Source organism: Actinomyces oris (assembly GCF_001937665.1).
Classification (GTDB): Bacteria; Actinomycetota; Actinomycetes; order Actinomycetales; family Actinomycetaceae; genus Actinomyces; species Actinomyces stomatis.
Window position 1 is genome coordinate 57,672 of record NZ_MSKL01000002.1, and the last position, 51,389, is coordinate 109,060.

At 68.1% G+C, this 51,389-nt stretch carries 39 protein-coding genes and 2 tRNA genes (1 of these 41 only partly in view); 10 read left to right on the forward strand and 31 right to left on the reverse strand.

What is annotated here, in order from left to right; genetic code table 11:
- Positions 1-1,572, reverse strand: the 5' portion of a protein-coding gene (locus BKH28_RS00455) for a hypothetical protein (protein WP_075416981.1). 753 nt of this gene lie to the left of the window's left edge; only the first 1,572 of its 2,325 coding nucleotides appear in the window; the start codon lies at positions 1,570-1,572; the stop codon falls past the left edge of the window.
- A gap of 404 nt (positions 1,573-1,976) precedes the next feature.
- A complete protein-coding gene (locus BKH28_RS00460; protein ID WP_143224031.1) occupies positions 1,977-3,245 on the reverse strand; it encodes an enterochelin esterase domain-containing protein in 1,269 nt (422 codons plus the stop codon).
- Positions 3,246-3,900: 655 nt separating this feature from the next.
- Between BKH28_RS00460 and BKH28_RS00465 the strand changes: the two genes are divergently transcribed.
- The 3 genes from BKH28_RS00465 to BKH28_RS00475 all read left to right on the forward strand — a co-directional run bounded on the left by BKH28_RS00465 (position 3,901) and on the right by BKH28_RS00475 (position 8,076).
- On the forward strand, positions 3,901-6,471 hold the full coding sequence (locus BKH28_RS00465) for a DEAD/DEAH box helicase (RefSeq protein ID WP_075416983.1): 2,571 nt from the start codon (positions 3,901-3,903) through the stop codon (positions 6,469-6,471).
- 123 nt (positions 6,472-6,594) lie between these two features.
- Positions 6,595-7,173 carry a PadR family transcriptional regulator gene (locus tag BKH28_RS00470; RefSeq protein WP_075416984.1) on the forward strand — a complete coding sequence of 193 codons (579 nt, stop codon included), beginning with the start codon at positions 6,595-6,597 and terminating at the stop codon, positions 7,171-7,173.
- Between the two features lie 60 nt (positions 7,174-7,233).
- Complete coding sequence (locus BKH28_RS00475) at positions 7,234-8,076, forward strand: CPBP family intramembrane glutamic endopeptidase (RefSeq protein WP_256695406.1); 843 nt, start codon at positions 7,234-7,236, stop codon at positions 8,074-8,076.
- Positions 8,077-8,095: 19 nt separating this feature from the next.
- On the opposite strand, the gene BKH28_RS00480 is transcribed toward BKH28_RS00475, so the two are convergent.
- The 5 genes from BKH28_RS00480 to BKH28_RS00500 all read right to left on the reverse strand — a co-directional run bounded on the left by BKH28_RS00480 (position 8,096) and on the right by BKH28_RS00500 (position 15,573).
- On the reverse strand, positions 8,096-9,790 hold the full coding sequence (locus tag BKH28_RS00480) for a GTPase family protein (protein WP_075416986.1): 1,695 nt from the start codon (positions 9,788-9,790) through the stop codon (positions 8,096-8,098).
- Positions 9,787-11,583 (reverse strand): dynamin family protein, encoded by a 1,797-nt coding sequence (locus BKH28_RS00485; RefSeq protein ID WP_075416987.1) that lies wholly within the window; start codon positions 11,581-11,583, stop codon positions 9,787-9,789. The genes BKH28_RS00480 and BKH28_RS00485 overlap by 4 nt, the downstream gene beginning before the upstream one ends.
- The gene (hisS, locus tag BKH28_RS00490) at positions 11,580-13,025 is read right to left on the reverse strand and encodes a histidine--tRNA ligase (protein WP_075416988.1); all 1,446 of its coding nucleotides are present in this window, start codon (positions 13,023-13,025) and stop codon (positions 11,580-11,582) included. The genes BKH28_RS00485 and hisS overlap by 4 nt, the downstream gene beginning before the upstream one ends.
- A 35-nt stretch (positions 13,026-13,060) precedes the next feature.
- Complete coding sequence (locus BKH28_RS00495; protein ID WP_075416989.1) at positions 13,061-13,876, reverse strand: MBL fold metallo-hydrolase; 816 nt, start codon at positions 13,874-13,876, stop codon at positions 13,061-13,063.
- 83 nt (positions 13,877-13,959) lie between these two features.
- On the reverse strand, positions 13,960-15,573 hold the full coding sequence (locus BKH28_RS00500; protein WP_075416990.1) for an ATP-binding cassette domain-containing protein: 1,614 nt from the start codon (positions 15,571-15,573) through the stop codon (positions 13,960-13,962).
- A 294-nt stretch (positions 15,574-15,867) separates the two neighbouring features.
- On the opposite strand from BKH28_RS00500, the gene BKH28_RS00505 reads away from it, so the two are divergent.
- The gene (locus tag BKH28_RS00505) at positions 15,868-17,553 is read left to right on the forward strand and encodes a DUF349 domain-containing protein (RefSeq protein WP_075416991.1); all 1,686 of its coding nucleotides are present in this window, start codon (positions 15,868-15,870) and stop codon (positions 17,551-17,553) included.
- 118 nt (positions 17,554-17,671) lie between these two features.
- Here BKH28_RS00505 and BKH28_RS00510 read toward each other — a convergent pair whose 3' ends face one another.
- Positions 17,672-18,547 (reverse strand): MerR family transcriptional regulator, encoded by an 876-nt coding sequence (locus tag BKH28_RS00510; protein WP_081379973.1) that lies wholly within the window; start codon positions 18,545-18,547, stop codon positions 17,672-17,674.
- Positions 18,548-18,716: 169 nt separating this feature from the next.
- Here BKH28_RS00510 and BKH28_RS00515 point away from each other — a divergent pair, with 169 nt between their 5' ends.
- Together BKH28_RS00515 and BKH28_RS13230 are read left to right on the forward strand one after the other, a co-directional pair.
- Positions 18,717-19,310, forward strand: a complete 594-nt coding sequence (locus BKH28_RS00515) for a hypothetical protein (protein ID WP_075416992.1) — start codon at positions 18,717-18,719, stop codon at positions 19,308-19,310.
- A gap of 122 nt (positions 19,311-19,432) precedes the next feature.
- Complete coding sequence (locus BKH28_RS13230) at positions 19,433-20,119, forward strand: hypothetical protein (RefSeq protein ID WP_143224029.1); 687 nt, start codon at positions 19,433-19,435, stop codon at positions 20,117-20,119.
- Between the two features lie 40 nt (positions 20,120-20,159).
- Here the strand turns inward: BKH28_RS13230 and BKH28_RS00520 are convergent, their stop codons facing one another.
- The 23 genes from BKH28_RS00520 to BKH28_RS00635 all read right to left on the reverse strand — a co-directional run bounded on the left by BKH28_RS00520 (position 20,160) and on the right by BKH28_RS00635 (position 43,663).
- Positions 20,160-22,484, reverse strand: coding sequence for a RelA/SpoT family protein (locus tag BKH28_RS00520; protein ID WP_075416993.1), 2,325 nt, complete (start codon positions 22,482-22,484; stop codon positions 20,160-20,162).
- A gap of 148 nt (positions 22,485-22,632) precedes the next feature.
- On the reverse strand, positions 22,633-23,190 hold the full coding sequence (locus tag BKH28_RS00525; RefSeq protein ID WP_081379974.1) for an adenine phosphoribosyltransferase: 558 nt from the start codon (positions 23,188-23,190) through the stop codon (positions 22,633-22,635).
- Positions 23,187-24,290 (reverse strand): protein translocase subunit SecF, encoded by a 1,104-nt coding sequence (gene secF, locus BKH28_RS00530; protein WP_075416994.1) that lies wholly within the window; start codon positions 24,288-24,290, stop codon positions 23,187-23,189. The genes BKH28_RS00525 and secF overlap by 4 nt, the downstream gene beginning before the upstream one ends.
- Positions 24,287-26,374 carry a protein translocase subunit SecD gene (secD, locus tag BKH28_RS00535; protein WP_075416995.1) on the reverse strand — a complete coding sequence of 696 codons (2,088 nt, stop codon included), beginning with the start codon at positions 26,372-26,374 and terminating at the stop codon, positions 24,287-24,289. Before secD ends, secF begins: the two co-directional genes overlap by 4 nt.
- A 208-nt stretch (positions 26,375-26,582) precedes the next feature.
- On the reverse strand, positions 26,583-26,945 hold the full coding sequence (gene yajC / locus BKH28_RS00540) for a preprotein translocase subunit YajC (RefSeq protein WP_075416996.1): 363 nt from the start codon (positions 26,943-26,945) through the stop codon (positions 26,583-26,585).
- A 174-nt stretch (positions 26,946-27,119) separates the two neighbouring features.
- A complete protein-coding gene (gene ruvB, locus BKH28_RS00545; protein WP_075416997.1) occupies positions 27,120-28,160 on the reverse strand; it encodes a Holliday junction branch migration DNA helicase RuvB in 1,041 nt (346 codons plus the stop codon).
- Entirely contained in the window at positions 28,153-28,803 is a 651-nt protein-coding gene (gene ruvA / locus BKH28_RS00550; RefSeq protein ID WP_075416998.1) for a Holliday junction branch migration protein RuvA, read from the reverse strand. The genes ruvB and ruvA overlap by 8 nt, the downstream gene beginning before the upstream one ends.
- A 114-nt stretch (positions 28,804-28,917) precedes the next feature.
- Positions 28,918-29,523, reverse strand: coding sequence for a crossover junction endodeoxyribonuclease RuvC (locus BKH28_RS00555; RefSeq protein WP_256277504.1), 606 nt, complete (start codon positions 29,521-29,523; stop codon positions 28,918-28,920).
- A gap of 70 nt (positions 29,524-29,593) precedes the next feature.
- On the reverse strand, positions 29,594-30,358 hold the full coding sequence (locus BKH28_RS00560) for a YebC/PmpR family DNA-binding transcriptional regulator (protein ID WP_075416999.1): 765 nt from the start codon (positions 30,356-30,358) through the stop codon (positions 29,594-29,596).
- A gap of 44 nt (positions 30,359-30,402) precedes the next feature.
- A complete protein-coding gene (gene pdxT / locus BKH28_RS00565; RefSeq protein ID WP_218638017.1) occupies positions 30,403-31,101 on the reverse strand; it encodes a pyridoxal 5'-phosphate synthase glutaminase subunit PdxT in 699 nt (232 codons plus the stop codon).
- A gap of 31 nt (positions 31,102-31,132) precedes the next feature.
- Positions 31,133-31,768, reverse strand: a complete 636-nt coding sequence (locus BKH28_RS00570) for an NUDIX hydrolase (protein ID WP_075417022.1) — start codon at positions 31,766-31,768, stop codon at positions 31,133-31,135.
- Between the two features lie 83 nt (positions 31,769-31,851).
- Positions 31,852-32,754 carry a pyridoxal 5'-phosphate synthase lyase subunit PdxS gene (gene pdxS, locus BKH28_RS00575; protein ID WP_075417001.1) on the reverse strand — a complete coding sequence of 301 codons (903 nt, stop codon included), beginning with the start codon at positions 32,752-32,754 and terminating at the stop codon, positions 31,852-31,854.
- A 168-nt stretch (positions 32,755-32,922) separates the two neighbouring features.
- The gene (locus BKH28_RS00580; RefSeq protein ID WP_081379975.1) at positions 32,923-34,224 is read right to left on the reverse strand and encodes a PrsW family intramembrane metalloprotease; all 1,302 of its coding nucleotides are present in this window, start codon (positions 34,222-34,224) and stop codon (positions 32,923-32,925) included.
- Positions 34,225-34,228: 4 nt separating this feature from the next.
- A complete protein-coding gene (locus BKH28_RS00585) occupies positions 34,229-34,993 on the reverse strand; it encodes a hypothetical protein (protein ID WP_081379976.1) in 765 nt (254 codons plus the stop codon).
- A 32-nt stretch (positions 34,994-35,025) separates the two neighbouring features.
- A complete protein-coding gene (locus tag BKH28_RS00590) occupies positions 35,026-36,207 on the reverse strand; it encodes a glycosyltransferase family 4 protein (RefSeq protein WP_075417003.1) in 1,182 nt (393 codons plus the stop codon).
- Complete coding sequence (locus BKH28_RS00595) at positions 36,204-37,202, reverse strand: phosphatidylinositol mannoside acyltransferase (RefSeq protein WP_075417004.1); 999 nt, start codon at positions 37,200-37,202, stop codon at positions 36,204-36,206. Before BKH28_RS00595 ends, BKH28_RS00590 begins: the two co-directional genes overlap by 4 nt.
- A complete protein-coding gene (gene pgsA, locus BKH28_RS00600; protein WP_075417005.1) occupies positions 37,199-37,831 on the reverse strand; it encodes a phosphatidylinositol phosphate synthase in 633 nt (210 codons plus the stop codon). The genes BKH28_RS00595 and pgsA overlap by 4 nt, the downstream gene beginning before the upstream one ends.
- A 117-nt stretch (positions 37,832-37,948) precedes the next feature.
- Positions 37,949-38,563 (reverse strand): HIT family protein, encoded by a 615-nt coding sequence (locus tag BKH28_RS00605; RefSeq protein ID WP_075417006.1) that lies wholly within the window; start codon positions 38,561-38,563, stop codon positions 37,949-37,951.
- Positions 38,556-40,607, reverse strand: coding sequence for a threonine--tRNA ligase (gene thrS, locus BKH28_RS00610; protein WP_143224030.1), 2,052 nt, complete (start codon positions 40,605-40,607; stop codon positions 38,556-38,558). Before thrS ends, BKH28_RS00605 begins: the two co-directional genes overlap by 8 nt.
- An 87-nt stretch (positions 40,608-40,694) precedes the next feature.
- Positions 40,695-41,978 (reverse strand): lipid II:glycine glycyltransferase FemX, encoded by a 1,284-nt coding sequence (locus BKH28_RS00615; protein WP_075417007.1) that lies wholly within the window; start codon positions 41,976-41,978, stop codon positions 40,695-40,697.
- A complete protein-coding gene (locus BKH28_RS00620; RefSeq protein WP_081379977.1) occupies positions 41,979-43,220 on the reverse strand; it encodes a carboxylate--amine ligase in 1,242 nt (413 codons plus the stop codon).
- A 294-nt stretch (positions 43,221-43,514) separates the two neighbouring features.
- Positions 43,515-43,589 (reverse strand) — tRNA-Val (locus BKH28_RS00630).
- 1 nt (position 43,590) lies between these two features.
- Positions 43,591-43,663 (reverse strand) — tRNA-Gly (locus BKH28_RS00635).
- Between the two features lie 217 nt (positions 43,664-43,880).
- Between BKH28_RS00635 and glgX the strand changes: the two genes are divergently transcribed.
- The 4 genes from glgX (at position 43,881) to BKH28_RS00655 (ending at position 51,348) form a co-directional block, all read left to right on the forward strand.
- Positions 43,881-46,088 (forward strand): glycogen debranching protein GlgX, encoded by a 2,208-nt coding sequence (gene glgX / locus BKH28_RS00640; protein ID WP_075417009.1) that lies wholly within the window; start codon positions 43,881-43,883, stop codon positions 46,086-46,088.
- A gap of 88 nt (positions 46,089-46,176) precedes the next feature.
- The gene (treY, locus tag BKH28_RS00645) at positions 46,177-48,804 is read left to right on the forward strand and encodes a malto-oligosyltrehalose synthase (protein ID WP_075417010.1); all 2,628 of its coding nucleotides are present in this window, start codon (positions 46,177-46,179) and stop codon (positions 48,802-48,804) included.
- The gene (gene treZ / locus BKH28_RS00650; RefSeq protein ID WP_075417011.1) at positions 48,801-50,591 is read left to right on the forward strand and encodes a malto-oligosyltrehalose trehalohydrolase; all 1,791 of its coding nucleotides are present in this window, start codon (positions 48,801-48,803) and stop codon (positions 50,589-50,591) included. Before treY ends, treZ begins: the two co-directional genes overlap by 4 nt.
- A gap of 151 nt (positions 50,592-50,742) precedes the next feature.
- Entirely contained in the window at positions 50,743-51,348 is a 606-nt protein-coding gene (locus BKH28_RS00655) for a DUF3000 domain-containing protein (protein ID WP_075417012.1), read from the forward strand.
- Positions 51,349-51,389: the final 41 nt, after the last annotated feature.

Below are 51,389 nucleotides of genomic sequence, written 5' to 3' on the forward strand. Positions count from 1 at the left end.
TGCACCGGCGTCTGTGCCGGCTCCTGCACCTGTACCGGAACCCGTGTCGCCCGGGTTGATGCCTGGGGCGCCATCCGTTCCGGGGCGCCCGCCGTCATCCGGATTCGGCTTCTGAGCGTTCTGATTGGGTTCGGCCGAGAGGGTGGGAGCAGGGCCGGAGGGTGAACCAGTCGGCTCCGGCGCGGGTTCCCTGGTGGGCGCCCCGGTGGCCGAGGGCTCAGCGCTCGGAGTGGGGGCCTGGCTCGGCGCGGGGGCCGGATCCGGCTTGGGTTGTGGAGCAACGGCCTTGCTGAGGGTGAAGATGTTGGTGCCGGCCGTCAGCCCGGCACCAATGGACGAGACCTGGACGTAGTAGCGTCCTTTATCGGCGTTGCCTGCGGTGTAGAGCGCCGACAGGTTGAGCTGGGCGTCGAAGGACCCGTGGTGGAAGGTGACGGGGACCGAGAGCGTCCCCGGAATCACGTACCCACCGTAGGCCGCGACCTTGATCTCGACCGACTTCTCGCCATCGAGCATCGTCCCTTGGGAGCACCAACCCGAACCCCGGACTCTGACAGCGTTCTCTGGGTCGTAGGCGGGTTCGCCCCCCTGAGGGTCGGAGCCGTCGGAGCTGAGCACCTGGACGGTGGGCTTGGCCTGGCACGTCTCAACAGCGGCGCTCGGGGATGCGCTCGGCTGAGCGGACGCAGTCGGCTCAGGCAGAGGCGCCCCTGTAGGCGAGGGCGATGAGCTGGGTGAGGCAGTCATGGAAGGACTGGCAGACGCGCTGGGTGCTGCGGAGGGAGTCGGTGTGGGGGGTGCCGGTGAGCTGGGGGCCGCTGAGGAAGTCGGTGTGGGAGTCGGCGTAGGAGACACGGAGGGGTCCGGCACTGGTTCAGGAGTCGGCTCCGGCGTGGGCTCAGCGCTCGGCTCCGCGGTGGGTGCGGCGGACGGCTCGGAAGTCGGTTCAGCAGTCGGCTCCGGTGTTGGTTCGGGGGCCGGAGGGTTGATGACATTCGGGTCCTGCTTGACGAAGGAGAACAGGCCTGTTGTCGCACTCACTGTTCCGCTGGTGTAGGTAAGGCTGAAGACCCTTGTGCCGACGTCCCAGCCGCTGTCCCCGGTGACCTGACGCATACCCTTGACGAGATAGTCGGTCGGGATGAACACGTCCTGCTCGCCGTTGGCGGGAGCCGGTCGCTCGAGCTCGGCATTGAGACCAGGAAGCAGGTACGGAGTGACGGTCCTTCCCTCGACGACGTTGAGCGTGATGGCGGGGTCCTCCAGGACTTCTCCTGCGGTACTGCACCAGTCCGACAGGATTGACTCAACTCCCACGCCGAATCCAGTCTCGTAGACCGGAACCACATACTCGGGTTCCGACTGGCCCTCGGGGTAGACCATTCTGGCTGCGGGGTGGCAGGCCGAGCCGTTCTCGGAATCCTCAGCGGCTTTGCCTTCGTTCAGGAGGGGCATGGCGGCCACACCGGCGGTGGCCAGAACAATGCCAAAGGCTGTCAGAACAGCAAGAATTGCGCGCACACCGACCCTGGTCGCAGGGAGGGCCGCAAGCAGCCGCTGAGCGTATTGCATGACGTGGTCTCGTTCATGGGCGGGGGCAGATGGACTTACTCGTACAGCAAATGGCTGACAACCGAGATGCACGAGGAAAGGACGCACCGCGAAGCAGGCGCGGCCGCCTTTCGCGAACGATGATAGACGGACGCCCCCTTTCTAAGAATCCGCTATCACCAGAAAACATCGTCCGCGTCGTCGATTCCTGGTTAAGTATACACACGGATAACCCTACGATCGGTCGGGATGAGATCATTCAGAACCGGAATTCTTAGGGAAACTCAAGCGTTGGTAACGCTAAATCAGTATACGTGATCCCGTTGTGGCCAAGATTTCTTTTGAGTCACGGTTTTATTCGTGCAGCAGATCGGGGCCCCGCCCCGCGCCCCTCTCTTCTCCGACGGCCACCCGTGAAAGCGCGCTCAGGTGCCCGGCTGCTGGAGTCCCAGGTCCTGCTCGTGAGCATCGAGTCCCCGCGACAGACCATGACGCCACCAGGCGTAGTCATGGCCACCGCGCTCCTCCCGGTACTCGACGAGAGCCCCCTCCTGCTCGAGGAACACCGCCGCTGTTCGAGCGGCGCGTTGCAGGCCGCCTTCATGGACCCCGCACTGCACCACCAGGCGAGCCTCCAGACCGCCACCGCTGCGGGCATCCAGCTCCTCCTGCCCCCACGATCCGATGGAGTCGCTGCGAGTCTCAGCACGGCGGCGCAGCCAGGTCAGCAGCTCCCCCTCGCCCTCACCACGACACTCCGAGCCAAGCCAGAAGGAGCCGGACTGGACAACCGCGCGGGTGGCCAGCTCGGGATGGTGCAGAACGAAGTCGGCTGCTGCGACCCCTCCCAAGGACTGCCCGGCCACCACGATCCGATGCGGAGACCATGGGTGCACACCAACACCGTCAGAAGGTGAGTCGGTCGCGCGCCCATGGTCGCCGGCCGCCCGTCGTGCCGCCTGCAGGCAACGGTGGAGCAGCTCTCTGCTGCGTCGTGGATCCGCCAGGTCGCGTGAGCGCATCGCCAGGCCGCCGGAGTCGATGAGCAGCAGATCCCAGCGGCTGGATCTGGCGGCCAGGTGATCGACGGCGTCGTTACCGCGCCAGATGTTTCCGTCGAGCAGGACCAGCAGGCCGCGCTCGTACCGCCCACCGGAGGATTCCGGGACACGGCACCCGCGCCACAGCGTGACTCGGCGCCTGGGATCGTGCGGCTCATCAAAGTCCCTCAACGCCTCGTCCTCCAGGTCGAACCTGATGTCGTACCCGTCGCGCTCATCATGGGGACGGTTCAGCGCCTGGTCCGCCAGAGCCCCCGAACCGGTCCTCCAGTCCGGGTGCAGCAGGGCCTTGGGCCCCAGCCACATCGAGGAGACCAGGCCGAAGCCGTCATGCAGTCGGTCGGGGTTGAGAGGATCCGGCCGCCCCAGCGCGTGAACACGCTTCCAGCACTCGCGCCGGGCCCCGGCGTCGTCAGGCAGCGGGGCTTGAGTCACGACGATTCGGTAACCCAGGAGCGCATCCTGCGGCAGCAGGACATGAAGCGCCCACCAGCCGGTTCCGGGAACCCGGACGGCGAGCGCCGGCGCGATGTGGGTGCGATGGTTGTCGGTCAGGGTGTTGAGATGGATGAGAACACTCGGACTGGCGCCGTGCTGCTGGTCATCGCGCCACAGGAAGGTCGTCTCCACCATCTCGACCCCGTCGACGACACGGCTCTCCCCCAGGAGAGGACAGCCACCGGCCGCAGCGGCGGCCAAGGCTGAATCGTCGGGAGCCTGAGGCCACCACGCCGGAGTCATCCGAACAGGGCCCCCGTCCGGCGCCAACGGGGTGGGGACCAGCTCTCGCCACCGAGCCCGCGGTGCGGATGGCTCGCGGCTACGCGCCTCACTCACCCCGCCGACTCTACAGCGGCGCCGCACTGGCCTGGCAACGGTGCAGCGAAGGTCAGCTCCTGACGCGGTGCCGGCCGTGGTCGACTCCTCCGTGAGGCGAGTAGCCGGATGATGACGTTGCGGGGCTCGATCCGTAGGGCTGCTGACATGGCCACGAGACCGACCTCACCTGTGATCCAGACCGTGGAGCACAGAATGCCGCCGATTCTCCCGTAGCCTGGGCTCAGGAGCGATCCGTGCCCTGTTGACCCCGTTCGGGTCCTGCCGCATCCGGTGTGCGGCATGAGCATCCCGTGAGTCTGTGCGTGTTAGCCCATGAGTCACCCGGCCAGTCCGGGTGCGGGGCGAGTGTGGTGGGCCAGGTACGGCAAAGAGCGGAGGACAAAAGGTCCTCCCCCACACTCCGCCGCGGTCCCCGACATCTTCATGGGGACAGATATGGGAAAACTTCATGACTACCTCCTCCAGCAGCACTGTGCCCGGTGCCTCCGACGACGTCCGGAGTACCGACAGCAACGGCCCCCTGAGTCTCGACGCGCTCTTCTCCGCCGAGCTCTCCGGCGGCCGGCCGACCAAGACCGACGACGACGTTGCCGCGCCGCACCACTCCGACGACGCCACCTCCTCCCCTGAGGACTTCGCGACTCCCGCCTCCTCCGACTCCCCTGAGGACCCTGAGGACGTCGACCACGAGGACGAGGCGGACGACGTCGACCGGAACCTCCCCGAGGCCGACCCGGAGGACGGGGTCGACGACCCCGATGAGGACGACGGTGTCGACATCGATGAGGACGAGGTCGACGGCCACACTCCTTTCATCGACACCGACACTGATTCCGATGGCCACCGGCACGCCGACGAGCACGCCACGTCCCCGCGCAACCGGGACGAGGACGAGGTGAAGGCGGGTCGCGAGGACGACGAGATCACTTTCGCCGACCTGGGTCTTCCCGGGGACCTGCTCAAGGCCATCACCGACATGGGCTTCGTGACCCCGACCGCAATCCAGAAGGAGGCGATCCCGGTCCTGCTGGCCGGCCGCGACGTCGTCGGCGTCGCCCAGACCGGAACCGGCAAGACGGCGGCCTTCGGACTGCCGCTGCTCGACGCCGTCGACTCCCGTGACAGCGTGGTTCAGGCACTCGTCCTGGCCCCCACCCGCGAGCTCGCGCTCCAGAGCGCCGAGGCCATCACCGATATGGCCGCCCGCTCCCGCGGCCTCGACGTGGTGGCCGTCTACGGCGGCGCTCCCTATGGTCCCCAGATCGGCGCTCTCAAGGGCGGCGCCCAGGTCGTCGTCGGCACTCCCGGACGCGTCATCGACCTCATTGACAAGGGCGCTCTCCAGCTCGACGATGTGCGCTACTTCGTCCTGGACGAGGCCGATGAGATGCTGCGCATGGGCTTCGCAGAGGACGTCGAGACGATTGCTCAGTCCCTTCCCACCGATCGGCGCACCGCCCTGTTCTCCGCGACGATGCCTCCGGCCATCCAGGCCGTGGCGCGCCAGCACCTTCACGAGCCCGTTCAGGTCGAGGTCTCCAGGCCGGCCTCCACCGTCGCCACCGTTCACCAGACCTACGCGGTGGTTCCCTTCCGCCACAAGATCGGGGCCGTCTCCCGGGTCCTGGCCGTCACTGACGCCGAGGCCGCCATCGTCTTCGTGCGGACCAAGTCCACGGCCGAGGACGTCGCCATCGAGCTGGCGGGCCGGGGCATCCAGGCCGCTGCCATCTCCGGTGACGTGCCTCAGCGCGAGCGCGAGCGCCTCGTGGAGCGACTGCGCGCCGGGACCCTCGACGTGCTGGTGGCCACCGACGTTGCCGCCCGCGGACTGGACGTGGACCGCATCGGCCTGGTCGTCAACTTCGACGTGCCCCGTGAGGCCGAGGCCTATGTGCACCGTATCGGTCGCACGGGCCGCGCCGGCCGCCACGGGGAGGCCGTCACCTTCCTGACCCCCAAGGAGAAGGGCAAGCTCCGCCAGATCGAGCGCCTCACCGGAAGCCGTCTGGAGGAGATCACCTTGCCGTCTCCCGCGGACGTCTCCGAGCACCGTGCCCGCAAGCTCCTGTCCAAGGCCGCCGCCCGCCACGAGCGCGGCCGTCTGGACATGTACCTGCCGCTGGTGGCCGACTCCGCCCGGGAGTTGGACATTGACGTCGAGGAGCTGGCGGCCACGCTGCTGGCCCTGGCCGTGGGAGACGAGGGACCGCGCAGGCGCGAGGACCGTGGCGGTGAGCGTGCCCAGCGCGCGCGCCGTGAGGAGAACCTCGACTCCGAGGGGACCTTCCTGTCGGCCTCCTTCGAAGGCGGGCGCGAGAAGAACCGTCGCGGCGAACGGGGCGAGGGCCGCCGCTCGGCCACGCGGTCCGGCCGCCGCGAGCACGAGGGCCCCGGCACCGTCTACCGCGTTGAGGTAGGGCACCGAGACCGGGTCCTTCCCGGCGCGATCGTCGGCGCTCTGGCCAATGAGGGCGGGATCGAGGGCTCCGATATCGGCAAGATCGACATCCTTCAGTCCTTCTCCCTGGTCACGATCTACGCCGATCTCAGCCCCGAGCAGCTGAGCGTCATGGGGCGGGCGACCTTTGCCGGCCGCGAGCTGCGGATCCGCCCCGACGAGGGTCCGGGTCACGGCTGGTCCGGCCCCAACGGCGCAGAGCGCCGTCCCAAGCGGCGCGACTGGGACGACCGCAAGGACCGCGGTGAGCGCGGCGAACGGCCGGAGCGCGGATTCCGCCCCCGCCGTGATGACGGCGAGCGCGGCTGGAAGGACCGTGACGGACGCGGCGGTAGGGGCGGTTACGACCGCTCGGAGCGCGGGGACCGCCGCGACAACCGCCGGTGGGACGAGCGCCGTGGCGAACGGGACGGCTTCCGCGGTCGACGCGAGGACCGGGACGGTCGCGGCTACAACCGCGACGGCTACCGGGATGACCGCCGTGGCTACGGTGAGCGCAACCAGAACCGCTTCGGCGGCAACCGGGGCGGCTTCCGCGGACGACGCGGCGACCGCTGAGTCCCCGGCGGCTCACTGACACGATGGGTGGGGCGGCAACACACGTTGCCGCCCCACCCATCATCGCAGCCGGTCATGTGAGGCGATCGGCGCTGCGGGATCCTCTTCGCATACTGTGTGCGCATGAGACTCAGACACGCCATCCTCGGGCTGCTGTCCCATCAACCACAGAGCGGCTATGACCTCAATCGAGCATTCACCAGCTCGGTCGTTTACTTCTGGCACGCCGACCAGTCCCAGATCTATCGCACTCTTGACCGCCTTGAAGCTGATGGCGCCATTTCGACGCAGGTCATTCCTCAGAGCGGTCGGCCGGACCGGCGGCTGCACAGCCTGACGGAGTCGGGTCGCGCCGAGCTCGATGCCTGGCTGATGAGCCCACTGGAACCCAATACGGTGAAGGATCCCCTGCTGGCACGCGTCTTCTTCGCGGCCCGTCTGGGTCACGAGAGAGTGGATGCACTCCTGTCCGAGGCCGAGGAGCGGTTCCGCCGGGAGCTGGAGGAACTGGAGGCGATCGATATCGACGTGGTGGATCTCGACACCGCCATGAAGGCCGCAGTCCTTCGTGCTGGGATTGACGGCACAAAGAGTCAGCTGGAGTGGCTCGCCCAGACCCGGCGCACTATCGCCGCGGACGCCAGCAGTACGCGGTCGGGAGCCGCCGAGGGAGCCAAGACCGCTGATGAGGACGGTCGCTGAGGAGACGCGTCGACGTCTATATACTTGCATCATCCAATACTCGTATTGCATAGTATGAGTATGGATGAAGCATCTCCCTCCACCGGTGCAGCTGCCGAAAGCTCCTTGACCCGTCTCGTCGTTTTCAGCGTCATCACCCTGGGCTCCGGCTGGGTCGGACTCCTCGTCGATAATGCACTCGGCAACCCCCACTCCATGGAGGCACCGGGTACCCTCATCTGGATCATGACGCCACTCCTGACCGGTGCTGTCATGGCTCTGAGCGATCCGTCACTGCGCCGTTCCTACGCCGCTTCGTGGCTACCGGGCAGGCTGCGGACCTATGGCGTGGCGCTCGCCGTCTTCCCACTGTCCTTCGCCATCGCCATTGCCGTCGGCTGGGCCGTGGGATGGCTGACCCCCGCCGGGCTGGGAGCGTTCGGAGGCGTCGTGGCTGCAGGCGTGCTGGGGACCGTGCTCAAGAACGTCGCCGAGGAGGGCGCCTGGCGTGGATACCTGGCACCTGCACTCTTCGGCCGAAAGCTGTCCGACCCCTGGGTCTGGTTCATCTCCGGGATGATCTGGAGCCTGTGGCACATCCCTTACTACGCGTGGTTCATGGACGAGGCGCTCCTCCGCGCGGTCTACGACGTCCCTCCGATCGTTTACGCCCTTATGACAGTTCCCATCATGATCTGCTGGGCGCCCTTGTTCACCGAGCTTCGGATCCTCAGCGGCAGCATCTGGCCGGGTCTCGTCGCGCACTCGATCGCGAACCTCAGCCAGATCCCCCTCAGCAAGGGTGGACTGCCGATCACGCCGGGTTGGGAGCTGCTGGTCTCCCCACTGGTAGGCGTCATTCCGAACGCCTTCATCCTGGCGGTGGGCCTGGGGCTGTGGGCGCGGCGCACCGGCCGGTTCTGACAGCGCGCCTCGAGCCGTTTCAGGTGATTCGCTCCAGAATCCGCGCGAGCTCCCCCCATCCGTGCGTCTCGGTCCTGAGCGGCTCGATGAGCTCGGCGTCGATGACCTCGTCGGTGGCCCGGCGCAAGTGGTCACTGATCCGCCTGCTGTGACGCCTGGCCTGAAGTCGGGCCAGGAACGTACCCACCCACGCAAGGACGAGTCCGATCAGCAGACCTCCGAGCAGGAGGATGGTGGGCCAGGGGACTCTCCCCCAGCGAGGAACGTCGATGCTGATGATCAGGAGGTAGTCCTCCAGAACGTGAATGGCTGCCAGCCACAGCCCACCGATGAGCGCCGTCAGTGCGGTCACCCACTGCAGCACGTTCGCGACGCTCCACCAGGCCGGGCGCTTCCACGCCCCGTAGTCCACCTGGGCCACAGCCAGATCCAGAGGCTCGGCAAGCTTCTCAGCGCGCTCGTCACTGCGCAGAACGGCCTGGGCCGCCAGATCACCGGGCAACCCGGAGCAGGCCGCTACGGCGTAGACGTGAGCACTGCTGCGCAGCCTGCCCGTTGCCGCAGGTCCTGCGGGGGGCAAGGAGCTGAGGTCGATGACACCGGCCCCTGTGGCGCCGTCGGATCGTTCAGCGTCTCCGGCCTCTGGTGCCGGTGGGCGCCTGGTTCCCAGGTGGAGGGCTCGCAGCGGGTCGCGTCGCAGGTGCGCGATCCACCGCAGCCAGAACCAGCCGACTCGAGTGTGTGCCCGGTGACGGTCCGATCCTTCGACCGCCTGCGAGACGACGTCGACTCCGGCGAGGCGCGCGGCCGCCTGCCTGAGCGCCTTCAGGGACTGACTAACCTGCGGGGCCTGCTGAGCGGCCGGATCCGGCGCACCGGCGAGTGAAGCGGATGGGGCAATGAGCCCCGTCCGTTCTCCCATGTCGCTGGCTGCGCGCCTGGCGTGGGCGACGAGGTTTCGGGCACTGGCCAGCCTGTTCGAGGCGACCGAGGCCACGGCGTGCGCCAGGGTCTCAACGCCCTCTCCGGTCAGGGCACTGACGGGCACCACCGAGACGGTTCCAAGACCCTCACGGTCCAGGATCCTCCTCAGGTCGGTGAGTACTGCGTCCCGGCTCTCAGAGTCGAGCCGATCCACCTGGTTGAGGGCGACGACCATGACGTCGGCGTGTGCCGCCATGGGAATGAGGAAGTCGCGATGAACGACGCCGTCGGCGTACTTCTCCGGGTCGAGGACCCAGACCAGGACGTCGACCTTGCCCGCCATACGCTGGGCGATGGCCCGGTGCGCGGGTTCGTCGGAGTCGATATCGGGCAGATCAACCAGCACCGTGGTCTCGCCCAGGGCCCAGCCGCCATCGACGCGCACCCTGTGGCTGATGGCCAGCCAGTCCAACAGCTCCGTGGCCTCGACGGCCGTATCCGGGACGACGGCGAGGGGCTGGGTGGTCGTCGGACGGGTGCGGGCGGTACGGGACACCTCGGAGCCGGTCAGGGCGTTGGTGAGGCTGGACTTGCCCGACCCTGTCGCCCCGAGAAGGGCCGCCACCGTCGTCTCCGGCGCCAGACGCCGACGGTGGGAGGCCTGTGCGAGGACATCCCTGGCCTGAGTGAGCTCTTCACGCAGACCGAGCTGCTCACCCAGGTTGACGGCCCTCTCCAGGCCCTCGAGAACCAGTGCCAGGTCCAGTGCGCCGGAGCGATCAGTGGTCACCTGACCCTCCTCCCAGCCGTCCGGCGACTGCGGGCGGCAGGCAGGGCGCGCAACGACGTGGCCGCCTCCTGGCAGGCCCGAAGCTGTTCTCGCAGCGTCTCTGCGCTGGGGGTGGGGACCGGAAGAGCATCAGTGAAACACTTCGCCTGGTTGGCGAACAGACCGGTGGCACGCCTACTGAGGTCCTCCCGGGCCGTCTTGGTCATGCCGCGCATCGCCTGGTCTCCGAAAACGGCCTCCAGGACCCGCTGGGCGAGGACGGCGGTCCCGCCCGCAATCCCCACCTCTCCCCCGGTCAGTCCACCGGTGTGAGCGAAGACGAGGATCATGAGGACGACTCCGGCTCCGTTGACCCCCAGGGACAAAAGGCGGGCGGTGAGCCGCTTGTCGGACCCCTCGGCTCGAACGAGGGTGAGAACCTGACGCTGCCAGTCGTGGACAAGGGCCGCGGCAATGACCTCAAGGCCGGTCTGGGTGGGCACCTCCGCCAGCGCCCGGTTCAGGGCCTGCTGGGAGGTGCCGGCCCGCCTCCAGGAGCGTTCCGTGGCCAGGCAGGCCCGTTGGGACTCGGCGACCAGGAGCTCGACCAGGGAGGAGCCGATCGCCTGCTCAACGCGCTTGGCCGGGGCCGGACGCCCCCGCAGAAGCGACGTGATACGGTCGCGGACCCGCCCCACCTGCACCTCCAAGGACCGGAACAGATCCCCGGTACCCACGAACTCCTGCCAGCGGGTCAGCACCTCGCCGTGCAGCATGGAACCGTCCTCAGTGGCCTCGATGACGCGCTCAAGAGCGTCGTCGTGCTCAGAGGTGGCTGCTCGGCGCAGCTCGGCGTGCTCGGCCTCCTGGGAGTCCAGCTCGACGGCGAGCAACTCGCTCTGCGCCAGTACGGCACCGATGGCCCCGGTCAGGCTGCGGTGCGCGACGTCCTGGCGAGCGGCGGCGTCTGAGGCCAGTGCTCCCAGCCACTGGCGCAGCGGCGAGACGCAGGACTCGGGCAGAAAACCGTCGTCGTCCAGAGTGGTTTCAGGAATCGTGAAGACGGGAGCCTCGGCCAGGTTAGCCTCCGCGAGCCGGCGACGCAGATCGGCCTCCACCTCTGCCTGTGCACCGTCCGGTACCCGGTCCAGGACGATGGCAGCCGTGATGTGCCGCTCGGCCGCGGCCCGCAGGTGCTCCCAGGGGACGGCATCGGCGTAGCGCGCTGCCGTGGTGACGAAGATCCACAGGTCCGCACCGGCAAGGAGCGTCGCGGCCAGGTCCCGGTTGTCCTCGACCACGGAGTCGACATCGGGTGCGTCCACGATCGCCAGCCCCTCGGGGAGTCCCTCACAGGATCGCAGCTCGAGCTCTCTGGGCGTGTGGTCGGTGGCCGGGCTCGCTGGAGCATCGGGGGCCACGCGCAGTCGTGACAGGGAGCCCAGGACCCGGTCGGTGTCGAACCAGGCGGCGTCGGTCGGTGCGTGCAGCAGCAGGGGACGGCGCGTGGTGGGGCGGATCGCGGAGGCCCTGGCCACGTGTCGGCGAACGAGTGAGGACACGAGGGTCGATTTGCCCGCCCCGGTCGAGCCGCCGACCACGGCCAGCAGCGGAGCGTCCAGGCTGGCCAGGCGAGGAAGGATGTAGTCGCCGAGCTGGTCACGGATGAGCGTGGCCTTGTCCGAGGCGGCGGCGGTTCCTTGAAGGACGTAGGGCATGGACAAGGTCGTCAGGCTGTCCCGGAGGGCGGACAGCGCCCTCGTCGCCTGCTGGACGTTGTGCGTGCTGCTGGACTCGCTCCGGCTCATGGTCATGAGGCTGAGTCGACCTCGCAGCCGTCCTCGCCACCGGTCTGCGAGCAGGCCGCAACCCGGCTGATGGTGATCCGTGGAGCGGCATCGTCGGTGGGCGGCTGCCAGGTGGCGGCGTCGGCCTCGACCTGCTCACCGGAGCGGATGTCCTTGACCGAGTCAGGGGCGCCATCGGCACCGGGGAACCACACGAAGGGGATGGAGCGCTTGTCCGCGGCCTTGATCTGCTTGCCGAACTTGGCGGCACTGGGAGCCACGTCGGCGCTGATGCCGCGGGCGCGCAGCGCATCGGCGATCGCGTCGGAGGCGGAGCGGTGGGCCTCGTCAGTCACGGCCACGAGCACCGCCGTGGGCACGGAGCGGCTGACCTCCACGAGCCCCTCTCCGATGACACGGGCCAGGAGCCGGGACAGACCGATGGAGATGCCCACACCGGGGAAGGTGCGCTTGCCGTTGGTGGCCAGGGAGTCGTAGCGGCCTCCGGAGCACACTGAGCCGAGATCCTCGTGGCCGGCCATGAAGGACTCGTAGACCGTGCCGGTGTAGTAGTCCAGCCCGCGAGCGATCTTGAGGTCGGCGATGACGGCACCGGGGCGACGTCGTCCGGCGGCCTCGAGCAGTGCGGTCAGCTCGGCCAGGCCCTCGTTGAGAAGCTCGCTGGGCTCGGCGCCCGCCAGTGCCCGCAGGACCTGCCCGGAGACGTCCTGGCCCTCGGTTCCGGTGATGGTGGCGAGCCTGAGGGCCTGTGCCGCCTGCTGCGCGCTGATGCCGACGCTCTGGGTGAGCTCGGCGGCCACCTTCTCGGGACCGATCTTGTCGAGCTTGTCGACCACGCGCAGGACCTCGATGAGCCGGTCCGTGTCGATGCCGATGGACTGGTAGAAGCCCTGGGCGACCTTGCGGTTGGACACGTGGATGGTGACCGCGGGCACCGGCAGGGAGCTGAGTGCCTCGTGCATGATGAGAGGGACTTCGACATCGTGGTGGAGCGGCAGGGCGCCATCGCCGACGATGTCGATATCGGCCTGGATGAACTCGCGGAACCTTCCCTCCTGAGGCCGCTCCCCGCGCCAGACCTTCTGAATCTGGTAGCGCTTGAACGGGAAGGTCAGCAGCCCGGCATTGTCGACGACGTAGCGGGCGAAGGGGACGGTCAGGTCGAAGTGGAGCCCCAGCTGCTTGCGCGGATCCGTCTCGGACTCGGACTCGGCAGGATCCGCCTGCAGGCGGTTGAGCAGGTAGACCTCCTTGGAGGTCTCCCCCTTCTTCGTCAGCTCGCTCAGCGGCTCGACGGCGCGGGTCTGGATGCCGCTGAAGCCGTGGAGCTCGAAGGTGCGGCGCAGGATGTCGACGAAGTGCTGTTCGACGATGTGGCCCGCGGGGAGCCACTCGGGGAAGCCGGACAGTGAGGAGAGGGCTTGTCGTACCTGTGCCATGGTCCGCATTGTGTCATGACGGGCAGCGAGCCCGCGCACCGCCGTCAGGCCTTGAGGTCTCCTCCACGGATCTTGGCCTCGGCGAGGTATGGGTTGCCGTGGTGCTCGTGCTCCATGGTGGTCACTGCACCGTGCCCGGGCAGAAGAATGGTGGCCGGGTCGACGGCGCTGGCCAGGAACCGCAGGGTACCGAGCATCTGCACCTGGTCTCCGCCGGGAAGATCGGTGCGTCCCACGGATCCCTTGAAGATGACGTCGCCGTCGAGCGCCATGAGGTAGGTGCGCTCCTCGTCGGCGGCAGAGGGGTCGCCCTCAATGACCTCGGCCTCGTACAGCAAGGCGTTGTCCGCCAGGCGGGCCTCGAAGAAGAACAGTGAGGACCCCTCCGAGTGGCCCGGAGCGGGGACTGCGCGTAGAGCGATACCGGGGACCAGCTCGACGGCCTGGGAGAAGCCGTCTCCCGGGAAGAGACGGATGTCGGTGGGCTGCTTCCACTCAGTACCGGCCATGTCGGTGAAGCTCATGCCGTTGGCGCTGATGCCGGTGGTGATGTCGGGCTCCTCGAGCCGGTACCGGTCTCGCTCGGGGATGTAGACCGGCACGTCGACGGCGTCATCACTGGTGAGCAGGCCCTCACCGTGGGCAGCCTCGATGAGCGCCTGGCTGTCCCACACGTGGTCGGCGTGACCGTGGGTGAGCAGGATGGCGCTCAGGGTGAGCTGGTTGGACCGAAGGAGGGCCATGGCGCCGCGAACGGAGCCGGCTCCGGGGTCGACGACGAGGGCGGGCTCACCCGGGCCTGCGGCCAGGACATAGCAGTTGGCTGCGAACACGGGTGCGATGGTGCGCTCCAAGATCATGCCTCCCACCCTAACTTGGATCACCTGGTACCTGGTGCGAATACGTTTCCAAGCGCTGCTCAGGTCCACAGGACCCGGCTGGCTCACCGAAGGTGAAGCCGTCGCCCCCACCAGTGCTCGATGAGCCGGCGGTCGTGGCTGGCGACGATGAGCGTGCCCGTCCATGTCCTCAAAGCGGCCTCGAGCATCTCGAGGGCGTCCAGGTCCAGGTAGTTCGTGGGCTCGTCGATGACAAGCACCTCAGGCCCGGCAGCAGCGGCCAGGGCCAGCTGGGCGCGGCGCTGGTTGCCGTCGGAGAGCTCGCTGAGGGGACGGTTCCACAGGCGCGGGTGCAGAGCGCCCCGGCCACGGTCCCCGATCCCCTCGGTCCACACGTCCTCATCCACCCCAGGGTCGCCGAGACGCGGCAGGTGCTGGGGTATCCAGAACACCGAGCCGGATACCGTGAGGCTGCCGCTGGAGTCCTCCGTGGGCGCCGACCGCCTACCCAACCAGGCCAGAAGCGTGGACTTCCCGCTCCCATTGACGCCGGTGACCAGCAGGTGCTCGCCGGCCATGACGTCGACCGTGACCGGTGCAAGGCGCCCGTGTACGGCGGCCGACCGGGCCGAGACCGCTATTCCTCTTCGCGGTGCTGGTTCAGTCAGGCGCAGCCGCAGCTCGTAGGAGCGTGGCCTGCGCACCTCGGTACTAGCGAGCGCCTCCAGCCGGCGGTCGTCCTGCGTCTGGCGCCGGGTGGAGACGCGCTGGGCGCGGTCGGCGTAGAACTTGCGGGCTATGCGGGCCTCGGTCCGGGGCGCTGCCCCGCTGTGCCCAACGATCTCGGAGTCGCGACGGTGACGCGCGAGCTTGCGCCGCTGCTCCTGCTGACGCTGGTGAAGGCTGCGGTGGGACGACCTGGCGAGCGCCTTCTCCACGAGGTAGTCGCTGTATCGCCCCGCGCACCGGTAGGCACCCATGGGGCCGCTGTCCCCGGAGGCGGTGGCGAGTGCCTGCCACGGCGCTGTGTCGAGGTCGACGACGGCGGTGGCCACCTCGTCGATGAAGGCACGATCGTGGGTGGTGAACAGGACCGGTCCGGGCCATGACACCACCATCTGGCTCAGGTAGTCGCTGCTACCGGCATCCAGGTGGTTGGTGGGTTCGTCGAGCACCAGAGCCTGACCAGAGACCAGGAGCAGGGCGGCAAGCTCCAGCCTTCCCCGTTGCCCCGGTGACAGGGAGGAGACAAGGCGGCCTGTGTCCACCTGCCCCAGTCCCAGCCCGGCGAGCGCCTCAGCCCGTCGAGCCGGCAGGTTCCAGGCGTCGAGCGACTCAAGCCGGGTCAGCAACGAGTCGTATTCCTCGGCGAGGGAGCCGGTTTCAGCTCCGGCCTGGGCAATGGCCTCGCCCATGCGCTCGAAACGATCAAGCGCGTCCAGGGTCTCAGCGCAGGCGGCGTCGAGGTAGCCCTCGATCGACGTGGCAGTCGACTCCGCCGAGTCGGCCGCCGGCGGGCCATGATGCTCGGGAATGCTGACAGTCCCGTGGTCAGGCGACAGCTCGCCGGTGGCCAGGCGCAGGAGCGTGGACTTCCCCGATCCGTTGGGGCCGACGACGCAGACGCGTTCGTCGTCGGAGACCGTAAGGTTGATGCTCTCCAGCAAGGGGGCGGAGGTGTAGGAGAAGCTGACATGGGAGAAACTGATCGCAGGCATGACTCGTCCTTGGCATGAGGCGGTGGGGGCACGGGGGCGAGTCACGCGAGCATGGTCACATGCTAACAGCGCCAGGCGTCGATGAGGTTTGGGGAGCCGACACCGGCCCGCTCGTCAGGGGCATCGGCGCTCAACGAATCAACTGAAATCGGTGGGGCGAAGGATGGTGAATGCTGCCGGCAGGAACGTAGACTCTCGGCACTGCCGTCCTCCGACGGCACGTCACCACCACCCGGCTTGAGAGCCGGGCGCGAACGGAACGGAGCGGTCACGCCGCTCCCTCCCCGTCAACCCATGAAGGAGCATCCCGTGACTGAGCGGAACCAGCCCGACACTGAGCAGACCATCCAGCCGACCGTCCTCGAGGAGTCGGCAGCGCCCACCCCGACGGAGCAGGCGCCTGAAGCCGCCACCTCCCCCGTTCCGGAGGCCGAGTCCACCTCGCCCGCGGCGACCGACAGCACCTCGGAGACGTCGTCGGCTCCCGCCCCGACGGAGTCGGGAACCGATGAGCCCTCCGGCGATTCCACTGAGGAACCAACTGAGGAGCGCGCCGAGCCGGTCTCCGCCGACTCCGGGTCAAAGGAGACCCCCCAGGACGAGCGGCTGGCCGAGTCGGCTGAGAATCCTGAGCCCACGGAGACCACGCAGGAGGGGAACACACCGACCCCGGCCGACGTTCCCGCCCCGGCGGCGGCCTCCACGGCGCCCGCCGAACCGGCCGTTGACCCGCAGGAGGCCATGGACGCCGCCAAGTGGGGGCGCGTCGACGGTGAGGGCCGGGTCTACGTCCAGGACGGTGGCGCCGAGCGCGAGGTCGGCCAGTTCCCCGATGCTCCCATCGCCGAGGCCATGGCCTTCTACGTGCGCCGCTATCTGGATCTCAAGGCGACCATCGACCTGTTCGCCACCCGCCTGCCCCAGCTCAGCGTCCGCGAGATCGACTCGACCCTGTCCTCGATCTCCGAGTCTCTGACCGAGCCGGCCGCCGTCGGCGATCTGGAGGGACTGCGGGCCCGCTTCGCCGCGCTCAAGACGGTGGCCGCCGAGCGACGCGAGGCCGTGTCCGCTGAGCGTGCGGCCGCCAAGGAGCAGGCCCTCAAGGAGCGCACGGCGATCGTCGAGCGCGCTGAGGCCATCGCCGAGCAGGACCCGGCCCGCACGCAGTGGAAGAACTCCGGCGCCGAGCTGCGTGAGCTGCTCGAGTCCTGGAAGGCCGCGCAGCGGCGCGGGCCGCGCCTGGACCGTCCCACCGAGGACGGGCTGTGGAAGCGCTTCTCCCACGCGCGCACCACCTTCGACCGTCACCGCCGCCAGTTCTTCAGCGAGCTGGACGCCAAGCAAGCGCAGGTGCGGGCCGCCAAGGAGGCGCTCATCAAGCGCGCCGAGGAGATGCAGAACTCCACCGACTGGGCCGGCACCTCCGCGAAGTACCGCGACCTGCTGGCCGAGTGGAAGAAGGCCGGACGCGCCTCCCGCAAGGAGGACGACGCCCTGTGGGCCCGCTTCCGGGCTGCCCAGCAGGTCTTCTACGACGCCCGCCGCGCCAAGGACGAGGCCGTCGACGCCGAGTTCGCCGAGAACCTCAAGGTCAAGGAGGCGCTGGTGGCCAAGGCCGAGGCGCTCCTGCCCATCAAGGACATCAAGGCCGCCAAGAAGGCCCTGCGCCCCATCCAGGACGCGTGGGAGGAGGCCGGGCGGGTCCCCCGCGGAGCCGTGCGCCGCATCGAGGGCCGCATGCGCGCCGTCGAGGACGCCATCCGCGAGGCCGAGAACGCCGAGTGGCGCCGCACCGACCCGGAGACCAAGGCCCGCGCCGAGGGCCTGGCCGGTCAGCTCCAGGATGCGATTGCCGGCCTGGAGAAGGACCTGGCTGCCGCCCGGGCTGCCGGCGATGCCAAGAAGATCGCCGAGGCCGAGTCCGCTCTGACGGCTCGCCGGGCCTGGCTCGAGCAGGTGCTGCGCTCGGCCAAGGCCTGACCCGAGCACGTTCCGCTCAGCTCTGAGACTCAAGGAGCGCCTGAGGCGGGGCCGACACCACCCGCTGGTGTCGGCCCCGCCTCTTGTCTCGTCCTGGCGTCCGTCGTCGGGATAACTGCTACTCCCAGGCGGCGGTCGCGGGGTCCAGTCCCTCAGACCTGGCGCAGGCGTCGATGACGTCCTTGAGCCAGGCCGCCAGCCCTGGCGCGCGCTTGTCGTAGTACCGGGCGTAGCGCTCGTCCGCCACGTAGCCGCGGGCGATGATGACCTGCTTGGAGGCGGAGACCTCGAACCACCGGTTGAAGTCCTTGCGGTGCCACCGCGCCAGGGCATTGGCCTCGGGGCTGCCCGGCTCGACGCCACTGCGCATCGCCTCGGCCAGCGCAGTCTCCAGGGCGACAGTCTCCTCGTGCGCCCGCTCCCAGTCGGTGCGAGACATCCGGGCCTTGCGCCGGTGGGACTCGGCCCAGTCCTCAGTGTCACCCCACCGAGCGTGGGCCTCCTCGATATAGACGGGGTCCCAGTCGGTCCCCCAGATCTCCGCCATCTCAGCCACGGAGATCCTCGCTCCCGACTGCTGTATATCCATCACCATGTCAATCGAGCTGAGCATCTGCTGCAGGTGGGAGATCTGTCCTTGCACCAGCTCACGCTGACGGCGCAGGTGCGTGACCGCGTCAGCGCACGGCTCATCAAGGACTGTCTTGATGTCGGCCAGGCTCATGCCGGTCTGCCGGTAGACGAGGACCTGCTGGATGCGCATGATGTCCGTCTCGCAGTAGAGCCGGTACCCGGCGTCACTGCGTCGAGACGGATGCACCAGACCGGACTCGTCCCAGTGGTGCAGCGCCCGGACACTGACGCCCAGGAGCGTTGAGACCTCACCGACCGTCATGGCGATGTCCGCGTCGTTGGACGCGGCGTTGTCCACGGTGTCGGCTGCTGTGTCACGTCTCCCAACTCCGTCGTTGTGACGCCGTTCGGAATCCTTCACCGTGTCTCCTTCCTCAGCGCCTGCTCCGGCTGGTTGGTGTCCTAGTGCATCCTGTCCACCGTGATGCCTCCCGCCGCGTGAGGGTCAACTCCTCACATACACGACAAGGTTATCCACAGGCGGCCGGTTCGCTGTGGCGCCGGCAACCGGGAGAAGTCCACGATGGCCTATGCCTCGTTTCGTCCCGGTTCCCGGTCACGCCGCCGTGGCCCACCTGTCCGCCCGCCCGCTCTCCCCCGTTCTGGGCACGCTTCCGGCCCAGGACATGCAGGTGCTCAGGTGCGCCGGACTTGACGCCCGACTGCTAGTCAACGTCCTGGGCAACCTGCAACCGGCCGATACCCTGCGTTCGGCGGAGGGACGTATGCGGGCCGTTGCCGCCGCCCTGCCCTGCCGGGGCGTCCTTCTGGCCGGCACCGCCCTGTGGGTGCACGTCGGTGGCACTCCGCCCGACACGCTGGAGGTGTGTCTACCCGGAGGTCGTCGAAGCCGGCTGCCCTACCTGGTGACCAGACGAGGCAGACTGCCCCACTGCGACACGACCGTGATCGGTGGCATCACCTGCGCCACGATCGCCCGAGCCGCCGTCGACATCGCTCGCCTGGGGCCACCGGTGCAGGCCGTGCAAGCCGTCATGACCGCCCGCGACCACGGAGTGAGTCGAGTCCGTCTCCTGCTGACGCTCAATCACTGTCGTGGGGCAGCCAGCAGAGGCTGCCCGCGGGCGCGGCACATCATCGAGTCCGTCGTATTCCACCAGTAAACAGCGACACATTTTCGAAGAAAATTGATTCGAGTCACCACCGCGGGCACCAGTCATAGCCTTCATTACGCCTTCAGTGAAGCCGTTCACAACTCCCTGCAGAAGAAACTAACGTTGTCAACGTGAAGAATATTCCATTCCCTCTTGGTCTTGCTATGATACTCGGCATCATCATCAGGCTGGGATTGGACCACTTCGATCGAGTGACCGGCTCCGCCATGACAGAAGATGGCGTTGCACGATCAAAACCGCCACAATATCAGTTGCTCGGCGGCGGAGGAGTGTTATTTATCGGCCTAGTCGCCCTCTGGCTCGGCTGCAGGCGATGGATCAACCCTTCATTTTCTGACGACGACACCGGCGTCGCCACCATATGGCTCGTGATTGCCATCATACTCATCACTTTAGGAGGTGGAGTATTCCTCCAAACAAGCATTAATTACATCGAGGTCGGACCAGGATACATCGAGAATCATTCCTTCCTTGACGGGACAACCCGAATCGAATTCGAAGACATCGAGTCGTACTTATACTCACCTAAATACTTATACTCACATAATTATTTAAGCAATCTATGGCGGGCCGACAGCCTTGTCATACTTTCTTCCGATCGACGCAGGATTAAGTTTTCTCCCGAAGGCTTCAAAGGGGAGCATGTGACATCCGTCATCGCCTTTCGCCTTCGCAAGAATCGTTGGCCGTCTTTATTGGATGAATTCGACCGGCTTGCCGTTATGGAGGCAGCTGCCGATGGCTCTGGCAAGTCCTATTTACGAAGATTCAGTGGTGCCAGGCTAGATGCCGCGTAACGATCCGTCGTCAAGTGGCACCACTCGTCCTCAGTCCTTTTCATCGACGGCGCGTCGTGGACAGGCTTCTGCGCGCCTCGAAGACGCCGTCGATGCGTCGCAGCGCCGCCAGCGTGTGGTCCAGGTGCCCGACCTCGGCCAGCTCGACGACGAACCGGCCGGTGACGACCCGGTCGCGGCTCGTGGCGATGCTGGCGCTCGCAAGGTTGACGTGGCTGTCTGCCAGCGCCCGGGTGATGTCGGCGAGCAGGCCCCCGCGGTCCAGGGCCTCGACCTCCACCTGGACCAGGTAGGCGGACTGGGCGTGATCCGCCCAGGAGACGGTGATGAGGCGCTCGGGCTCGCGCTGGAGCTGATCGACGTTCTGGCAGTCGGCCCGGTGCACTGAGACACCCGAGCCCCGGGTGATGAAGCCGACGATGGGATCTCCCGGCATGGGGGTGCAGCAGCGCGCCAGCTTGACGTAGACGTCGCCCTCATCCATGCCGGCAACGACGACTCCTGCATCGGCTGTTCGTGGACGCCGGTGCGCTGTCGCCCGAGTGGGCAGGATCCCCTCCGCAAGAGTCTCCTCGGCACCGTCCTCCCCACCCATGGTGGCCACCAGGGTGTCAACGACATGTTGAGCGGATACGTGCCCCTCACCCACTGCCGCGTACAGGCCGTCAATGTCGACCTTGTCGAGGGTCTTGGCCACGTTCATGAGAGTCTCGTGGCTCATGAGGCGCTGAAGGGGAAGGTTCTGCTTGCGCAGGGTTCGGGCAATGGCGCCCTTGCCCTCCTCAATGGCCTCTTCGCGGCGCTCCTTGGAGAACCAGGAACGGATCTTGTTGCGGGCCCGGGTCGAGGCGACGAAGGTGAGCCAGTCACGCGAGGGACCGGCGTTGATGGCCTTGGAGGTGAAGACCTCCACCGTGTCACCGTTCTCCAGGCGCGTGTCCAGGGGCACCAGCCGGCTGTTGACGCGCGCCCCCACGGTGCGGTGGCCGACCTCGGTGTGGACGGCATAGGCGAAGTCCACCGGAGTGGCTCCAGCGGGCAGGGCCAGGACATCACCCCTGGGGGTGAAGACGTAGACCTGGTCCCCGGCCATCTCGTAGCGCAGGGCGTCGAGGAACTCGGAGGGGTCCTGAGTCTCCTTCTGCCAGTCGACGAGCTGGCGCAGCCAGCCCATGTCGCCCTGGTCGGAGTCCCCGGGTCTGCCTCCCAGGGCGCTGGGGCCCGAGGCGTTGGGATCCTCCTTGTAACGCCAGTGCGCGGCCACGCCGTACTCGGCCATGCGGTGCATCTCGTGGGTACGGATCTGGATCTCCACCGGCTTACCCCCCGGCCCCACGACAGTCGTGTGCAGCGACTGGTAGAGGTTGAACTTGGGGACGGCGATGTAGTCCTTGAACCGCCCACTCATGGGGGTCCAGCGCGAGTGCAGGGAACCGAGCACCGCGTAGCAGTCCTGGACGGTGTCGACAATGACCCGGACCGCGACCAGGTCGTAGATGTCGTCGAAGTCCTTCCCCCGCACGATCATCTTCTGATAGATCGAGTAGTAGTGCTTGGGTCGCCCGGTCACGGCGCCCTTGATCTTGTTGACCCTCAGATCCTCCTCGATCTGAAGGCGGACCTGGCGCAGGTACTCCTCGCGAGCCGGGGCCCGCTCGGCCACCATGTGCTCGATCTCCTCGTACACGCCCGGGTAGAGGGCCTTGAAGGAACGATCCTCCAGCTCCCACTTGATCGTGTTCATTCCCAGGCGGTGGGCCAGGGGCGCATAGATCTCCAGGGTCTCCTTGGCCTTGCGCGCGGCGTTTTCCGCGGAGACGTACTTCCAGGTACGGGCGTTGTGAAGACGGTCGCCGAGCTTGATGACCAGGACCCGGATGTCCTTGGACATCGCGATGATCATCTTGCGCACCGTCTCGGCCTGGGCGGCCTCCCCGTACTGGAGCTTGTCGAGCTTGGTGACGCCGTCAACGAGCAGGCTGATCTCGTCACCGAAGTCGGCGCGCAGGCGCTCAAGGGTGTAGTCGGTGTCCTCCACGGTGTCGTGCAGGACAGCCGCCGCCAGGGTCTGGGCCGTCATCCCCAGCTCGGCGAGGATGGTCGCCACTGCCACCGGGTGGGTGATGTAGGGCTCCCCGGACTTGCGTCGTTGGCCGGAGTGAGCCTTCTCAGCCACCTCGTAGGCGCGCACGATGAGGCTCGTGTCCGCCTTGGGGTGGTTGGCGCGCACCGCTCGCAGCAGCGGCTCGATGGCCGCTGGTGTGGAGTGTCCCCGGGAGCCGAACCACGCCAGACGGCTGCGCACGCGCGAGCCGGGGACAACACTGTCGCCTGACGTGTCCGGGGTGCTCTTCGTCTCCGTCATTGACGCATCATATAGCGGCCGGCACACCGAGGCGTGCCGGCACTGCAGCCGACCGTGTGGTGTCGCGCGGCAGGGCGGCGCGACACCACACAGGAATCAGCCGTGGGTGTGGGGAAGCAGGAAGCGGATGAGCCGCTCGATTCGTGTCTCAGAAGATGACGACCGAGTCGACCTGACGCCCCTGGAGCTGTCGGCGACCGCCGAGATCTGCCAGCTCCAGAAGCATGCAGATGGCCTCCACCGAGGCGCCGGCCTGCTCAATGAGGGAGATGGACGCGGCGGCCGTCCCACCTGTGGCCAGAACATCGTCGATGACCAGAACGCGTGCGCCCCGGGTGACGGTCTCGGGCCGCAGCTCCATCCGGGCGGTGCCGTACTCCAGGGAGTAGTCCACGCCGATGACCGGTCCGGGCAGCTTGCCGCCCTTGCGCACCGTGATCATCCCGATCCCGAGCCGAACCGCCAAGGGCGCCGCCAGGATGAAGCCGCGCGACTCGAGTCCCGCGATCGCATCGATCCGACTGCGATAGTGATCGGCAAGGCCGTCGACGAGACCGGCGAAGGCAGGTCCGTCGGCCAGGAGCGGAGTGATGTCCCGGAAGAGGACCCCCGGCTCGGGAAAATCGGGAATCTCACGCAGGTGGCTCATGACCAGCCTGGTCAGAGACTCGGGAACCGTCTCGGAATGGGCCACGGGAGCGGTCATCTGCGCTTCTTCTTCCTTTTTGGCTGAGCCGCCACGCCGAGGTGGTGGCCGGGGGTGACGGGTGAGGCGGCCGGAGCCGCGTCAATCTTAGCCAGTTCCTCGACGTCGTCGCCGGCCTCCTCCCGACGGTGCTGGCGTGCTGCGGCGACCTTGGCGGCCTGGTCCTTGATGCGCTTCTCGCGTGAGCGCAGGTCCACGAGGAGAGGCGTGGCCAGGAAGATCGAGGACAGGGTGCCGGCGATCATGCCGATGAACAGCGTCAGAGCGATGTCGCGCAGCGTTCCTGCGCCCAGGATGAAGGCGCCGACGAACAGAAGCGAGGCCACCGGGAGCACACCGACCACGGAGGTGTTGATCGAACGGATGAAGGTCTGGTTGACCGCCAGGTTCGCGAGCTCGGCGTAAGTGGATCGGCTCTGGGACTCGAAGCCCTCGGTGTTCTCGCGGATCTTGTCGAAGACCACGACAGTGTCATAGAGGGAGTATCCCAGGATCGTCAGCACACCGATGATCGTGGCCGGGGTGACCTCGAATCCGGACAGGGCGTAGATGCCCACGGTGACGACGATGTCGTGGCACAGGGCGAGCAGGGCCGCCGCCGCCATCTTCCAGGTGCGGAAGTATGCCCAGATGAGCAGTCCGACGAAGATGAAGAACAGGACCAGTCCTCGAATCGCCTTCTTGGTAACGTCGGAGGACCAGGTCGGCCCCACGGTCGTCGCTGAGACGTTGGAGGCGTCGGTCTTGTAGGCGGTGGCGAGCTCACCGGCCAGCGAGTCGAGGCGCTGCTTGCTCAGCTGGTTGGTCTGCACCCGTACCGATGTCGACCCCATGGTGGTCACCGAGGAGCTGGCCGCCAGGTCGCTCTTGGAGAGGACCTCGTTGGCGGGACGCTCGGAAGGAGTGGACAGTCCCGTGACTGTGATCTCCGATCCGCCCTTGAAGTCGATTCCCGGGGTGAGTCCTACGGTGGCCAGGAGCGTGGCCGAGCCGAGGATGATGACGACGGCGATGAGGTACCAGATCCGTCGTTTGCCGACGAAGGCGATGGACGTCTTGGCCGAGTAGAGCTCGTTACCGAGCGTGGCGAGAGACTTCACTTCGTCTCACCGTCCTTTCCCTTGTCGGCCGTGGCATCGACCGCGTCGGCCTCCTGCTGCTCGACCTCATCATCGACGGTCTCGCCGTCGGCCTCATCAGCGGCACCGTCGGGGCTCTCGGCGCTCCTGCGGGCCTCGGCCTTGCGGCGCGCCAGGGACCCGGCCATGCGGTCGGCGACGGCCTCGCGCCCCTTGCCGTAGGTCGAGGACGTCGCCCCGAGGTGCTCGGGGTCAAGACCGGAGAGCCGGTGCCCCTCACCGAAGAAGCGGAAGCGGATGATCCACTCCATCAACGGGTGGGTGAAGAGTATGATGATGGCCAGGTCCACGCACGTGGTCACTCCCAGGGTGAAGGCGAATCCCTGCACCCCGCCGACGGCGAGGAAGTACAGGACGATCGCGGCCACGAGGTTGACGGCGTCGGAGACGAGGATCGTGCGCCTGGCGTGCTTCCACCCCTCATCGATCGCGGTCCTCAGAGTCCGTCCCTGACGCACCTCGTCACGGACTCGCTCGAAGTAGATGATGAAGGAGTCGACCGTAATGCCGATGGAGATGATGAGTCCGGCCACTCCCGCCAGGGACAGGCGGTAGCCCATGGTCGCGCTCAGTGCCGCGATGACCAGGTAGGTGCCGGCTGCGGCCACCACCAGAGAGGCCACGGCCACCACCGCCAGGCCGCGGTACTGCCAGGCCAGATAGAGGATGATGAGAGCGAAGCCGATGAGCCCGGCGATCAGGCCGTTGCGCAGCTGCTCAGTTCCTAACGTGGCGGAGATCTGCTGCTCGGACTGAACCGTGAAGCTCAGCGGCAGCGAGCCGAAGGACAGCTGGTTGGCCAGCGTGTTGGCCTGATTCTGGTTGAAGTTGCCGGTGATCTGGACCCGGCCGTCGGTGATCGGCGAGTGGACAGACTCATTGAAACCGGAGGCCATGACGGTCAGGCCATCCAGGACGATGGCGAACTGGGCCTTGTCCCCGATGTGCTGGGCCTGTGGGTTCTGAGCGCCCTGCGCACCGGCGGCACTCGCCTGGTCGCGGTAGGTCAGCAGCCGCTTGGACAGCTCGGAGAACTTCTTGGTGCCGTCAGCGTTGAAGGCCAACGAGACGACCCACTGGTTGGTGGCCTGACCGCGGGAGTCGGTCTCCAGACCCGAGTTGGCGCTCTTGAGCTCGGTTCCGCTGATCTCAGCCGGGCCGAGGATGTAGGCGCCGCGGTGCTGGGAACCGGCCTCCTTGGAGCAGGAGATGACGGCGACCTTGGGATCCTGCGTCTGCCCCGTGAGATTCTTCGGGTCGGTGCAGTCGGTCATGTAGCCGTCGTAGAGCAGCTTCTCGGTGATCCAGGAATCCGATGAGTTCGTCTTGTCCTGGGCGGGGAGCGGGTCAGAGGAGATGACACCGTCCTGGTTGACGTCCGCCAGCTGCTTGGCGATCTCCTCGGGGGTCCTGGGCTGCGCCGTGGACTGGGCCGTGGGCTGTGCGGTGGGGGCCGGGGTCGCCGTTGGCTGCTCGCCCTCGCCAGAGCCCTCCTCGGCACCTGCCGAGTCCGCTGCCGGCTGAGTCGCCTCGCCTCCGGCGTTGGGGTCTGGTTGAGCCTGGGCCTGGGCGCTGGGCTGACTCGTCGGCGCCGGGGTTGGCGCGCCGGAGGGGTTCTGGCTGGCGATGTTCTTGGCAGCCTGCTGGGCGCTGCCCTCCAGGACGCGCAGGACCGGGCGGAAGTACATGACGGCAGAGGTGCGCACCAGCTCCAGGGTGGCCTGGCTGGGCTTTCCGGGCAGCGAGACCACGATGTTCTGACCGCCTTGGCGGGAGATCTGGGCCTCGGAGACGCCGGAGGCGTCCACGCGCTGGCGGATCACCTCGATGGCCTGCTCAACATCGCTGTCACTGATCGCCGAGCCGTCGGAGGTCGTGGGCGTCAGAATGAGCTGGGTACCGCCCTCGAGATCGAGGGCGAGTCCGGGGGTGAGTGAGGCCTTGTGCCTCATGTTTCCCACCACCAGAGCGCCGAAACCGATGACGAGGACGAGGATGAACATCAGGAGGCGGCGCCCTGGGCGCGTTCGCTGCTTACTGGACACGTGGTCCCTTCCTGGGGTGGAGTGAACTCGAGCGCATGGCCCGAAGGCTGAGGTGAGTGTGGGGCTGGGATGCTTGGCGGACACCGCCGAGAGGCGCACCGAGTCCGACGGACTCAGCGAGACGGGTCACCAAGCGCCGGCGGAGTCTGTAGGGCGCCGCTAAGCGCTGTCACGCCGACGTCGTGGGAGTGTGGTCGGTTCGCCGATATCAGGACTGCGGCTCGGCCGCGTCCTGCTCGGATTCACGGATGTCGTCACCGGCCTGCGAGACGTCGGAGCCGGGCTCCTCGTGGGCGGAGGCGGAGCCGAAGGGAGGCTCCTCGATGGCGGCGATCGCCCGCTTGCTCCAGAGGGTCTCGTCACCCAGCGGCGTGGCCAGGGTGACCACGTCACCGTCGACCTCGACGACCGTCCCGTAGAAGCCGCCGATGGTGCGAACCCAGTTGCCGGGAACCAGACCCTTCTCAGTGCGGCGCTTCTGCTCCTCCTGCATCGCGCGCTGCCTGCGGCTGACGAACCACATCATCAGGAGCATCCCGATGAGCATGATCCAGATGAAATACGACGACATGGAGGCCTCTCCGTTTCGACTAGGCAGTCTCGGCTGATGCAGACCTACGACTGTCACAGGCCGGCGGTGGCGAGTCTATGGCACGCGGGCCAGACGCTTACCTACCGTCGGCGAGTGGTCGGGCACAACTGGGTACCAACCGGTTACAAAATCATCACATTACCCGGTTGTCGCTCAGGAGAACAATGATCCGTCGGCTGGGGGCTCAAGTCCCAGGTGGCTGTAGGCCGCCGGCGTGGCCGCCCGTCCCCGTGGGGTACGCACCACCAGCCCCTCACGCACGAGGTACGGCTCGGCCACGGTCTCCACCGTCTCGGGCTCCTCCCCCACGCTGACCGCCAGCGTCGTCAACCCCACCGGGCCACCGCCGAACCGGGTGCACAGGGCCTCGAGCACCTGCCGGTCCAGGCGGTCCAGCCCGAGGGCATCGACCTCGAAGACGTCCAGGGCGCCGCGGGCCGCCACCAGGTCGAGTCGGCCGGGCTGTCCGTGGACCTCCGCCCAGTCCTGGACGCGCCGCAGCAGCCGGTTGGCGATACGAGGCGTGCCACGTGAGCGAGAGGCCAGCTCCTTGGCGGCGTCCGCCTCCAGGCTCACGCCCAGCAGCCCCGCACTGCGCGTGAGGATCCGGGTGAGCTCGCCCGGCCCGTAGTAGTCGAGGTGGCCGGTGAAGCCGAAACGGTCTCGCAGCGGGGCGGGCAGCAGCCCTGCCCTCGTGGTGGCTCCGACGACGGTGAAGGGGGGCAGGGACAGGGGGATGGAGGTGGCGCCGGGTCCCTTTCCGACGACGATGTCGACACGGAAGTCCTCCATCGCCAGGTAGAGCATCTCCTCGGCGGTCCGCGCCAGGCGGTGGATCTCATCGATGAACAGCACGTCGCCCTCCTCCAGGGAGGACAGGATGGCCGCGAGGTCTCCGGCGTGCTGAATGGCCGGCCCCGAGGTCAGGCGCAGGGAGCCGTCCACCTCGGCGGCGATGATCATGGCCAGCGTGGTCTTGCCCAGCCCGGGCGGCCCCGACAGGAGAACGTGGTCAGCCGTCACCCCGCGGGCCAGGGCGGAGCGCAGCACCACCGAGAGCTGGCCGCGCACCACCTCCTGCCCGGTGAAGTCCTCCAGACGCTTGGGCCGCAGGGCCGCCTCGGCGGCACGCTCGGTGGCATCGGCACCACCACCGACCAGGCGCTGCCGGTCGAGCTCATCCGGCTCAGCCACGGTGCCCGCCTCCCAACCATCTCAGGGAGGCCCGCAGCACTGCCGCCGTGTCCGGCTCCTGGTCGGCCGCGGCATCGGAGGTCACGGAGGTGACGGCCTGGCGCGCGCTGGCCTCGTTCCAGCCGAGCTGCACCAGGGCGGCGACGACGTCGGCGTGGGGCTCCGGACCTCCGTCGGTCGCGCTCTCCTGCCCTCCAGCAGTCTCCGAAGCCGCACGGGCGGCGCCGAGATCATCCCCGGTGACGGGGCCCAGCTTGTCGGCCACGTCCAGGATGACGCGTTGAGCGCCCTTGGGGCCGAGGCCGGGCACCCGGGTGAGGGCGGCGACGTCCTGGGAGGCGATGGCCCGCCTGAGAGCATTGGGGGTGTGGACGGCCAGCATCGCCAGCGCCAGCTTGGCTCCGACCCCCTTGGCGCTCATCAGGGTGCGGAAGCTGTCCCTCTCATCGGTGTCGGCGAAGCCGAAGAGCGTCAGCGAGTCCTCACGGACGACCAGCTCGGTGTGAACGAGGGCCTCCTCACCGGCCCTGAGGCCGGACAGCGTGGTAGGTGTGGCCTGGATGCTCATGCCGACACCGCCGGTCTCAATGACGGCACCGGTCAGGCCGACACTGAGGACAGTGCCGCGCAGGGAGGCGATCATGGGCAGCTTCTCCTGGATGTTCTCAGCGGGTCGAGCGGTCTTGTGCCGATTCGGCGGACGAGGACGGACTCGAACAGACGTTCGGATCCTAGCAGCCCGGGTCCGGCAGAGTCCTCAGCGCCGCACCCGTCGCGGGTCGACGGCGCCGGTGCGCCGGGCCGCCGCCTGGGCGGCGGCCCACTGACGCTGAGCCGGCGTGCGGGCCGAGACGCGCACCGCTCCCCCGGCGGAGACCATCTCGGTGGCATCATCCGTTCCCGTCCCGCCTCCGCGCCAACCGTGGCAGATCGCCTGGGCCAGGGCGTCTGCGGCATCTGCCGGCCGGGGCGGCGCATCAAGGCCGAGAATGCGGGTGACCATGGCCTGGACCTGGGTCTTGTCCGCAGTCCCCGAGCCGGTGACGGCGGCCTTGGCCTCGCTGGGCGTGTGCTGGGCGACCTCCAGCCCTGCGCGCGCCGCAGTGGCCATCGCGGTGCCCATCACCTGGGCGACCCCGATGACGGAGCGCAGGTTGTCCTGCGCGAAGACCCGCTCAATGGACACCACGGAGGGACCCAGACGGGCGATCCAGTCCTCAATGGCCTCCGTGATGGTCAGGAGCCTCAGCTCGGGGCTCTGAGACGGCGGAGTCCGAACCACGCCGACCTCCACCAGACGGACCTGACGGCGAGGGTCGACGTCCACGCATCCCAGACCGCAGCGGGTCAGCCCGGGATCGATTCCCAGGACCCGCTGCTGGGCGACGACGGCGCGAGCCGAACGCGGCCGAGAGCCGGCGACGTCCAGGGGCTCAGTCCTCGCCGCCTGCGAACTCGGCGGCCACCTCTGGGCTGAGGTCCACCGAGGTGTAGACGTTCTGGACGTCGTCGGAGTCCTCCAGGGCGTCGATGAGGCGGAAGACCTTGCGTGCGCCTTCGACGTCGACCTCCACCTTGGTTCCGGCGACGAACTGGACCTCGGCGGAGTCGTAGTCCATCCCCGCATCCGTCAGAGCGGTACGCACGGCGACGATGTCGCTGGGCTCGGAGTAGATCTCGAAGGACTCGCCCATGTCCTCGACCTCCTCGGCGCCGGCGTCCAGGACGGCCATGAGGATGGAGTCCTCGTCCACTCCGTCGGCCTTGGCGACCTCGACGACGCCCTTACGGGTGAAGTTGTAGGCCACCGAGCCCGGGTCGGCCAGGTTCCCGCCATTGCGGGAGAAGGCGACGCGCACGTCGGAGGCGGCCCGGTTGCGGTTGTCGGTGAGGCACTCGACGAGGAAGGCGACCCCGCCGGGGCCGTAGCCCTCGTACATGATGGTCTGCCAGTCGGCGCCACCGGCCTCCTCACCGCTGCCGCGCTTGACGGCGCGGGTGATGTTGTCCGCCGGCACGGAGTTCTTCTTGGCCTTCTGAATGGCGTCGAACAGGGTGGGGTTACCGGTGGGATCACCACCGCCGGTACGGGCGGCGACCTCGATGTTCTTGATGAGGCGTGCGAAGAGCTTGCCGCGCTTGGCGTCAATGGCGGCCTTCTTGTGCTTGGTGGTGGCCCACTTGGAGTGACCCGACATAAGTGCTCCTTGGGAGTCGATGATGAGGGCGCGGCCGAACGTACTCAGGCCCGGCGCGTCACCATGGAGACGAAGACGTCGTGAACCCGGTGGTCACCTCCGACCTCCGGGTGGAAGGACGTGGCGAGCAGGGCCCCTTGACGAACCGCGACGATCCTACCGCCGTCGGCCCCACCGACCCCAGCCGCACGTCCTGCGCGGGTCGTGGCGAGGATCTCGACGTCCGGCCCCACCTCCTCCACCCAGGGCGCCCGAATGAAGACGGCCCGCAACGGTCGGTCCTGCCCCGCGCCCAGTGCTGGAGCGGTGAGGTCCTCCTCGTAGGAGTCCACCTGACGGCCGAAGGCGTTGCGGCGCACGGTCATGTCGATGCCGCCCAGGAACGCCTGTCCCTTCTGCGCCCCCTCGACGCGGTCGGCCAGCATGATCATCCCGGCGCACGACCCGTAGGCGGGCAGGCCCGCGCCGATCAGCTCGCGCAGGGGCTCAAGCATGCCGAAGGCGACCAGCAGCGTGCTCATGGTGGTCGACTCCCCGCCGGGGATCACCAGGGCGTCGATCCTGTCTCCCGGGCTCCGCCCCAGATCGGTGGCGCGGCGTACGACGACGGGGCGCGCTCCAGACGCCTCGAGGGCCAAGGAGTGCTCGCGTACGTCTCCCTGAAGGGCCAGGACCCCGATGGTGGGACGGGAGTCGGGCGGCACGAGTGCGGGGAAGAGCGCCCGAGGGTGGCGGGCATCCATCGTGTGAGTCGGGTGGTGGGAGTGATTCGGGTTAGTCATCTGACTCCTCGGTGGTGGGGTCGCAGTGACGGTCCGGGGTGCTCGCCAGCTCGGCCAGGACCTCGCAGTCCACCGGATCCGTGAGATCGAAGCGCCGGCCGTTCCAGCCGGAGGCGAGTTCCTCCACGATCTCGGGCAGGCGCACCGGGTAGATCTCCTGTCCCCGCTCCTGGGCGGCCTGCAGCTGCTCCACGTTCCACCACGAGATGGAGTCGACGACGTCTCGCTCCAGGGAGGTCCAGCCGTCCTTCCTGATCGGGCGCGTGGTCGGCAGGTGCAGGAGGAAGAAGAGCTCGTCCTGGCGGCATGTGACGGAGGCGAAGCGGAAGACCGCCTCCCGGTGGGCGATGGGCCCTTCAAGGTCGGCGGGGGCGACCTCGATCCCGGACTCCTCGACCAGCTCACGCACGGCTCCGGCACGGGGGTCCTCGCCGCTGCGGAGTCCTCCTCCCGGGGTGAAGACCCAGCTGTGGCTCGGGTTCGCGGCGTCATGCCCCACCAGCAGCAGTACCTCGCCGTCCTGGGTCACGGCCAGAACCCGGGCAGCCGTTCTGAAGGGCAGGCCGTCGTCGCCCAGGCTCCACTCGGCGCTGTCGAGGTGCTGGTCCCAGTCCTCGGGGACCAGCACCGGGTGACGTCCGTCGACCAGGCCGCCGGCGGAGCCGCAGTCCGCGTCATCGGCGGGGTGTCCGGCGCCCTGCGGGGAGCCGGTCACCAGCCGCGTTCCGCCAGGCGGTGGGGCTCGGGGATCTCGTCGACGTTGATCCCCACCATCGCCTCTCCCAGTCCGCGTGAGACCTCGGCGATGACGTCGGGGGCGTCGAACTGCGCGGTGGCGCGCACGATGGCGGCGGCCCGCTTGGCGGGGTCGCCGGACTTGAAGATGCCCGAGCCCACGAAGACGCCCTCGGCCCCCATCTGCATCATCATGGCGGCGTCGGCCGGAGTGGCGATACCGCCGGCGGTGAACAGCACGACGGGCAGGTGCCCGGTGCGGGCGACCTCGGCGACGAGCTCATAAGGGGCGGCGAGCTCCTTGGCGGCCACGTAGAGCTCGTCCTCGGGCAGCGAGGTCAGGCGGCGGATCTCGTCGCGGATCGTACGCATGTGGGTCACTGCGTTGGAGACGTCCCCAGTGCCGGCCTCACCCTTGGACCGGATCATGGCCGCGCCCTCAGTGATGCGGCGCAGCGCCTCACCCAGGTTGGTGGCTCCGCAGACGAAAGGAACGGTGAAGGACTGCTTGTCGATGTGGTGGGTGTAGTCGGCAGGGGTGAGGACCTCGGACTCGTCGATGTAGTCCACACCGAGGCTCTGGAGGACCTGCGCTTCCACGAAGTGGCCGATACGGGCCTTGGCCATCACCGGGATGGAGACAGCCTCGATGATGCCTGTGATGAGGTCGGGGTCGCTCATGCGGGCAACGCCGCCCTGGGCTCGAATGTCGGCGGGGACGCGCTCGAGGGCCATGACGGCAACGGCTCCCGCGTCCTGGGCGATACGGGCCTGCTCGGGCGTGACGACGTCCATGATGACGCCGCCCTTGAGCATGTCCGCCATGCCGCGCTTCACGGTGAGGGTTCCGGTGCTGGGGGTGGTCTGCTCTGTACTCAATCGTGGTCCTCCGGTCGTGAGCCGTCGCCTCCGCACCGGGGCGGCAGCGACGTCTCCGTGAAAAGATACTGATGCCACGCATGCTACCCCGTGCCTCCCGAACGACCCCAGGTGCTCACGCAGTGAGACCCGAACCGTCACAAGACATCCGTTGGCTCCTGCCGCCTTCTACCCGGCTCCGAGGAAGGTTCGTCGCGCTGAGCTGATCCGGTCGAGCAGCTCGGTCTCCTTGACGGAGAGCTCACCTCGATCATGACTGTCCACGGCCTGCTGGCGCAGCTGGGCGAGCTCCGCGGCACCCTTCTGGAAGGTGTTCATGGCCGCTGAGGCCCGTGGCCCCCTGGTGGCGGCCCACCGTCTGCCCGCCCGACGCCCTGCACCGGTGGCGAGCATCTGAACCTCGGCCGGGGAGAACCAGCCGGCGCGGGCGTAGTCCTCTATCCCACGGCGCATGGACCGACGCTCACTCCAGCGCAGGCACGAGACCAGTCCGGCACACAGAGCGTAGAACGGGAACTGAAGCAGCAGATACACCCCGAAGTTCACCGCGACGAACCCGTTCCAGGTCGCGTGAAGCAGAATCGCACCGACCAGGCCCACGGGAGCCATCCACGCCCACGCGTACTGAGACCGGCGGCGAGAGGAAACGCCGATGGCTACCCCCGTGCAGGCAGTGAACGTCAGGTGAGCGAACGGGGACAAGACTCCCCGCATGACGAAGATGCTCCCCACGTACTCCCATCCCTGAACGAAGTAGAGAATATTCTCAACGAAGGCGAACCCTGCGGCAGTGAAGGCCGCGTACACGACCCCATCGATCGTGCCGTTGATCGTCCGGCGCCAGATGAGGAAGACGAACAGGACGCCCAGCCCCTTGGTCATCTCCTCGACCAGAGGTGCTGAAATCACCCCGGCCGCACCCGGATCCCCCATGGCCTCTGTAATGACCTGAGCCACCCAGACGTTGACCACCAACGAGCAGAGGGTGGAGACACTCGTCCCCCACAGGAATGCCACCATGAGAGTGACCGCCGTGAACAGACCGGGGGGCCTGGGCTCCCAGCGGACGTACCAGAACACTCCCGCTAGAAGCATCGTGGCCACAAGCACCCCGGCTAACGGGATGAGAGCCAGCTGGAACGATGGGAGCACGACCGGGCCGAAGTCCCTGCGGAGTTCTGCGAAGACATACAGGGTGCACAGGGAGAAGACAATGATCGCGGCAATCATGACAATCGCCCCGACGATCGCCGGGATGCCGGATGGAATGAGAGAGGCCACCTGCTCGGACTGTTGCGGGCCGTCCTCAGGAGCCGAGGAACGTGAACGATCCGCATCACGACTCTCACGATGAACCTGGTAACGCTGCCCGGATCCGGAAAGGGAGCCGGAGTCGGCCGGGGTCTGCGGTAGGGCGCTGGAGCGCCGGTAACCGGGGCGGGGGGCCCAGGGACTGGGAGGCATGCTCATCGATTCACCTCACTTGCACCTCGTCGTCGTGGTCCGGCTGCATCTCAGGGGTGGTGTCGTCGTCGGCATCGAAGGTCTGGGGCATGGGGGCGTGCCCAGCCAGGTGACACATCCGAACAAGTAGGCGCGCCCTGAGCACCTGGGCCTCGCTGACGTGGGTGTTGTGGAACCTGCGGGCCAGGACCAGGCGTGAGCAGGCCCGGTCCAGACGGTTGAGTGCCGACACGCTCAGCGGGTCAGCGGACAGGTCGCGACGCGCGGACTCGGACACCACTGTCCGCAGGACCCGGCTGAGGTCGGACTCGATGAGGGCTCGACTGCGGGTGGTCGGCGCAGGGAGCGCCTCGCCGCCGGAAGCAGGATGAGGATGGGGGGTGCTCTCGAGCGGCGCGGAGCTGTCCAGACCGTCGTCGACGATAGGCCCCTCGGCATCCAGCGCCTCGCGAGCGGCCCTGCTGAGCAGCAGTCCGGAGGCCGGATCCAGCGCCGGGACGGTGGCCAGCTCCGCCGCGGCCTCGGCCCGGTGAACGAGCTGAGCCTCAAGCGTGGCCCGGGAGCCCAGTACCTGCCGGTGCAGCCGGTCCACCCGCACCGCCCTGGCGTAGAGCGCCCACCCAATGGCCACGGCCAGCCCGACCAGCAGCACGACAATGCTCCATATCGGAGCCGTCATCGCGCCGGCCCCCGTGGAGGAAGCCGCCGGCATTGCCGTCGTTGCACCGGCGGGGATATCGATGGCCTGTGTCATGGCCGTCGTCATGGTTGCCATGGTCGGTTCCTCATCACTCCTGAGATCAGCTTCTAGTCGTCCAGGGCATCGCGCAGACGACCCAGCATGGTGCGCGAACCGGGGGCGGGCTCCACCCGGGTGTGAGCGGTGGACAGGGCCATGTCGTAGACATCGAGGACCTCGTCGGTGACCGCGGACCAGTCATAGCGCCCGACCACCTGGGAGGCCGCCTGGGTGCGGGCCCGGGCTGCCGTCACGTCCTGCAGGGTGTTGATGATGACCCGGGCCAGGTCATCGCCGTCCTCGTTGCGGAACAGCGCCCCGTAACGGCCCTCGCCGAGCACGTCGGAGAAGGCTTTGAGGTCGGAGGCGATGACCCGGGTACCTGCGGCCATGGCCTCCACCAGGACGATGCCGAAGGACTCCCCTCCGGTCTGCGGAGCCACGTAGCAGCTGGCCGACGCCAGCATGGCGGCCTTGTCCTCATCACTGACTCCTCCCAGGAAGACCACGGACTCACCGAAGTGGGCCAGCTCGTCGCGGATCTCCTGGGCCTGCCCACGACCTGCGATGAGGAAGCGCGCACCCGGCACCGACTCCAGCACCGCCGGGATGGCATCGGCCAGGACTCGCAGTCCCTTGCGGGGCTCGTCGAGGCGCCCCAGGAAGGAGATGGTGGGGATCTCATCCGTACCCCGGAATCGGGGGTCGTCCTTGGGAGCGTCGGCGAAGGGCTTCACGTTGACGCCGTTGGGAATGACGACGGCGTCGCCACCATGGTACTGGATGAGGGTGCGGCGGGCCTCCTCCGAGACGGCGATACGGGCCGAGAGCTTCTCCATGAGCGGCACCGTCGCCGGGCTCAGCAGCTCACGGGCGAGTGAGCGGTCCATGGCGGCGTGAAAGGTGCCCACGACCGGTCCGGTGGCGGCTTGGAGGGCCAGCATCCCCACGCTGGGGGTGATGGGCTCGTGGATGTGAAGGATGTCGAAGTTCCCGGCCTCCAGCCAGCGTCGGGCCCGCCTGGCCACGAGAGCGCCGAAGTTCAGTCGCGCCACCGAGCCGTTGTAGGGAATGGCGATGGAGTCACCGGCGCTGGTGACCCAGTCCGGCAGGTCGGTGTCCTGGGAGGCCGGTGCAAGGACCTGGACCTCGTGGCCGCGCCGGAAGAGCTCACCGGCCAGGTCCATGACGTGAACCTGGACTCCTCCGTGAGCGTCGAAGGAGTAGGGGCAGACGATACCGATCCTCATGCGTCCTCCTCGTGGACGGCCTGTTGCTCACGGGCGTGGCTGCGAGCGAGGCGTTCCTGATCCAGGTCGGCGTCGAAGACGGGCTGGAGCATGTGCCAGTCCTCGGTGTGCTCGGCGATCAAGGGGTCCAGCTCGGCGACCCAGGCGCGAGTGTGCGCCGCGACCTGCTCGCGTCCCTCCAGATTCTGCGGCGCCGGAACCCTGCGGGCGGTCAGCACGAGTCCCCAGGGCGATCCCGCGCGACGGCGCCGCTCACCGGTCAGTGGCTCGTAGTGGATCGAGGCGGCGTACAGGGGACGCCCCAGGCGTTGGGCGATCGCCGCGGGACCGGCGGCCACCCGTGCGGTGGCACCGCCCAGCTGCGCTGTGATGCCGGCCGAGGACAGATCTCGATCGGCCAGGAGCGCGACGACGTAGTGTCCCTGGCTCGCCGTCTCCAGGAGACGGTCGAAGACCTTCTCCCCGTGGGCCTGACCGATGATGCGCATGCCCAGTGACTGACGGAAGGAGACGAACTGCTCGAAGAGATCCTCGGGCTCCAGACGTTCGGCGACGGTCAGAACGGTGGCGAGCTCGCGGCATGCCCAGGCTCCGATGAGGTCCCAGTTGCCCATGTGCGGCAGCGCCATGACGATGCTGCCCTCGCGCACGTCCTCATGCAGCCGGGGGTCGACGTCGGTGCGTACACGCGCAAGGACCTGCTCCGGCGTGATTCCGGGCAGGGCGAAGGCCTCGTAGAAGTAGCGCATGTAGGAGCGCATTCCTGCTCGTGTGGCCCGGCGCAGGGTACGTGGCGGCGTCCCCGCAGGGAGGATGCGCGACAGGTTGCGCTCGAGCTGTCCCACCCCGGTGGTGCTGCGCCTCAGGCGCTGCCAGACCCACAGCGCGTCGGCAACGGTGTGCGCCAGGCCGTAGCCCACCGGCGCAGGCAGGTGTCGAGTACCTCGCCAGGCCAGGCGGTAGGCGCCGGAGACGGCGGACAGGCGCAGCCTCATGCCGGATCACCCGCCTGCCGGGACTGCTGGTGGACGGTGCGCACGCGTTGGATCACGGTGATGAAGGAGGCGACCGCCACGTAGAGGAGCCCGATGGTGAGCACCCACTGGGGGGCCCCGAGCCCCACGATGAAGGTGGCGCCGAGCGCTACGAGGAGCCGGTCGGTGCGCTCGGCGATCCCCACGGAGGCGGTGGCGCCGATGGACTCGGCCCGCGCTCGGGCATAGGGGACAGTGGCCGCGGTGACGACGGCGGCCAGGGCCGCCACGACAGTCACGGTGCGCAGCACGCCGGCCGGCATGGACAGTGCCGCCCAGGCCGCCAGGGAGCCCAGGACGGCGCCGTCGGCCAGGCGGTCCATGGTGGAGTCCAGGAAGGCTCCGAAGACCGAGCTCTTCCCGGTGGCTCGGGCCAGAATGCCGTCGAAGGAGTCGGCCACCAGCACCACGAGCAGGACGAGGGGTCCGGCCACGAAGTGCCCCTGCGGCAGCAGGGTGACCGCTGCCGTCACGGACAGGGCCGTTCCGGTGACGGTGAGCATGTTGGGCGTCACCCCGAGCCGCCCGAGCGCGAGGGCGGGGCGGGTGAACAGGGCCTTGGTCAGGCCGCGGCCATGGTTGCCGAGCATGAGGTCCTTAGGTCTCGGGTGAGTAGTCGGAGAGACGAGCCGTGATGGAGCGGGCGGGACTGAGACGGACGGGGTTGCCCTCAGCCTGACGGACTTCACCGAGGAGGGCCAGGGGGATCAGTCCCCGGGCTGCCCGGTACGGGCGGGCCAGGCGGCGGCGAGCATGTCCCGCTGCTCGCCGAGCAGCTGGGGCACGGGCTTGGTCCGACCGATGATGGGCATGAAGTTCGCGTCTCCCTTCCAGCGCGGCACGATGTGCTGGTGGAGATGAGCGGCGATCCCCGCACCGGCGACCTCGCCCTGGTTCATACCCAGGTTGAATCCGTGGGGGCGGCTCACCGAGCGCACGACACTCATGGCGGTGGCGGTCAGCTCACCGATCTCCTGACGCTCGGCCGCGGTGGCCTCGGTCCAGTCGGAGATGTGCCGATAGGGGCATACCAGCAGGTGGCCGGTGTTGTACGGGTAGAGGTTCATGATGACGTAGCTGGTCTCGCCCCGGTGGACGATGAGAGCCTCGTCGTCACGGCGATCCGGCCCCGTGCAGAACGGGCACTGTTCGGGGGTGTCGTCCGAGGGTTTGTTCTGCCCCCCGATGTAGACCATGCGGTGAGGGGTCCACAGACGCTGAAAGGCCTGCGGAGCGCCCTCGTGGTAGAAGGGCGCCTCCATCTCAACGTCGTCGCCGACTCCGGGGGTGCTGATCGTCTCTCCAGTCGCTTCCTCAGTCACTGTGCAGCTTCTCCCCCGCCGGCTCGTTGATACGGGCGTCGATGACACGGACGATGTGGGCCACGGCCTCCTTCACGGGCACTCCGTTGGTCTGCTGGCCGTCACGGAACCGGAAGGAGACGGCGCCGGCCTCGGCGTCCTCTCCCCCGGCGATGAGGGTGAAGGGGATCTTGTCCTTGGAGGCATTGCGGATCTTCTTGCCGAAGCGGTCATCGGAGTGGTCCACCTCGACTCGCACTCCCTGGGCGCGCAGCTGGGCGGCGACGTCGTCGACGTAGGCGTCGAAGGCCTCGGCCACGGGAATGAGACGGACCTGCACCGGGGAGAGCCAGGCGGGGAAGGCGCCTGCGTAGTGCTCGGTGAGCACTCCGATGAAGCGCTCCACACTGCCCAGCTTGGCCGAGTGGATCATGATGGGGCGCTGGTGGGTGCCGTCGGCGGCCGTGTACTCCAGGTTGAAGCGCTCGGGCTGGTTGAAGTCGTACTGGATGGTGGACATCTGCCAGGTCCGTCCGATGGCGTCCTTGACCTGCACCGAGACCTTGGGGCCGTAGAAGGCGGCGCCGCCCGGGTCGGGGACGACCTCCAGCCCGGAGGCGTCGCAGGCGTTCTGGAGGGCCTGCGTGGCGGCGGCCCAGTCGGCGTCGGAGCCGATGAACTTGTCCTTCTTGGCGCCGTCCTCGTCTCGGGTGGACAGCTCGAGGTAGAAGTCGGTCAGCCCGAAGGCCTTGAGGATCGACAGGAAGAAGTCGATCTGGGCGCGGATCTCCTCACCGGCCTGCTCCGGGGTGCAGTAGGTGTGGGAGTCGTCCTGGGTGAAGCCGCGCATGCGGGTGAGCCCGTGGACGACGCCGGACTTCTCGTAGCGGTAGTCGTGGCCCATCTCGAAGAAGCGCAGCGGCAGCTCGCGGTAGGAGCGTCCTCGGGAGCGGAAGATGAGGTTGTGCATCGGGCAGTTCATGGCCTTGAGGTAGTACTCCTGGCCGGCCTTGGTGATATTGCCCTCGGCGTCACGCTCCTCGTCGGCGAGCATGGGGGGGAACATGGTGTCGGCGTAGTACGGCAGGTGGCCCGAGGTGTGGAAGAGCCCGCCCTTGGAGATCTCGGGGGTGTGGACGAAGTCGAAGCCGTAGTCCAGGTGGCGGTCGACGACGTACTGCTCGATCTGGTGGCGCAGCATGGCGCCCTTGGGGTGGAAGACCACCAGGCCGGGGCCGATCTCCTCGGGGAAGGAGTAGAGGTCGAGCTCGGCGCCGAGCCTGCGGTGGTCACGCTTGGCGGCCTCGGCCAGGCGGGTCTGGTACGCCTTGAGCTCGTCCTTGCTGGCCCAGGCGGTGCCGTAGATCCGCTGGAGGGAGTCGCCGGACTGGTCACCCTTCCAGTAGGCGGACGAGGACTTGGTCAGCGCGAAGCCCTGCCCGATGAGGCGGGTCGAGGGCAGGTGGGGGCCGCGGCACAGGTCGGTCCAGGCGACGCTGCCGTCGCGTCGGACGTTGTCGTACATGGTGAGCCCGCCGGCGCCGACCTCGACCGAGGCGCCCTCGGCGCCCGCGCCCTTGGTGGTGATGAGCTCGAGCTTGTAGGGCTGGTCGGCCAGCTCCTCACGCCCCTGGGCCTCGGTGATGTCGCGGCGCACGAAGCGCTGCCCCTCCTTGACGATCCGCTTCATGCGCTTCTCGATCTCGCGCAGCATCTCGGGGGTGACGGCGTCGATGGCGCCGAAGTCGTAGTAGAAGCCGTCAGTAATGAAGGGGCCGATACCGAGGTTCACGTCGGGGAACATCTCCTGGACGGCCTGCGCCATGACGTGGGTGGCGCTGTGGCGCAGGATGTTCAGGCCGTCCTCGCTGGACAGGGTGATGGGCTCGACGACGGCGCCGGCAGGCACCTGGCGCTCCAGGTCCCAGGGCTCGCCGTTGACGCGCATCGCGACGACGCCGTCCTTCTTGACGGCGTCCTGCAGGAGGAGCGCCCCCGTGCTGCCCGCCTCAATGGTGCGGGGCGCGCCGTCGAGGGTGATCTCAATCATGGGCTGGTCTGACACGGGCTCGTCTCCTCTGCTGCATTGGTGCGGGGCGCTGTACTGGTGCACCCCGGTTCGGCCGCGAGTCTACGTCGTGGGCGAGTAGGCTCAGTCCTCCCGTGAGCCACGCCGCGCGCGCAGTGCGTCACGCAGGCGCTTGGCGGTGCACATCCCGGAGTAGATGACCCGGGAGACCGGGATGTCCCAGGCTCCATCCACCTCGGTGACGTGCTGGGCGTAGCGCTTCTTGTACTGCCCCACCGTGTAGAGCGAGGGGACGCGGGTGGAGCCGGCGCCCATGAGGTCCAGGCCGCGGTAGCCCTCCTGGGCCAGGGTGCAGGCGGCCCACCAGTCCAGGGCCTCGGCTCCGCGGAAGGTGCGCGACTCGTTGGAGGAGGCGCCGTAGTAGGCCACGGAGTCCTTGCCCGAGGTGAGGATGAGGTCCCAGGCATGGGGGACGCCGTCCTTACGCAGCACGAACAAGCGGGCGTTCTTCTCCCCCAGGGACGTCAGCATGGTCCAGTAGACCTCGGCGTCGTGGGGCTTGAAGCCGTCTCGCTCGGCGGTCTCACGCAGGACCTCGTAGACCTTGTCGAACTCCTCGCGGCTCAGACCGGTCTCGTCACTGATGGTGCAGCCGGCCTCCCGGGCCACGCGCTCGGCACGCTTGACCGCACGGCGGCCGTCCTTGGGCATGATCGCGGCAATCTTCTCCGGCGTCTTGGGCGTCAGGTCGATGACGTAGGTGCGGTCGTAGGTGATGGTGGACAGCAGCTCTCGCAGGTCGGTGTCGCGGTAACGGACGTGCATGCGGATGAAGCGCACGGAGCGATCGCGCTCCTTGACCACGGAGCGCAGCAGCCGGCGCAGGTGCGCCTCGCGCTCGGGCGACTGCTCCTTGAGCCAGACCGGACCGTGCTTGGCCCACAGGAAGGTCTGGCCGCCCATCTCATAGCGGTACAGGGCGATGGCGGCCACAGGCTTGCCCTCGTCCTCATAGAGGTAGCGGCCCCACAGGGGACGGCCCATGGCCACCTCGAAGCGCTCCCAGGCCTCGGTCTGCTCAACCGGGAAGGGACTGTTGCCCACGGCCAGGCGCATCTCGCGCCCGTCGACCCGCCGCAGGGTCTCGGAGCGGTCCGGGGTGGAGTGCACCGGTTCGGGGTGCGTGGGCCGAGAGGCCTTGGGCTTGTCAGCCTTGTCAGTCTTGGCAGGCTTGTCGGTCGTGTCGACCTTCTGCTCGGGTTGCTCGGACTGGCGGCTGTCCTTCTGCCCCTTCTCGTTCGGTTGAGCCGTCTGAGCCTTCTCGGGGGTTGGTGCGGCAGTCTCGGCCGTGGCGTCAGTCGTGGCGTCGGGAGTGGTGCTGTCGGGCATGTTCTCGTTCTCGGGCATTCAGCGGGACCTGTCGACTCGTTGCGGATAGTTGCGGGCGAACTTGCGGTAGTGGTTGAGGCGCTGGAGCTCGATCGTCGCGCGCCGGCGAAGCGAGCGCTCGGCCGGGTCGCGCAGCGGGTCGACGCCCCGCTCCAGGCTCTTGGCCTTGCGGCGCAGCGCCTCATCGGACACGTAACGTGCGATGACGCCATCGGGAACCAGGGAGTAGAGGACCTGCCGGGTGACCTCGACGGGCTCATCGCGCTGGTCCAGGACCAGGTCCTTGAGCATGACGGCCATGGGGTTGGCACCGGCGGCGGTCAGGTAGAAGGAGTTTCGGCCGATACGGGGGTTGACCTCGAAGAAGAGCTCTCGCCCGTCGCGGGGGTCCACCTTGATGTCGAGGTTGGCGAATCCGCGGTAGCCGGCGTGACGCAGCAGGCGGCTCGTGGCGTCCCACAGGTCGGGGAATGCCTCGGTGATCATGGCGACAGGGTTGCCGATCATGGTGGGCGCGTGGTCCTGCAGGAGGACGCGCGCCGAGCCGATGAGGCGCAGCTCGCCGGTGGAGTCCATGTAGGCGGTCACCGAGCGCATGGCGGTGTCGTCACCGGGGATGCACTCCTGAACCAGGAAGGTCGAGCGGTAGCCGGCGTCCTTCAGGCTCCGCCACATGCCGGCCAGCTCGGCCGCGTCGTCGATGAACCAGATCTTGCGCTTGCCGGGGAAGGAGATGCGGTCGTAGTCGGCGCCGATGGCGGCCTTGGCCACGAGCGGGAACTCCAGGCCGAGCTCGGAGGCACTGGTCGGAGGCTCGCAGTCGGGGTCGGCCAGGTCGACGACGACCTCCCGGGGCGTGAGCACCCCCACCTCGGCGCACAGACGGGAGAAGGATGCCTTGTCGCTGACGGCGTCGAGCACGTCGATGTCCGGGAAGGGCAGGACATAGGTGGGCTCGAGCTCGCTGCGGTGAGCGGAGATCATGGCGGCCGCGGCATCAGTGTTGGCCATGAGCACGGCACTGCGGGGCCCTCTGCCCTGGGCCAGCTTCCGCAGCAGCGCGATGGTCCGCTCCGGCGGGGCGCCGGCCTCCTGGTGGACAACGGTGATGTAGACCGACTCGGAGATCGCCACGATCGGATCCGAGGCCACGACCGTCACCGACGTGCCGGTGACCTCGTGAAGCTGCCGTGCCAGGGCGTAAGCGCCGATGTCTCCACCGAGGACCACGGGCAGCAGGTGCCTGAAGCGTTCCGTCATATCCATCCGTTTCTTGCCGCAGGGACCAACTCCTCCCCCAGATGGTAGAGCACACCGGGACGCCCCGTTCCCGACCATCATGGGGACATCACGATCCGGACACGCGGTCGACGTCGACCGCTACCGGTCCACATGTGGAATCCGGCAGGATTCCGGGCGATTGTCCTGAACTCGGCGACGAAATCGCGGCTTCTCGGTGACACATGCCACCCGGCGCGCTGGGTGCGGCCACCTGTTCCGACGACGACAAGAGCCCGGAGCGCTGGGCTCCGGGCTCAGTCCGACCATCGAATCTGGTGGGCGATACTGGGATCGAACCAGTGACCTCTTCCGTGTCAGGGAAGCGCGCTCCCGCTGCGCCAATCGCCCGAGCGGATGACGGGACTCGAACCCGCGACCCTCACCTTGGCAAGGTGATGCTCTACCAACTGAGCCACATCCGCGTGACACCCTTGTGGGGTGCGGGAAGAAAGTTAGCAGAGGTATCCCTCGGAGGCAAAACTCACCCGAGCCCGTTTCCTCATGAGGTGTCTCACGCCCCGCCGGCCCCCGCCTCGATCTCCGGACAGCACCCGAGGACGTCTCGGAAGGCGGCACGACGTGACATGTCTTTCTCCCACTCTCCTGCCTTCGCACCTCAGTCATGGCAGGGTAGTCCCCATGACCACGCCGACGACACCGACGCCTCAGGCCGCACAGGAACCTCAGGAAGCCCCCCAGCGCCAGATCTGGCCGGGCCACCCCTACCCGCTCGGGGCGACCTACGACGGCTCGGGAACGAACTTCGCCCTCTACTCCTCGGCCGCCAGCGGTGTCGACCTGTGCCTGTTCGATGACGAGGGCCATGAGGAGCGGTTGGCGCTCAAGGAGGTCGACGGCGACGTCTGGCACGCCTACCTCCCAGGGATCTCGCCGGGCCAGAAGTACGGCTATCGGGTGGCGGGCCCCTACGACCCGGCGTCCGGTCACCGCTGCGACCCCTCCAAGCTGCTGCTGGACCCCTACGCCAAGGCGATCTCCGGCGAGGTGACCCCGTCCCAGACGCTGTACTCCTACTCCTTCGACAACCCGGAGGTGCGCAACGAGGAGGACTCGGCGGGACACACGATGCGCTCGGTGGTCATCAACCCCTACTTCGACTGGGGCCACGACCGCCCCCCGGGCCACGAGTACCACGAGACGATCATCTACGAGGCCCACGTCAAGGGCATGACCCAGCTGCACCCGATGGTTCCCGAGAGCCTGCGGGGCACCTACGCCGGCCTGGCTCAGCCCGCCGTCATCGACCACCTCAAGAACCTGGGTGTCACGGCCATCGAGCTCATGCCGGTCCACCAGTTCGTCAACGACACCCACCTGCAGGAGAAGGGTCTGTCGAACTACTGGGGCTACAACACGATCGGATTCTTCGCGCCGCACAACACCTACGCCGCCTACGGCACCGAGGGCGAGCAGGTTCAGGAGTTCAAGACCATGGTCAAGGCCTTCCACGAGGCCGGCATCGAGGTCATCCTGGACGTCGTCTACAACCACACGGCCGAGGGCAACCACCTGGGCCCCACCCTGTCCTTCCGCGGCATCGACAACAGCTCCTACTACCGGCTCGTCGACGGCTCGCCGACCCACTACTTCGACACCACCGGCACCGGCAACTCGCTGCTCATGCGCTCGCCGGCAGTCCTCCAGCTCATCATGGACTCGCTGCGCTACTGGGTCACTGAGATGCACGTCGACGGGTTCCGCTTCGATCTGGCCTCCACCCTGGCCCGCCAGTTCCATGAGGTGGACAAGCTCAGCGCCTTCTTCGACATCATCCACCAGGACCCGGTGCTCTCCCAGGTCAAGCTCATCGCCGAGCCCTGGGACGTGGGCGACGGCGGCTACAACGTGGGCGGCTTCCCGGCCCTGTGGAGCGAGTGGAACGGCAAGTACCGCGACACCGTGCGAGACTTCTGGCGAGGGGAGCCCTCCACCCTGGGCGAGTTCGCCTCCCGTATCACCGGCTCCTCCGACCTCTACCAGCACGCCGGACGCACCCCGGTGGCCAGCATCAACTTCGTCACCGCCCACGACGGCTTCACGTTGCACGACCTGGTCTCCTACAACGAGAAGCACAACGAGGCCAACCTCGAGGGCAATGCCGACGGCGACAACAACAACCGGTCCTGGAACTGCGGCGCCGAGGGACCCACTGACGACCCGGCGATCAACGAGCTGCGTCAGCGCCAGACCCGCAACTTCCTGGCCACCGTTCTGTTCAGTCAGGGCGTGCCCATGATCTGTCACGGCGACGAGCTGGGGCGCACCCAGGGGGGCAACAACAACGCCTACTGCCAGGACAACGAGATCACCTGGATCAACTGGGATCTCAGTGAGCAGGACAATGACCTGCTGGAGTTCACCCGCACCATGATGTGGCTGCGTCGCGACCACCCGGTGATGCGGCGTCGGCGCTTCTTCACCGGGGACGCCGGTCACGGCGGGGAGAGCGAGCTCGGCGAGATCGAGTGGCTCACTCCGGCCGGTGAGTCCATGACCGACCAGGACTGGACCACCTGGTACGCCCGGGCCATGATGGTCTTCCTCAACGGGGAGGCGATCGCCGAGCCCGATGAGCGGGGCCAGCGGATCGTGGACGACTCCTTCCTCGTGCTCATCAACGCCTCCGACGAGGACATCACCTTCACCCTCCCGGGCGAGGGGTACGCCCCCACCTGGAAGGTCGCGCTGGACACGGCTCCTGCGGTGGACGGGGACTCGGACCCGGTTCTCGCCGCTGATGAGACCGTCGTGGTCGAGGCCCGTTCCATGCTCTTCCTCATGGACGCCCCCGAGTCCGACGCCACCACGGAGCGGCACCAGCGGTAGGGGCTCTCCGCGGCACTCCGACGCGCAACCGGACACATATCCATCAGCAGCACCACCCGACGCAGACCAGACGAGCTCAGGAAGTGACATGACCGACGCAGTGGACGCAGCAGTGGAGAGGGCTGACTCAGCGGACTCGGCGGAGACACCCGCCTACGCACCCTGGTCGGGTCACGTGCCGGCGCCTGAGCACCGCACTCCGGTGACCACCTACCGCCTCCAGCTGGGCGAGGACCTCACCTTCGCCGACGCCAAGGCCCTGGTCCCCTACCTGGCCGATCTGGGAGTCACCGACCTCTACCTCTCCCCGATCCTCACCGCCGCGCCGGGATCCACCCACGGCTACGACGTCGTCGATCACCGCAGGGTCTCGGCCGTTATGGGCGGACGGGAGCAGCTGGAGTCCCTGGCCGCTGAGGCCGATGCCCACGGGATGGGCGTCGTGGTGGACATCGTCCCCAACCACATGGCCGTGCCCACCCCGGGCTGGCACAACCTGCCCCTGTGGTCGGTGCTGCGAGAGGGACCGGACTCCCCCTACGCCGCCTGGTTCGACCTCTCCCTCGACGAGCCCATCCTCATGCCGATCCTGGGCAAGCGCATCGGCGCCGTCCTGGCCGAGGAGGAGCTCACCCTGGAGCAGATGGTGGTTCCGGGGCAGGAGGACCTGGGCGAGCAGTGGGTCCTGCGCTACTACGACCACGCCTTCCCCGTCGCACAGGGCACCGAGTCGCTGCCGATGCACGTTCTTGTCGAGCGCCAGCACTACCGCCTGGCCTACTGGAAGGTCGGCGACGAGGAGATCAACTACCGGCGGTTCTTCGACGTCGGCACCCTGGCCGCGATCCGGGTCGAGGAGCCTGACGTCTTCTCCGGTAGCCACGGTCTCATCCTTGAGCTCATGCGGGCCGGAGTCATCAGCGCCCTGCGAGTCGACCACCCCGACGGCCTGGCCGACCCCGGCGGCTACCTCACCCAGCTGGCTCAGGCCACAGACGGGGCGTGGATCGCCGCTGAGAAGATCCTGGCGCCCGGCGAGTCCCTGCCCACCTCCTGGCCGGTCGCCGGAACCACCGGCTACGACGCCGCCTGGCGGATCGACCAGCTCCAGGTGGACCCTGCCGGCGCCGCCCGGCTGGGCGCCCTCATGCATGAGATCACCGGGGACGCACCCGTGGACTACGACCGCATCGTCGAGGAGGCCAAGCGCGAGGTCATCGCCGGATCGTTGGCCGCGGAGGTCGATCGTCTGGCCCGCATCCTGGACTCCCTGATCTCACAGGACGTGCGCCTGCGCGACCACACCCTGCGCGACCTACGGGCCTGCGTCGTCGAGCTGCTCGTGGCCGCGGACCAGTACCGGGTCTACGTCGTTCCCGGCACGCCTCCCGGCCCGGAGACGGCCGCCGTCCTCCAGGCCGACGCCGAGCGGGCCCGTCAGCGCCTCGAACCAGACCAGGGAGAGACCCTCGACCTCGTGGTGGCCATCCTCCTGGGCGAGGCCGTCGGCTCCGAAGGCCTGTCGGAGTCCCCTGAACGCGCCGAGGCCATCATCCGTTTCCAGCAGGTGTGCGGGGCCGTCACCGCCAAAGGCGTGGAGGACACGGCCTTCTACCGCTGGACCCATCTGACCAGTCTCACCGAGGTCGGCGGCAACCCGGCCGGCTTCGCGCTGAGTACCGACGAGGCCCACGCCTGGGCCGACCGGGTCCAGAACACCTGGCCCGACACGATGGTCACCTCCACCACCCACGACACCAAGCGCGGCGAGGACGTGCGCGCGCGCCTGGACGTGCTGGCCTCCTACGCCGAGGAGTGGAGCGACCTCATCCACCGTCTGCGCGCCTTGACCGCCCAGGTTCGCCCCCTGGACCTCGACGGACGCAGCGAGAACCTGCTGTGGCAGACCCTGTGGGGAACCTGGGCGCCCGACAGTGACGATCCCATGACCCCCGAGCGGTTGAACGCCTACCTCATCAAGGCCTCCCGGGAGCAGAAGATCTGGACCACCTGGACCGCCCCGGACCTGGCTCGGGAGCAGGCCCTGACCGACTACGCCACCCACCTGCTCAACAGTGAGGAGGTCTCCGCCGAGCTCGAGGCCTTCGCGGCCCTGACGGCCAGGTCCGTACGCACCGCCATCCTCGCCGGCAAGGCACTGGCGCTGACCTGGATGGGCGTGAGCGACATCTATCAGGGCAGCGAGACCACCCGCACCTCGCTGGTGGATCCCGATAACCGCCGCACGGTGGACTACACCGGCCCCTCGGGCCTCGTCAATGCCCTGGAGCGCCTCGACTCCGGAGCCGCCCCACGCAGTCTCGACGAGGACAAGCTCTTCCTCACCTCGCGTCTGGCGCGACTGCGCGCCTCCCGCCCCCACACCTTCGTCGGCCCCCGCTCGGGCTACCGCACGATCCCGGTGACCACCTCTTTCGCCTTCGCCTACACCCGCCTGCTCGACGAGATCCCCGACGTCGTCGTCATCGTCAGGCGCCTGTCCCGGCGACTCGAGCAGCTGGGGGGATGGCGCGAGGAGAGCATCGTGCTGCCGGAGGGTACCTGGGAGCACGTCCTGCGCAACGGCACCGTGGAGGGAGGCAACCGGCCTCTGGCCGAAGTGGTCGGGGACGACCCCGTGGTCGTCCTGGCCAAGGTCGTCTCCCCGGATTGCGAGACCGACTCCGCCCACTGCGCCGAGGAGGCCGTCCGATGAGCCCGACGGACCCCCGGGCCTGGAGCTCGCCCGCCCTCCCCGTGGGCCCCCGCGTGCCCGTGTGGGCCCCGGCGGCGAGGACTGTCCAGCTGCACCTGCCCGGCGACGACCGACTGGTCGACATGGTGCCGGCCCCGGACGGCTGGTGGACCGCCCCCTTCGACCTGGAGCCGGGCACCGACTACGCCTTCCGTGTCGACGGCTCCCCCGACCGTCCCGACCCCCGAAGCGCCCTGCAGCCCGACGGCGTCCACGGCCCCTCGCGAACCGTGGACCCGAGCGCCTGGCGATGGACAGACCAGGACTGGACGGGCAAGGACCTGCTCGGCTCGGTCATCTACGAGCTCCACGTGGGCACCTTCACCCCCGAGGGCACCCTGGACGGCGCCATCTCCCGTCTGGGTCACCTGGCCGAGCTGGGCGTTGACATCATCGAGCTCATGCCGCTGGCGGCCTTCCCCGGCAGAGCCGGATGGGGCTATGACGGAGTCGGCCTGTGGGCCGTCCACGAGGCCTACGGAGGCCCCGAGGCCCTCATGCGCTTCGTCGACGCCGCCCACCACGCCGGTATCGGCGTGTGCCTCGACGTCGTCTACAACCACCTGGGCCCTTCGGGCAACTACCTCAGCGTCTTCGGGCCCTACTTCACCCCCACCCACCACACGCCCTGGGGTGAGGCCGTCAACTACGACCACGACGGCAGCCATCAGGTACGCGCCTTCGTCATCGACTCGGCCCTGCGCTGGCTACGCGACTTCCACATCGACGCCCTGCGCCTGGACGCCATCCATGAGATCAAGGACGATGCCGAGGCCGCCGACCCGCCCCAGGCGCACGTCCTGGCCGAGCTCTCGGACGCCGTGGCCGCCCTGTCCGCCGAACTGGGCCGTCCCCTGAGCCTGGTGGCTGAGGCCGACCTCAACGATGTCGGGGTCATCACCCCCACCGACCAGGAGCCTCCGGCCACGGCTCCCAGCCTGGGCATGACCGCTCAATGGGCCGACGACGTCCACCACGCCCTGCACGCACGGATCACCGGGGAGGACCAGGGCTACTACGGGGACTTCGCCGAGCCCGGTGCGTGGGCCAAGGCCTACGGCGGAGCCTTCCTCCACAACGGCACCTGGTCCACCTTCAGGGACAGGATCTGGGGCGCCCCCGTGCCCGAGGGCACCGACCCCAGACGATTCGTCGTCTTCGGCTCCGACCACGACCAGGTCGGCAACCGAGCCGTCGGGGACCGTCCCTCGGCCGGCCTCGATGATGCCGCCCTGGCCGCCACTGCCGCCCTGGTGCTTCTGTCCCCCTACACGCCCATGCTCTTCATGGGTGAGGAGTGGGGAACCCGCACCCCCTTCCAGTTCTTCACCGACCATGAGGAGGAGGATCTGGCCCGCAGCGTCAGTGAGGGGCGCGTACGGGAGTTCGCCGGCTTCGGCTGGGACGCCGACGCGATCCCGGACCCCCAGGCCGCTGGGACCGTCGAGGCATCACGCCTGAACTGGTCGGAGGTGGCGGAGTCCGAGCACGCCCGCATGCTGACCTGGTACCGGGCGCTGACCGCCCTGCGCCGCGAGCTGGCATGGTCCCAGCGCACCGCATGGCCGCAGGTCGATGAGACCGACGACGTTCTCACGGTTACCTACGAGGACATCGTCGTCGCCGTCAACCTCTCCGGGCAGCAGCGGCCCGCTCCCGATCTGGCAACGGTGCTCCTGTCCTGGGAGCCGGTTGACTCCGACCCGCCCTGTCTGTCTCCCGGGCAGACGCTCATCGCCCGACGCTGACGAGCCCCGCCGGGCGACATCTCGGCCGACCGCATACCACCACACCGCAGACGACCGATGCACATCCGTTCAGAAAGGCAGGCACCTCGTTGACACAATGCAACCCACTGCGCGGCGTGGCTTCATGTGCCTGCTGCGGTAGCGCACTAGCGTGGCATCCGTGACTGTCAACGGTAGGCCGCGCCAGAACGAGGCAGGTGCCATCCCCGAACGATTCGAGGAAGCGCTCCTGTCCCTTCGTGACGCGCCCCGCCCCCGTGGGCTCCTCATGGAGGAGGTGCCCGCCCCTAAGAAGCTGGCCCCCTACTCCGCCGCCCTGAGCGCTGAGACCGTTGAGACAGTCGGCGCCACCCCCGTGGCCACGGGACGCTTCGTCGTCCTCCACGACCCCGACGGTCAGGAGACGTGGGACGGAGACTTCCGCATCGTGGTTCAGGCGCGCGCCCGCATCGACGACGAGGTCGGCATGGACCCCGTCTTCGAGTCCGCCGCCTGGAGCTGGCTCACCGACGGACTTGAGGACTCCCGCGCCGGCTACCACTCGCTGGTAGGAACCGTCACCAGGGTCCTGTCCGAGACCTTCGGCGGCCTGACCCTCACCGACTCCTGCGCCCACGCCGAGATTCGCGCATCCTGGTCCCCCACGACCCCCTACCTCGGTCCCCACCTGACCGCCTGGCACGAGCTGCTGCTGGTCGCCTCCGGCCATGAGCCGGCCGCCGTCCACCCACTCACCCTCGCCGGAGTCGGAAGGTGACGCCCCGTCACACCGGCGTCCCCCGCCCAGCTGCCTCCTCG

Bases quoted from the DNA above. Each gene is read 5' to 3' on its own strand.
- glgX (WP_075417009.1), top strand. From the start codon at position 43,881: ATGACCACGCCGACGACACCGACGCCTCAGGCCGCACAGGAACCTCAG.
- BKH28_RS00465 (WP_075416983.1), top strand. From the start codon at position 3,901: ATGACTACCTCCTCCAGCAGCACTGTGCCCGGTGCCTCCGACGACGTC.
- BKH28_RS00495 (WP_075416989.1), bottom strand. From the start codon at position 13,876: ATGATCTTGGAGCGCACCATCGCACCCGTGTTCGCAGCCAACTGCTAT.
- BKH28_RS00595 (WP_075417004.1), bottom strand. From the start codon at position 37,202: ATGAGGCTGCGCCTGTCCGCCGTCTCCGGCGCCTACCGCCTGGCCTGG.
- BKH28_RS00525 (WP_081379974.1), bottom strand. From the start codon at position 23,190: ATGACCGCTCCCGTGGCCCATTCCGAGACGGTTCCCGAGTCTCTGACC.
- treY (WP_075417010.1), top strand. From the start codon at position 46,177: ATGACCGACGCAGTGGACGCAGCAGTGGAGAGGGCTGACTCAGCGGAC.
- BKH28_RS00580 (WP_081379975.1), bottom strand. From the start codon at position 34,224: ATGAGCATGCCTCCCAGTCCCTGGGCCCCCCGCCCCGGTTACCGGCGC.
- pdxT (WP_218638017.1), bottom strand. From the start codon at position 31,101: ATGGATGCCCGCCACCCTCGGGCGCTCTTCCCCGCACTCGTGCCGCCC.
- BKH28_RS00475 (WP_256695406.1), top strand. From the start codon at position 7,234: ATGGATGAAGCATCTCCCTCCACCGGTGCAGCTGCCGAAAGCTCCTTG.
- BKH28_RS00590 (WP_075417003.1), bottom strand. From the start codon at position 36,207: ATGAGGATCGGTATCGTCTGCCCCTACTCCTTCGACGCTCACGGAGGA.
- treZ (WP_075417011.1), top strand. From the start codon at position 48,801: ATGAGCCCGACGGACCCCCGGGCCTGGAGCTCGCCCGCCCTCCCCGTG.
- BKH28_RS00485 (WP_075416987.1), bottom strand. From the start codon at position 11,583: ATGACCATGAGCCGGAGCGAGTCCAGCAGCACGCACAACGTCCAGCAG.
- BKH28_RS00460 (WP_143224031.1), bottom strand. From the start codon at position 3,245: ATGGTGGAGACGACCTTCCTGTGGCGCGATGACCAGCAGCACGGCGCC.
- ruvA (WP_075416998.1), bottom strand. From the start codon at position 28,803: ATGATCGCCTCCCTGCGCGGCACTGTCCTCAGTGTCGGCCTGACCGGT.
- BKH28_RS00500 (WP_075416990.1), bottom strand. From the start codon at position 15,573: ATGCCTGCGATCAGTTTCTCCCATGTCAGCTTCTCCTACACCTCCGCC.
- BKH28_RS00505 (WP_075416991.1), top strand. From the start codon at position 15,868: ATGAAGGAGCATCCCGTGACTGAGCGGAACCAGCCCGACACTGAGCAG.
- BKH28_RS00615 (WP_075417007.1), bottom strand. From the start codon at position 41,978: ATGCCCGAGAACGAGAACATGCCCGACAGCACCACTCCCGACGCCACG.
- BKH28_RS00515 (WP_075416992.1), top strand. From the start codon at position 18,717: ATGCCTCGTTTCGTCCCGGTTCCCGGTCACGCCGCCGTGGCCCACCTG.
- BKH28_RS00520 (WP_075416993.1), bottom strand. From the start codon at position 22,484: ATGACGGAGACGAAGAGCACCCCGGACACGTCAGGCGACAGTGTTGTC.
- pgsA (WP_075417005.1), bottom strand. From the start codon at position 37,831: ATGCTCGGCAACCATGGCCGCGGCCTGACCAAGGCCCTGTTCACCCGC.
- BKH28_RS00585 (WP_081379976.1), bottom strand. From the start codon at position 34,993: ATGGCAACCATGACGACGGCCATGACACAGGCCATCGATATCCCCGCC.
- yajC (WP_075416996.1), bottom strand. From the start codon at position 26,945: ATGTCGTCGTATTTCATCTGGATCATGCTCATCGGGATGCTCCTGATG.
- BKH28_RS00620 (WP_081379977.1), bottom strand. From the start codon at position 43,220: ATGACGGAACGCTTCAGGCACCTGCTGCCCGTGGTCCTCGGTGGAGAC.
- BKH28_RS00470 (WP_075416984.1), top strand. From the start codon at position 6,595: ATGAGACTCAGACACGCCATCCTCGGGCTGCTGTCCCATCAACCACAG.
- BKH28_RS00560 (WP_075416999.1), bottom strand. From the start codon at position 30,358: ATGTCGGGTCACTCCAAGTGGGCCACCACCAAGCACAAGAAGGCCGCC.
- hisS (WP_075416988.1), bottom strand. From the start codon at position 13,025: ATGCGGACCATGGCACAGGTACGACAAGCCCTCTCCTCACTGTCCGGC.